Origin of the sequence: Thermobrachium celere DSM 8682 (genome assembly GCF_000430995.1) — a bacterium.
Lineage (GTDB): Bacteria > Bacillota > Clostridia > Clostridiales > Caloramatoraceae > Thermobrachium > Thermobrachium celere.
The window spans coordinates 873776-931446 of record NZ_HF952018.1; the positions used below are offsets into that span (position 1 = coordinate 873776).

Genomic DNA, 57671 nt, shown 5'->3' on the forward strand with positions numbered 1-57671 from the left:
TCAACAGACAAATTAACTCTTTTAGCTAAACTTGACATACTATAAGTATTAGTAAGCTCTGTTATAACGTACATAGATAAAAGATTAGTGATTCTATAATAACGTGGCAAGAATTCAATATGCTCATAAAATCTTTTACCACAAATATTACAACGATATCTACGCTTTTTAATAACGAGAATAGTAGGTTTTAAGAATAGAGGAATGTGTTTAACACGTTGTGTTCTATAATCATGAACTCTACTGGTTTGAGAATTACAACAAGGGCAAGTATGAGGTTTCTTTTTCATTTCTAAATAAATCTCAAAACAATTATCAGTATTACGTACTTTTGTTATAATAACATCTTTAAAACCTAGTAAGTTTTTGATAAAATTATTAATATGCACTTGTTGGATGCCTCCTTTCAGGTGGAATTATGTTTTGGTTAATTTTATTTTACCAGGCATCTAAAACAGGTGCATATTTTTTTGAAAAAATATGCTGGGGCTACGCCCCAACATTTATTATAGAACCTTATTTTATTAGATATTCACCGACAATAGAGCATTGTAGTCCACAACCTATCCATAAACAATCTTCATCAATATCAAAGTAGCTTCCATGTGCAGGATGTACTATTCCTTTATTTTCATTTCTACAACCTAACTTATAATATATACCTGGAACCTTTTCTGTATAATAAGCAAAATCTTCTACTCCCATGCTTGGGTATTCTAATTCTTTTAGTAAAAAATAATCCTTGTTTTTATTATGTATTCTTTTCATTAATTCAAATAAATTATCATCATTTTTGAATGACGGATAACCTTCTATTATGTTAATTTGAGCTGATCCTCTATACATTTTAGCTGTTGATTCAACAATAGATATAAATCTTTCCATGATCATTTTTCTTATGTCATTTCCTAAAGTTCTAATAATACCTTCAATTTTAACTTCTTCTGCAATTGCATTTGGGGCAGTGCCACCTGAGATTTTACCAAAAGTAATTACTGCACTATTAAAAGGTGAAATTTCCCTTGATAATATAATTTGAACATTGTCTATTAATTTTGCAGCAATAATGATAGGGTCTATCCCATCTTCAGGATGGGCACCATGAGCTCCTTTCCCCTTAATTAAAATATTAAATGGATTTGATGCAGCACTCACAATGCCTCTATTAATACCTACTGTTCCTGTATTTAAAGTTTCTTCTACATGAAGTCCACAAATAAACTGCACATTATCAAGTGCCCCTAAACTAATCATATCTTTAGCTCCGCCATCTGTTTCTTCGGCAGGTTGAAATATAAGTCTTACTTTGCCATTAAGTATTTGTTCATGTTTTTTTAAGATAATTGCTGCTCCAAGCAATATTGAGGTATGAGCATCATGACCACAGGCATGCATTAATCCTTTATGTTTAGACTTATAAGATACATTTTTTTTATCCTCTACAGTTAGAGCATCCATATCAGCTCTTAATGCGATAATATTATTTCCTGTACCTATTTCTGCTATGATTCCGCAGTTGTCATATCTTTTGTAATTAATACCATATTGTTTAAGTATATTTTCAACATAATTAGCAGTAATGTATAATTGTCTATCCAATTCAGGATGCATATGTAGATATCTTCTGTATTCAATCATTTTATTTTGAATTTTTTTTGCTTCTTCGAAAAAGTTAATCAATGAAAACATCTCCTTTTTTTATAATTAATTTATTATTTTTTATTTTAATAGGTATGTTAAAAGGAATAATTTTGTTAATATAATCATGTCCACTTTCTAAGCCTTTATATATAGGTTTATCTGTCAATTCTTTTAAATAATTAAAGATGTAATCTAAATTAAAACTCTTACTAATATCTTCAGGATCACATTTAGTAAAACTACCTAAAATTATTCCTTTTATTTTTTTTAGTATATTTGAATGGTAAAGTTGATTAAATAACCTATCAATTTTATATGGCTCTTCATTTATTTCTTCAATAAATAATATTTTATCGTCAAAATCATATAAGTATTTACTTCCTATTAATGAGCATAGAACAGTTAAGTTGCCTCCGACAATAATTCCGTCAATATCCCCACCTTTAATTGGTATAAGTTCATATTCTAGAACTTCAAATTTCCCTTCTAAAAAGTCAAACATTATTTTATAGTTATCAGGACTTTTGTATAAATCATAATTAAACATAGGACCATGAAATGTTGGAAATTTTAAATATGAAAAAGCAGAATGAAGTGATGTTATATCGCTATAACCTACAAAAATTTTTTTATTTTTTCAATAATGTCATATGGAATTTTATCAAGCAATCTTATGGTACCATAGCCACCTCTAATACAAAATATAGCTTTTACTTCATTATCAACAAAAGCTTCATATAAGTCTTGAAGTCTTTTGCTATCATCTCCTGCTAAGTAACCATGCTTACAATCTATGTATTTGCCTAATTTTACAACATATCCAAAACTATTTATTTTTTCTATTGATTTATCAATTAAAGAATTTTCAAATACAGCTCCAGCAGGGGCTATTAAAGCTATTTTATCACCTTTATTAAGTTTATTTATTAAATTCATTTAAACTCCCCCAGAATAATTATTTTATATAATTTATTTTCTATTAATTTTAAATGATCACTATCTATAAAGGATATTGCTTCTTTTATAGTTCTATAACTTGCCTTATAATTCTTTAATTTGTAATAGGAATAGGCTAAGTTTATATATGATTTATCAAAAAATCTATTTTTTTGAATAGATTTTTTAAAAAAGTCTATTGCTTCTTTAAATTGATTTAATTCTAAATAACAAACCCCTATATTATAATACAATAAATAGCTATTATTATAAGTCAATGCTTTAAAAAATAAATCTATAGATTTTTTGTAATCTTTTGTTTTATAATATTGAACTGCTTGATTATAAAAATCTACGTAACTCATACAAAAACCCCTTTAAAGTATTTTTTAAAATTATATACTTTAAAGGGATAATTTATACTATTTAGCTCTTAAATTGTTTGTAATTTGCCACATTTCTTCAGAACTTTTTAAAGCTCTTGAGTTAAACTCAAAGGCCCTTTGAGTAACTAATAAATCAGTTAATTCCTTAGCAATATCAACATTTGATTTTTCAATGTATCCTTGTTTAATTTTAGAATCTATTAATTGTGGGTTTTTACCTTTAAATAAACTATTACCTATAGGATATAAATCATCATCGCTTATAAAAGAATATAAATTTATCTTACCAATTTGTTTATCGTTGCAAATAATACTTCCATCTTCTTTTATATTTATATTATTATAATCAATTATTCCTTCACTTGCATTTTCATTAAAAATTATTTCTAATTTGTTCCCCATTGAATCAACAATGTTATTTTCTGAATCTATATGAAAACTACCATTTCTTGTATAAACAAAATTGCCTTCTTTATCAATAAGTTTAAAGTAACCAATTCCTTCTATTGCTAAGTCCAAGTTATTATTAGTTTTTTCTAATGCTCCTTGTAAATTATTATTTATAAAGCCACTAATTCTACAACCACTGCCTACATATTTATCTTTATCATTATTAATAACTGGTACTCCTAATCTGTCGATATTTTCTTTCATTATATCTGAGAAATTAACATCTATTTTTTTATAGCCATTTGTGTTTATATTTGCAATATTATTAGATATAATATCTATTCTATTTTGATTAGAATTTAGACCAGACATACTGTTCCAAATAGATCTTAGCATTTAATCACCTCATTATCTGTTAACGCTGCCTATTTCATTGACTGTTTTTCCTAAAGTTTCATCGATAGATTGTATTACCTTTTGGTTAGATTCAAAGTTTCTAACAACAGTTATTAATTCAGTGATTAGTTCAATTGTATCAATATTTGATTTTTCTATTTTTCCTTGATATATGTTAGATCTATTGTCTATATTTACATTGTCACAAATATAATTATTTTCATTTAATTTTTTCATATCTCCCGTAACTAAGTAAAATTTATATTCATTATCGGAAGTTATTATTTTATTATTATTAAATTCAAAAATACCTTTATCAATTTTTATAAAACTTTTATTACCATTTTTATCTATTCCAATAATTTTTTTATCATCTGTAGTTGACAGATAACCATCTTTATCAATTTTGAAACGTCCATTTCTTGTATAGTATTCCTTTTCTCCATCAGATACAGCAAAAAATGCATTACCATCAATCGCAAAATCCAAGTTACGGTTAGTTTCTTCTAAAAGACCTTGAGTAAAATCTGTTTTTGTTTCATCTATACCTATTCCTAAAGGCATAGTACCAAGTATTTGCTTAAAATTTTTTGTTCCAACTTTTTTATCATAGTTTTGTATTAAGACTTCATTAAATGATTTAAAAGATATTTTATCTTTTTTATATCCAGCAGTATTAATGTTTGCTATATTATTAGTTAAATTTTCTTGTTGTATTTGTCTTGAAATCATTCCACTTGAAGCTATATAAAGTCCTCTAATCATCTTTCATCCCCTACTTTTTTTCAAAATATGATTTTACCTCATCAGGATATACCATTCCAAGTTCTCTGGCCATTTTTTCAATTTTATATTTTGGTATATTATTATATGAATATGTTAGCATAAGCAAAGTAGATATAATTATTCCTATCCCTAGACCAAGAACAAAATCTTTTTTATTAAGGTATATTTTTATAAATTTTATTATCTCTTTAATCCTATTCTTAATAGGACTTCCCCCTTTCCTATTCTTAGTTTTGATGAAATTTCTTCTATAGACATGCCTGAATTGTAAAGTTCAAGTATTTTTTCATTTAATTTATTTGTGTCACTTTCTTGTTTTAATTCTTCATTATATAATGAGTGATTTATGTCAATTACCCTATTATTATCAGCAGTTAAATTTAGTTTGTTATTTATCTCTTCTATTTGCAAGTTTAAAGCAAGAATATTTTCGTTTATATATGTTATATTTTCTTCTAATTCAATTATTTTATTTTTAATATCATTATTTTCTTCATAGTATTCTATAATTGTTTTAAAATTATTTTGATAATTTTCATTATTAAAACTAGAATTATCGTTTAATTTTAACGAATATATTATTAATGATATTCCTATGATTATCAGGACTAAAGGCATATACCCTCCTTATTCTAAATAACTTAGTTTCTTTAGATTTTCTCTTAATCTTACTATTGCTCTACTATGAAGCTGAGATACTCTGGATTCTGTTATTTCTAAAACTTTACCTATTTCCTTTAGCGTTAATTTTTCATAATAGTAAAGTTGCAGGATAAGTTTATCCTTTTCAGGAAGCATATCTATTGCTTTTTTTAACATTAATACTTTTTCCTCTTCTTCTAATACTTTATCAGGTTGAGGGCTATTTTCATTTTCTATCATATTTTTGAAATGAATATCTTCATCATCCGATTTGTAAAAAATATCTTCAAGCGAAACAACAGATAAATAATTTATATATGATTCTGTTGATCTTATTTCATTAACAGAAACACCTAAATATTCAGCAAGTTCTTTTTCAGTTGGTTCTCTATTCAATTTTGCCTCAAGCTTTTCTCTTGCTAAGTTGAGTTGAGTTAATTTTGAAAAGGCACTCTTAGGCATCCAGCTAATTTTCCTTAATTCGTCTATTATTGCACCTTTTATTCTCAAGGTAGCATAGGTTTCAAATTTAATTCCCTTAGAAGGATCATATTTTTCAATTGCATCTATTAATCCTATTATACCATAGCTAACTAAATCATCAAATTCAATTCCAGGAGGGGTACCTATTATAAGCCTTGAAGCTATATATTTAACAAATGGTAAATATCTTATTATCATCTCTTCTCTCTCATCAAACTGCTTATAACATTTCAATTGAATCACTCCTATCTAAGCAGCTTACTTTGCTCTCTTAATTTGTTAAAAATAAATTGAATTATTTTATCTCTTATTTTTTCTTCGATTCCTTCATACTTTAAAGCAGTTTTAAATTTTTTATTATCTTCGGATTGTTCAACGCGTACAACAGAACATAATAAGTTTATTTCTTGAGGTATATTTAAAGATAGTATTACATAATCACCTATATTTAGCTGTTCATTTGTGATTATTTTTATTCCTCCACCACTTATATCAACAGTTAATGTATTCATAAGTCGACTAAAATACCCTGAAGGAATATCTTGTAAAGATGTATATACTTTATCACTTGGCAGAGCATAGTATTTAATTGGCATTGTAATTGGTAGCCTAAAATATTCTCTTCTTTGAACACGCTCTTTTACTTCTGGTAAGCTTAAAACCAATAAATTTACATTTTCATCTCTCTTTTTACCTAAAACAATTGATTTACATTTTACTATGTCTTTTTCTGTAGTCACAAAGTATTCAATAACACTTCCAGCATGAATTAAAAGAGGTCTACTATTATGTGTTGGGTAACTGATTAATATTCCATCCTTTGTAATATCTTGAACTATACTTTTATAAGTTATATTATCATCTAAAATTTCAATTTTTTGATTTATGTTTAAATTAATAACTAGATTAGTAGTCATTTCCCCACCACCTTAAGGAACTTATTTAAATAATCTAAAAATGAACTATATTTATTTTTGTGCTGAATACCTAATAAGTTAGATGCAATTTTATTTATACATAAAGAAAATTCTGAATTAGGATATTCTTTAACATAAGGAGTTTGTTTTTTTATTGCTTGTCCAATTCTTAAATCTTCTGTAATATAACCTAAATATTTAATGTCCTTTTGTAAAAAATTATTGACAGTATACTTTATTTTATTAAATGTTTCTTCAGCCTCATTTCTATTTTTAACTCTGTTTACTACTACGTTTATGTTTGAATTTAAATTATTTATATAAATTAATTTAATTAAGCTGTATGCATCTGTTAAAGATGTTGGTTCAGAATTAGTAATAATAATTACATCATCTGCAATTTCTATAAAATTTAGTACATTATCTGAAGCTCCAGCTCCAGTATCAATTAATAACAAGTCATAATTGGAGAATTCGTAAAATTGATGTATAAGTTGTTGTTTTTTTTCTTCATCTATATTATAGATCTTATTTAAACCTGAACCACCAGGTATTATTTCAATGCCATCTTCTGTTCTAATTATAATTTCTCTTAATGTTTTATTTCCACTAAATACATCAAAAATATTGTTTTTAGAAAGACACCCAAACATAATATCTACATTGGCCATTCCAAAATCAGCATCTAATATTCCTACCTTTAAACCACGTTTAGCTAGAGAAGTTGCTAAATTAACAACGAAACTAGTCTTACCAACCCCACCTTTTCCACTAGAAATTGTAATTACTTTGAACTTTGGTTTTAATAAATCTTGTCTTTTTCTTTCGACAAGTTGTCTTAACTTTTGAGCTTGATCCATGGCTATTCAGCCTCCAAAATCAAATTGATTATTTTAGTTTTTTCTGCTTCTTCTATATCATCAGGTACATTTTGACCAGTAGTTATATAAGAAATTGGAGTATTTGAATAATATATAGCTGTGACTAGTGATCCCATTGAGTTTGTTTCATCTATTTTAGTTAAAATCAAACTATTGTAATTTAAAATTTTATAATCTTCTATAATTCGTTTAATATCTTTTTCTTTTGTTGTCATGCTAATTACTAAATGAACATTATCTGGATTAATTTCATTAATTAGTTTTTTTGTTTCTTGAAGTTGCATATAGTTTTTGCTGTTTCTTCCTGTAGTATCAATTAAAATTATATCACAATTTGTCATTTCATTTAATACACTATTTATTTCATTGTTGGAATAAATTACTCCAAAAGGAACTCCAAGAATGTCTGCATAAGTTTTCAATTGTTCAATGGCACCAATTCTATAAGTGTCAATAGTTATAAGACCAACCTTTTTATTTTTATATAAAGAATATAAACTTGCTAGTTTAGCTATTGTTGTAGTCTTACCAACACCGGTTGGACCAACAAAAACGTGTATTTTACCATTATCTATATTGTTTATTTTTATAATTTCATCTAATATATTTTTAAATTCCTTTTCGTATATTTTTTGATTTAACTTTTTACCTTCATTTCTTTTTTTTATTTCACTAACTATTTCTTCTACTATTTCTTCTGGAATTCCTGATTTTATTAAATTAGACTTAAATTTATTTTTGCTTTCACTCTTCTTTTCATTTTTTTTATCAACTTGTTTGTTCATTGAAGAAATTAGATTTTTTAATTCTATTATCTCTTTCTCTAATTCAATTGTTTTAGGTACAGATGGTTGTTTTTTTTCATCTACTGCTGCAGTAACTTCTAATTTTTTTGCTTTAAAAAATCCCAGTAGTCCCTTTTGACGTATTTTTCTTTGACTAACAATAATTGCATCATTACCTAATTCATTTCTAATTCTATTCATTGCTTCATTCATGTTGTTAACAATATATCTTTTTATTATCATTCTGCTGTCACCATCCCTAAGGTTTCGATTTGGGCATCAGTAGGTATTTCATTCATAGATAGAACTTGTATTTGTGGGAATACCATCTCTATCATTTTTCTGAAGGCAGCCCTTATATTTGGTGAAACTAAAATTACTGGTATATCATTATTAAATTGATTAATTTGTATATTTTCTTGAATCGACTGATATATTTTTGTTGTAATATTTGGATCAATTGCAGGGTATGAACCGTGAATAGATTTATGAATATTTTTTGCAATTAGATTCTCAATGTTTGTATCTATGGTTAATACTCTAATAACACCTTCTTCATTAATAAGATTTCTACATATAGTTCTACTAAGTGCAATTCTTACGTATTCTGTTAGCAATTCTAAATCCTTTGTCATAACAGCATTATCTGCTAATGTTTCTAATATTGTTACAAGATCTCTAATAGATACTTGTTCTTTCAATAGATTTTGAAGAACTTTTTGTACCTCACCTATACTCAATATATTTGGTATAAGTTCTTCAACTACTGCTGGATAATTTTCTTTAATATTGTCTATTAACATTTTTACTTCTTGTCGTCCAAGTAATTCATGTGAATGTCTCTTAATTATTTCACTTAAGTGAGTTACAAGGACTGTTGTTGGATCTATAACGGTTATACCCATTAATTCTGCCTCTTCTTTTTTAGAGTCTGGAATCCAAACTGCAGGTAGACCAAATGCTGGTTCCACTGTCTTTATCCCATCTATAGGTATTCCATCTCCTGTAACATCTATTGCTAAGAAATGATTACATAAAATTTCTCCTTTTCCTACTATTGTGCCTTTGATTTTTATTCTATATTCATTTGTAGCTAATTGTAGGTTATCCCTAATTCTAATTGGTTGAACAATTATTCCTAATTCAACTGCACACTGGCGTCTAACCCCTGCAATTCTATCAAGTAGATCCCCACCTGATGTTACATCGGCAAGAGGAATAAGGCCATATCCAATTTCAATTTCAAGAGGTTCAACATTTAATAGATGTAAAACATTTTCAGGTTCTTTATTGGTTTGAGTATCAGCTTCTACATTAGGAATTTCAGATTCTAATACGTTATTTTCTTTTTCTTTAGATAATAAATATGCTGAAAATCCTGTAGCTGCTGACATTATTAAAAATGCTGGAGCTGGCAAATTAGGTATCCAAGCCATAAGGAACATAATAAAACTTGCAATCGCAAGAACTTTTGGGTAAGAAGTAAATTGAGTAGATAATTCTTTCCCAAGAGAAGTTTCACTTGTTGTTCTTGTTACGATAATACCAGAGGCTGTTGAAATTAAAAGTGCTGGAATTTGGCTTACAAGACCATCACCAACTGTTAATAATGCAAATCTTTTTAAAGATTCTAAAGCCGGTAGGTTTAAGAATAACATACCAATAATAATACCGCCAATTAGATTTATTATTGTTATAACAATACCGGCAATTGCATCACCTTTAACGAATTTACTTGCACCGTCCATAGCTCCATAAAAATCTGCCTCTTGTTGTAATTTTTTTCTTCTTAGTTTTGCCTCTTGTTCAGTGATGATACCAGCGTTTAAATCTGCATCAATACTCATTTGTTTACCAGGCATTGCATCAAGTGTAAATCTTGCTGATACTTCAGCTACTCTGCCTGCACCATTAGTTATAACTACAAATTGTATAACAACTATGATGATAAATAGAATAAAACCAACTACATAATTACCACCTACAACAAAGTTACCAAATGCATTTATAATTCGTCCAGCTTCACCTTTACTTAGTATAAGCCTTGTAGATGATATATTTAATCCTAATCTAAATAAGGTTGTTACAAGTAATATTGTTGGAAAGGATGAAAATTCTAGTACGTCGGTTGTAAACATAGTTAAAAGTAATATAATTAATGAAAAAGTAATATTAAATGCCAATAATATATCTAATAACGTAGGAGGTAATGGTATAATTATCATAAAAACTATAAGTATAACAAGTAGAGCAACAATCACATCTAAATACTTTTTTATAAAATTGTTACTTTTATTAAAGTCCATTTCTTTCACCCTCACTATTTTCTTAAACTGTATATATAAGCAATAATTTCTGCTATAGCTTGATATAATTCAACAGGTATTTCATCATTAATTTCGCATGAATAATATAGATTACGGGCTACTTCCCTGTTTTCAACAATTGGAACGTTTGAGTTTTTTGCAACCTCTTTTATTTTTAGTGCTAGATAATCAGTTCCTTTAGCTACAACTTTAGGAGCATTGTTATCTGCACGTTCATATTTTAAGGCTACTGCAAAGTGAGTAGGATTTGTAATTACTACAGTGGCTTTAGGAACTTCATGCATCATTCTTCTCATGGCAATTTCTCTTTGCTTTTGCCTTAATCTTGATTTAATTTGTGGATTACCTTCAGTTTGTTTTAGTTCTTCCTTGATTTCTTCTTTAGTCATTCTTAATTCTTTTTTTAACTGGCGTTTCTGAAAGATAAAGTCTAATATACCAATAATGAACAATATGATAACTAATCTTACTAATTGACCATTAATTATTCTTGATACTAGTGGTAAAATACCTTTTGGATTCAAATCTGAAATTTTTAATATATCATATAAAACTGATGAAATATATTTGTATGAAAAATATGAAATAACAATAATTTTAGCTATAGATTTAATTAATTCTTCTAACGAGCGTTTAGAAAACAATCTTTTAATTCCGTTTATAGGATTTAACTTTGAGAACTGAGGCTTTAGACCTTCTTTAGATATAACAAACCCAATTTGTGCTATGTTAGAAATAATACCTAATACCATAACTGTTAAAATAATTGGTAGGCTTGATATTAAACCGTTTTTTAACATATATATAAATAAAGTCATAACATATTCGTAATCTATATCATTCTTGTTTATTAATTTAAAGCTATTATAAATAAATGATCTACCAAATTCAAAATATAAAGATGAAATAACAATCATAACAATTGTTATTCCCATTAGTATTATTGCTGAATTTAAATCAATACTTTTTGCTATCTGACCCTTTTCGCGAGCTTCCTTTAATTTTTTAGGAGTGGGTTCTTCTGTTTTATCTTCAGTTGCTAAAAGTATTACCGGAAAAAGAGTAAAAAATTTAATAAAATCATTGTTTAGTCCATCAAATACTTTTATAAACATGTGTAAAGTGCCTGAAAATATAGAAATAATAGTTATTAGTCCAATTAATACCTTGATTGGCATACCAAGTAAGAATATATTAATTTGGGGTACGGACCTAGCAATAAGTCCTAATGTAAAATCTGTTATAAACAAAATTAATACAATAGGAGCTGCTAACTTTATGCCTATATAAAAACTCTTGCTAAAGAAATAATAAAAGGATAAAAATACATTTTCATTATTAATAAAATATCCTAAAGGAATTACTTTAAAACTATAAAATACTGCCGATAAAATAGTATGATGAAAATTTAATGTAAAAAAAAGAACAATAGATGTCCAATAATAAAATCTTTCAAAATTAGTAGTAGAACTATTTGTGTTTGGATCATAATATTGTGACATGGTAAATCCAATACCAAAATCAATAAATTGTCCTGCAATTCTAATAGTATTAAATATGAATAATGAAAGATAGCCTATAATCAATCCAATTAAAATTTCATTTAATATTATTAAAATTAAATCAAAATTACTATTAATTGTAAATGAAAAAGGTAAATTATAAACAGTTACTATCAAACTTGAAAAGATTAGTGAAAAACCAATTTTTACGATATTAGGTATATTTCTAAATGAAAAAATTGGAGAAATTATCATCATTGATGATACTCTGATTGCTACTAAAAAATAAACTAAAAAATTTTGCATTATATCACCTAGTTATTAAAATCATATTATTTATCATTGTTTGAATAAAGTTAACCATTGTTTTTAGCATCCATGGACCTAATATTAATAAAACAATAATTATTGAAATCATCTTTGGTACAAACGTTAAAGTTTGTTCTTGTATTTGTGTAACAGCCTGAAAAATACTAATTATTAGTCCAACTAGCATTGAAACTATCAATACTGGTGCTGCTATCTTCAGTGCAGTGAAGATTGCTTCTTTTCCTATATATTGTATAAAATTCTCACTCATTGTTAATCACCATCACTTTATTTATAAAAAGCTTTCTATTAATGTTTTAATTACAAGATGCCAACCATCAGCAAGTACAAATAGCAAGATTTTAAATGGTAGTGATATTGATACAGGCGGTAACATAAACATTCCCATTGACATTAATACACTAGCAACTACCATGTCAATTACAATGAATGGGACATAAATTAAAAAACCCATTTGAAAGGCTGTTTTTAATTCGCTAGTAACATATGCTGGTATTAAAATGTTGAAAGGTACATCATATTTGTTGCTTGGTTTGGATTGACCACTATATTTATAAAATAAAGCTAGATCTTTTTCTCTTGTTTGTTTTAACATAAAGTCTTTTAAAGGTTTACTTCCGATATTATAGGCTTCCTGCTGGGTTATTTTTCCTTCAGTGTAAGGCTTTATAGCTTCATTATTTATTTTATTATATACAGGAGACATTATAAAAAAAGTCATAAATAATGCTAAACCAATTAGTACTTGATTTGGTGGTGTCTGTTGTGTTGATAATGCATTTCTCAAGAATCCAAATACTATAATTATTCTAGTAAATGAAGTCATTAATAAAATAATTGATGGTATAAAACTTAAACTTGTTAAAAGCAAAAGTAACTTAATATTATCAACATACTCTTTTGGGTTTGTTGTATTATCTACAGAGATATTTACTTTAGGAACTGTTAAGTTTACTGGTGCAGCAAAAGCCAATTTTGATAAAAAAATAAATAATGTTAAAAAAATGAATATTTTATGAGTCTTTTTCATTCTTCATCGTCCCTCTTTTTAATAAATTAATTATATTTAGATCATGTATTAAGTTTCTATTATGAATTGTATTATTAATATTTATTGGCTCTGTTAGTTCAAATAGTAACTGGCAATTTGCATTAGAGGTTGACATAACATATATTTTGTCGACAATTTTAACTATCATTAAGAAACAATTAGGTCCAATTGGAACTCTATCTATTATCTCTATTAAGTTTGATTTATATTGATATTTATTTAAAAATTTAATACTGATAATTATTAAAAGAAGAGTTAAGGGGAGTAGAATTGCTATTTTTAAAATGTAAAATATATAACTCATTTTATTCACCTACTGAATAATGATATCTTGAACATATATATTTATTATTTTTCCATTTTGTAAATTATTATTAATTGAGTTAATCAATTCTGTCTTTATATTATTTAAATTATTTTGATTTGAAGTTGTTTCAAAGTCTTTAGAGGATTTAGATCTTAATATGTTTATTACAGCATCTCTTATTGCTGGAACTTTTTCAGGAATTTCTTTATCAAGTTTTTTATTTTTCTTGTCATAAGCAATTGATATTTTAAGTCTGATGTATGTTTTATTTTCATCTGATAAATTTACTACAAATTCATTTAAATCGAATATTTTTTCTTCGATTTTAACATTTTGAGTAGTGCTGTTTTTAGTTTTATCTTTAAAAAAGATAAAATAGCCTAATGCTAAGCCAAGTACAATAACTAAAATTAATGTAAATATAACTAATGTAATTAATAATTTATTATTTTTATTTTCGCTCATGTTTAATTACTCCCCTTATCCTTTGTTAAGATTAAAATATTAACTCGTCTATTTTTCTTTCTTCCTTCAGGTGTTTCATTGGATGCTATAGGCCTAAACTCACCACATCCAACTGCTTGTATTTTTTGAGGATTTAAACCTTTTTCTTCGACCAAATAACGAACAACTTTAACTGCTCTATCTGAGGATAATTCCCAATTAGTTTTATAGTAACCTGTGTTAATTGGAATGTTATCGGTATGACCTTCTACTATAATTTCATTTGGATATTTCTTTAATATATCAGCTATTTTAGAAAGAGTTTGTATACTTTCAGTTTTTAATTCCGCTCTTCCAGTATCAAATAATATTTTTTCCTGTAGTTCAATAATTACTCCCCTTACGTCTTCTTTAATAGCAACTTTAGTATCTAAATTCTTATTTTTTATTTCTTTAGTAATTTCATTTAATAGTTTTACTGTTTGTCCATTATCTTGGCTAATTTCAGACCTATTTTTAATACCTTCTCCTGGATTTTGATTAATAGGGATAGGTCCCAAATTTCCGCCATTATTTATTACTCCAGTTTTTCCTCCTAATGCTTTAGCCAATGACCATGAGATTTCTTTAAACTTAATTGCATCAATAGTTGAAAAGGAATATAAGAGGACGAAGAAGGTTAGCAATAGGGTCATAAGATCTGCATATGTTGTTAACCATTCACCACCTCCCCCTCCACTATTTTTATTTTTTTCTCTTCTCCTACTCATTTTCAGTCACCGCATTTCCTTGAATAATATTTTCTTGATATCTAATTCTTTCAGCAGGTGATAGATATGTTTTTAATTTATCCTCTAGTATTCTTGGGTTAACTCCAGATTGAATAGTTAAAATTCCCTCTAGCATCATTTCTCTTCTATTAACTTCTTGTTCACTTTTAAGTTCAAGTTTATTAGCAAGTGGTGTAAAAACTAAATTAGCTAGTAGTGCTCCATAAAAGGATGTTATAAGTGATACTGCCATAGCAGGTCCAAGTTTTGATTGATCTTGAAGCTGTGACAACATTTGGATAAGACCTATCAGAGTACCTATCATACCAAATGCAGGTGCTAAGCTTGCCCAAGATTTTAGCAAATTGATTCCACTCTGATGCCTTTTTTCCATTTCACCTATTTCAAGCTCAAGAATATCTTTAATTGTTTCTGGTTCAAGCCCATCAACAACCATTTGAATACCCTGTTTTAAAAAACCATCTTCGATTTTAGAAATTTCATCTTCTAATGAAAGTAGTCCATTTCTTCTTGCTTTTTTAGACAACTCAACGAAGGTAACAATTAATTCATCAGCTGGTATATGCTTATCAACAAAAGCATTTTTTAAAACAGAAGGCAATCTTTTTACTGTGTCAAATGGAAAAGAAATTATTACTGCAAATAATGAACCAAAAACTGTTATGAATAATGAAGGAGGGTCCCAAAATATTTTTAAACTACCACCTTGAAGCATACCAAATATTACAGCAGCAATACCAAGTAACAATCCCGCAGCTGTTGAGAAGTCATTTTTTTTCATTTTAATACCTCCGGTTTAGATAACATATACTCTCTCTTGAAATTAATAATTCTTTGTATAATAACATCTGGTTTTTCTAAAACAACGTATTTTTTATTTGTAGTAGTTGTAATTACTGTATCAGGAGTTGATTCTATTTTTTCTATTAAATCACAATTTAAAAAGAACTCTTTATTATTTAAAGCAGTCAGTTTGATCATATGTTATACCCCATTATCTTTTTAAATTTAGAAGTTCTTGTAAAAGTTCATCTGATGTAGTTATAGTTCTTGAATTAGCTTGGAATGATCTGCTTGTTACAATCATTTCTGTAAATTGTTCTGCTAAGTCTACATTTGACATTTCTAATATTCCCTGTTGTATAGTACCAAAACCTGGTGAACTTGCTGTACCTATTTGAGGTTCACCTGAGTTTGAAGATGCTGAATACAGGTTGCTACCTAATTTAAGTAATCCAACTGGGTTTTGGAAAGTAGCTAAAGCTATTCTACCAATTACGACAGTATTATCACCATAAATTGCTTTTATTAATCCGTCTTTTTCAATTGTAAAACTTGTTAACTTAACTTTGGTTGAAGGAGTACCAAATTCAGCTTCTAATGGTATATATATATCGTGTAGATCATTAAGTTTTGTTGAATCATCAATAGTACTTGGATCAATTTCGTTGGTATTAAGATTTGGAATTTGATTATTATTTATATCTATATTTTTATTAAGTGCACCTCTAACATGTAAACCTTCTGAAGTAACTAAAGCACCATTCTTATCAAGAGTAAAAGAACCATCTCTTGTAAATTTTGTTTCAACTCCATTGCTTACTATAAAAAAACCATTACCTTCAATAGCTAAATCTGTTGCTCTTCCTGTTGGTTGTAGTGCTCCTTGAGACATATTTGTGTCAATACTTGCAACTGCAACTCCAAGTCCAATTTGTTTAGCATTTGTACCCCCTATGTTTTCATTTGGAGCACTAGTGCCTTGTAGTGTTTGATTGAGCATATCCTTAAATGTAACTCTTGCACCTTTAAAGGCAACTGTGTTAACATTTGCGATGTTATTACCAATAACATCCATTTTTATTTGGTTGGATTTCATTCCACTAACTCCTGAAAAAAGGGATCTTAACATAAATTATTCCTCCTTTGTATTTAAAACACTTATAACATTAGAAACACTATATTTTTCATCTTTTGACTTAATATAGATTTCATTGCCTGCTACATAAACTGAATCTACTTTAATTTTTTTTATTGTATCATTATATTTAAGTTCTACTTCTTTACCTATAAGATTTGTCGCATAGTTAAGCTTTTGTGTTGAAAGTAATTTTTCAATAGAAAGATTTAAATTTTGCATCTGTTCTAAAGCAGAAAACTGTGCCATTTGAGCAATGTATTCTGTATTATCTTTTGCATTTAATGGATCCTGATTAGATAATTGGACCGTTAGAATTTGTAAAAAAGCATTTTTGTCTAATTCTCTTTTTATTGGTTTGTTTTGATTTGAATTAAATGCATTTAATATTTTGTTAACTTCCATATCCATCACCTTAGATTTAAATATTATTTATTAGCATTTCTTCATTTAATTCGAATTTAGGTTTATTAGATTTTTTAGTTGGTCTATAAAGGTTTTTATTTTTGTTTTCACTATCTTTATCATTAGTGTTAATGTTAATACTTACTGATGCTATTTTATAGTCTATAGCCGATATTTTTTCCTTTAAATAATCTATATTGTTGTTAATTATTGATGTAATATTTTTATTGTTAGTTGTTATAGTTGCTTCAAGTTCACCATTTTTATATCTTAAATTAATACTTATTTCACCTAATTCCCTTGGTTTTAACAACAACTTCATTTCAGTTAAGTTTTCGTTTTTTAATATATTTATTTTTTGAACTATAACATCTAATATTTCCCTTGGATTAGATATTGTAACTTCGTGTGTATTAATATATTTGAGATTATTTACGATAAAATCATTTTTGTTATAACCTGAATTTAGCAAGTTAATCTCTGAAGAATCACTTTTAAAGTCGTTTTTTAATTCGTTTAAAATATTTTTTATCTGATTTAGAGTATCTTTATTAGAATTTATGAATTGTTTAGATTCAAATTTTGTTTCATTAAAGGTATCTGTTATTTTATTTAAAGCATTATAATTTAAATTATTTAATTGATTAGGTTCATTTTTTGTTTCTATAAAAATATCAGTAATTTGATCTAAGTTTAATAGACTGTCTTTGTTATTGTTTAAAAATTCATTTTTAGCATAATTTAATTGATATGTTGACTCAAAAAGTTTTTCTTTCATAATTAGATCATTAATTTGTTGTTTAACATAACTTTGTATGTTATCAAATGAAGAAGTTGTAATTTCATTATGTTTTATATTTATATAATCATTAATATGTTTTAAAAACTTATAAAGATTGTCAGATAAATTACTTGAAATATTATCATTGAGTTTAAAATTTTCAAATATTACAGATAATGAATCAGCATTGGTAATTGCTGAATTTAAATTAATAAAGAAATCCTTTAAACCCTCATTGTTGTTTATTGTTGATAAAATGTTATTTTGTATGTTATTTAGTTCATTATTTTCGTTTATCAAGCTTAATATATTTTTAATCAAGTTATATATTTCTGTGTTGTTACAATCAATTTCAGTTTCTTGATTTGAATTATCGTTTATATAACTATCAAATATTTGTGTAAAATAGTCTCCTTTATCTAATTTAGTTTTTTCACTATTGCTAGAGATGAATTTATTCGTGCTAATTACATTTTCGATCTTCATGAATTCCCCCCCTTCGTTCTGTAAAAATTAATAATTGAGAATTCATCTATTTTCAATTGTTCAAGTCTGTTTACTTCATTTAAAAACAATTTATATTCTTTCTCCTTTAAGTTCTCGATTATTTTTTTATCTTTGTTTAATTTCAATAATTCATTTGATATTTTCTCTAATTCTTTTTGTAGCTGTTTTAATACCTTATTTTCTTGATCTATTTTATTTGTTAAATATTCTAAAAAGTTAATATAATTTTTAAATTCAACATGTGTAGTAAACACATTTTTCTGTAACTTTAAATTATTTAATTTTTCTTCAAGGGATTTTATTTCATTTTTTTTATTATTAATTTCTATCATTAATTTGTTATAATCTTTTTTTAAATTGTTTTCACAACGAATTTTATAGTCTAATACATTTTGAAGTTTAAACTTAAATCCATTCATTAAATCACCTACTAGTCAATTGACATTAATTGATTTGTTATTTCTTCAAAATTGTAATGTTCATCGATTTTTTGCTTTAAAAAAGAATTTATTTTATCAATTAAATTAATTGATTTATCTATTTTAGGATTTGATCCTTTTTGATAAGCTCCGATACTAATTAAATCTTCAGCTTCTTTATAAACAGCTATTAAGTCTCTTATCTCACTAGCTTTTCTATAATGTATTTCAGTTGCAATTTGGGGCATCAATCTAGATATACTTAACAATATATCTATTGCAGGAAAATGGTTCATTGCAGCCAATTTTCGTGATAAAACAATATGACCATCTAAGATACCCCTAACGGCATCTGCAATTGGTTCATTTAAATCATCACCGTCTACTAAAACAGTGTAAAATGCAGTAATTGACCCTTTATCAGAGTTACCAGATCTTTCTAATAGTCTAGGTAACATTGCAAATACAGAAGGTGTGTAACCTTTTGTTGTTGGGGGTTCCCCTATAGTAAGGCCTATTTCTCTTTGAGCCATTGCAAATCTAGTAACTGAATCCATCATCAACATTACATTTAGTCCTTGATCTCTAAAGTACTCTGCTATTGCAGTTGCTGTAAAAGCACCCTTTAATCTTAGAAGAGGAGGTTGATCTGAAGTTGCAACAACTATAACAGATTTTTTTAGACCTTCTGGTCCTAAATCCTTTTCTATAAATTCTTTAACTTCTCTTCCACGTTCGCCTATAAGACCAATTACATTGACATCTGCATCACTATATTTAGCTATCATTCCTAATAAGGTACTTTTTCCAACACCTGATCCAGCAAAGATACCAATTCTTTGACCTCTTCCACAAGTTAAAAATCCATCAATTGCTTTTACTCCAGTTGGAAGAATTGTATCTATTCTTTTTCTTAAAAGGGGGTTAGGTGGATCATTATCTAATTTATATTCAGCTTCAAAATTTATTTTAGAATTATCTAACGGTCTGCCTAACCCATCTAATATTTTACCTAATAAGTTTTTGCCAACTGGAACCGTTAATTGGTTTCCAGTTGGATAAACAAGTGAACCAGTTGAGATTCCAGTTATATCACCAAGAGGCATTAAAAGAACTCCATCGTCAGTAAAGCCAACAACTTCAGCATCTATTTGTTTTCCAGTTAAAAGCTTAATTTTACAAAGCTCACCTATGAAAGCATCAATTCCCTCAACTTCTATTGTTAAACCAATTACTTTTTTAACTTTACCTATATATTCAAATGTATCTGTACCTTTAAATTTATTTATTAGATTGTTATAGTCAATTTTAATCATTGACATCATTCCTTTAGTAATTTTTGAGCTATCAGCTTTATTTGTGTTTCTAATTTTGCATCGATAACGCCACTGCTTGTCTCAAGAATAAAGTCACCACTATCAAGTGAAGAATCGGCTAATATTGTTAATGTAGCATTAGATTCAATGAACTGTTCTAAATCATGCTGTCTCGATTTTAAAACCTTATAATCTCCTATTGAAGTTTTTAAGATAATGTTTTTTTTATTTTTAGACTTTGATAATAGTTTTTGTGCACAATTTAAAACAGCTTCATTGTTAATTGTAAGTTCACATTTTACAATTTCCTTTGCTATTTCTAGTGCAAGTCTAATAATATCATTTTGATAGTTAGATATATATTCTTCAGATTCTTTTTGAATGGTATAAAGATAATTATTTGCCTCATCGATAATATTTTTAGAGTCAATTATTGAAGCATCAATTCCAGATTGATAACCGTCTGAGTATCCTCTATTATAGCCTTCATTATAACCTTTACTATTTGCATCTTGATAAATTTTTTCTGCATTTTCTTTTGCTTGATTAATTATTTCTTTTGCTTTTTTATTTGCTTCGTCTATTATTTTTTGCGCTTCATTTTTAGCCTGTTGCTTTATTTGCTCAACAACTTCTTCAATTTTAATTTCATTGTTATTCCTTGTAATATTTAAAAACATTTTTTCTAATGTAGGTGGTGAAACTAATATTTTATCATTTATATTAGTTTGCTTTATAACGTTATACGATAATTGCATCATCACCACCCCTTGACATTACAATTTCTCCAGCTTCATCTAATCTTCTAATAATTGATACAATTTGTTGTTGAGCTTTTTCAACATCAACTAATCTAACTGGACCCATAAATTCTAGATCTTCTTTTAATGTTTGTGCAGCACGTTTTGACATATTGCTATATATAATATTTGCTACTTCTTCTGAACAACCCTTTAGAGCTAATGCTAGTACCTTCATGTCAACTTCTCTTAATATTCTTTGAATAGATGCGTTATCAAGAGAAATTATATCTTCAAATACAAACATGCTATCTCTTATTTTTTCAGCAAGTTCTGGTTGATGTCTATCAAGTTCCTCTAAGATTGATTTTTCTGTTGTTCTATCGACGTTATTTAGTATATCAACAAGTGTTTGAACGCCACCTATTGTTGCTAAATCTGATCTTACAACATTAGATAATTTTTTCTCCAATATTTCTTCAACTTCTTCTATAACAATAGGGGAAGTATTACTCATTGTCGCGATTCTTTTAGCTACATCTGATTGCAAGTCTTCAGGAAGCCCTGATAAGATTTGTGCAGCTTTTTCTGGTTGAAGATAACATAAAATTAATGCAATGGTTTGTGGATGTTCATTTATAATTACATTCAATAATTGTTGCGCATCGGCTTTACGTGCAATTGAAAAAGGTCTATACTGTTGAGTTATTTCAGATACCTTTTCTATTATCTCCATTGCTTTTTGTGCACCTAGGGCTTTACTTAAAAGATTTTTTGCATAATCAAATCCACCTTCTAAAATATAGTCTTTAGCTTTATTAAGATTAACAAATTCTTGTAATACTTCCTCCCTAATTTCTTTTTTTATTTTTTGCATATTAGCTATTTCAAAGGTTATCTTTTGTATATCATTTTCAGGCAATTTCTTTAATATTGGAGCTGAAGCATCAGGACCTAAAGTGATAAATAATATGGCAGCTTTCTGAACACCTGTTAATCTATCCTTATCTCTTGCCATAATTATCACCTCTCATCCTCAGCAAGCCATGTTTTAATAAGCTCTACAACTTGCTCTGGCTTTGTTGATGCGTAGTTTCTGATTTCTTTTTCTAGGTTCATATTTTGTTCCATATCTTCTAAAACAGGTTCATAGGCTATTGGCTGTTTTTGTAATACATCACCAATTAAAACATCTATATTATTTTGTTGTTCAATTTGTAGATCTTCAATTTTACGTTTCTTTCTTAGTGCTAAATAGATAATAAATAATACAATAAGTCCTGCTACTGCTTCTCCAATCATAATATACATTTTTCTCTTTTTAATTAATTCTTCTTGCTTTTTCATTTCTTCAAGATCAGCTTGAATTTTTTTCTTAAATTCATCATTGAAGGTAATGGATTCAATATTTATTACATCTCCTCTTTCTTCTGAAAGACCAGTAGCTGCTACAACAATATTTTTAATTGATTGCTTTTCTAATTCATTTAAATTGCCGTCTATAACAACTGAAACCGAAAGCCTCTTTATTTCACCAGGAGCTTTAATTATTTTTTCTTCTGTTTGGCCTATTTCATAATTAGTAATTTCTTCTTCTCTGCTTGATGTTGAAGATTGATTATTACCTTGTATAGTATTTGACATATTATTATCAATTGGGCTTGATCCACTTCCCTGAGAATTAGTGTCATTTGATGTTTCTTTAATTTTTTGCTGGCTTCTTATTATGGAATCTTTATCATATTTTAAAGTAGTTATTTGTCTTGAATCAAAATCAAGGTCTGCATTAATTTTAACTGTGACTTTATCTTTTCCAAAAACTTTTTCAAGCATATTTTTTACATCGTTTTGAAGGTCCATTTCAAATTGTTTTTTGAACTCATGTTGTTTGTTTGATGTTAAAATTCCATTTTGTTCTGATTCGAATATATTTTCACTTAATAAATTCATATTATTGTCTACCACTTCTACGTTTTCTTTTGGAAGATTTTTAACGCTTGATGATACTAAAGATATAATTGCTTTTACTTGTTCTTGTGTTAATTTAGTATTTCCTTTCAATTTAATTGTAACTGATGCTCTAGCCTTTTCTTCATCTCTTGTAAATACTGATTCTTCTGGGAGAACTAAATGTACTCTAGCTTTTTCAATCTCTTCAAAACCTTGTATTGTTCTTGCAAGTTCTCCCTCCAAGGCTCTTTGATACATTATTTTGGCTTCAGTATCCGTAACACCAAACTTGTTGTTGTCAAATAATTCAAAACCTTTTATAGAAGATGGCAAGTTAGTATCTGAAAAAATAGATAGTCTTATTTCTTCTACTTTATCTTTAGGTACTAATATTGAATTCCCATCTATTTTATATTGAATTTTATCTTCTTTAAGTTTTTCAATTATTTTAGCTGAATCTTGAGGTTCTAAATTTGAAAAAAGAACGTCATATTCAACTCTGTTTAAATATATTCCTATAATTATACTTGAAAGAATAATTCCTGTTAAAAGTACAATGATAGATACTTTTTTAGATTTTGATAAATTACCCCATTTATCACCTACACTTTTAAAAATATTAAGTAGTTTATTCATTTTTGAAGCACTCCTTTATAATAACTATAACTGCATTCTATTTAGCTCTTGGAAAGCCTCTACTAATTTATTTCTTATTTGAATTGCTAGTTCTAATGAAAGCCTTGCTTCTTCTACAGAAAGCATGACTTCATGTATATCTTTAGCGTCACCTTTTATAAGTTCAATTGTTTTATTCTCAGCCTCGACTTGTTTTTCATTTAACTGATCAATTTTTTCTTTTACTATCTTTGAAAAATCGATATTATTTTGTTTTTCAATTAATTGTGTATTTGAAATATTGTTAGTAGTCAAAAAATTGATGTTATTAATATTTGGCATTTATAACACCTACCTTCCAATCTCTAATGCCTTAAGTGCCATTTGTTTTTGTGAATTAAAGGCTGTTACATTTGCTTCGAAAGCACGTGTTGCAGTTATTAAATCCACCATTTCATTCAAAATATTTACATTGGGCATCATTACATATCCATCTTTATCTGCATCAGGATGAGATGGATTATATACCTTTTTAAACGGTGAATTGTCTTCTGTTATCTTGTCCACTTTTACGCCATTATATTTTGAGTTTAGTTTGTTAATAGAAGAATTTAAATTTTCTTTGAATGTAACTATTTTTCTTTTATATGGACCACCATTTTCAGTTCTTGTAGTTTCAATATTAGCTATATTATTGGAGATTATATCCATTCTAATTCTTTCTGCTGATAAACCACTAGCACTTATTCTCATTCCGCTAAAAATGTTATTCATATTTTCACCCCTTATTTAGCATTTATTACACTTCTTCTCATTGCAATTCTAGTATTTGCTTGACTTATAAGTGCATTATATAATATTTGGTTTGCTGCCAAATTTGCCATTTCTAGATCTATATCTACATTATTTCCGTCAAGTCGCATTGATTTAGAATTATCTTTTTTTATTGTATGGGTTAAATTTTTTAAATTGTTACTATCACCTATGTGATTTTTGTTTGTTGTTTTTAAAAATATGGAGCTATTTTCTAATATACCCTTGACCTTTTCTTCGAAAATAACTCTATTTGCTTTATAGCCTGGGGTGTTTACGTTTGAAATGTTATGAGCGATCGCTCTTGCCCTTTCAGAAGATGCATCTAAAGATTTTTTTATTAGAATATAGGATATATTGTCTATGCTATTTGCCATATTTACACTCCTTTTTTGAGTTTTTACTCTTATATATAACAATTTATTACATAATTCATCATTAGTCAACATAATTTACGTTAATTTAAAAAGAAAAAAACATAAATTTATCAATTTAAAATAATATAAAATAAAATTAAAAAACATATTAAATTCTACAAACTAATTTTATAATATTTTTTTTCATTTGAAAAGTAAAAATTACAACAAAAATAGGTCCTATTTTACAATAGGACCTATTTTTTTACAATATTTTATTTCTTTATTCTTTTATATGCTTCTTCAAAAGTCTCCTTTAATTCTTCTGCAAATCCAAGTATTTCTTCTGCTATTTTTGCATCTTTTTTTATATTTGCTTCAACTAATCTTCTGTACATATAATCATAGAGTGCCATTAGGCTTTTTGCTATTTCTCCTCCAACTTCCATATTAAGTGTAGACATGAATTCTAAAATAATGTTCTGTGCCTTTATTAAGTTTGTATGTGCTTTTTGTAAATCTTTCTCCTCTAATGATGTAATTGCTTGTCTTATAAATTTTACTAAACCATCATAAAGCATTAATAATAGTTTTTCTTTTGATGCTGTATTTACACTGTTTTGTTGGTATATATTTAAAGCTGATGAGCTATACAATGCTTTTACCCCCTTATATCAATCAAATTTCCAGTTTCATATTGTATATTTTTAAAAATAAAATCCAGATCATCTACATATGTTTCAATTAAAACATTTCCTTTATCATTTAAAATTTTAACTTTTATTTTTTTATTTTTAATTTCTGCGTTTAATTTAAGGTTGAATTTTAATAGGTATTTAGCAAATTCCTCTATTGCCCTTTCCTGTTTTGAAGAATTAAAATTCTTTTTATTATAATCTCTATTTATTTCAACTTGTGCTGTTTCATGTACTATTCTATCTATTATTTTTGTTTGTATTTGCTTTATAGTATGATAGTCAATTTTATCTAATGTTATTGGGTTTATTGGCATATAGCCTTCCCCCTATCTTTTTTCATCAACAATAACCCCAGCTAACTCACACATTTTAGCAACCATATCTAGTATTTTTTTTGGTGGTATTTCTTTTATTACCTCACCTGTATCGTCATTTACTATTTTCACAATTACATCATTAGTTTTTTCGTGTATTTCAAATTTAAGATGTGTACTCTCACTAAATATTTTATTAGCTTTTTCAACTGCATCAACGAGTTGATTTTTATTTAAATTTTCTGGTTGGTTATTTTTAATGGGCAAACTAATTTCTAATTCAGGATTACCAACATTTTTGGTTCTGTATAATTCTAGATTTAATTGATTATTTATAATTTTTAGGCTTTCCATTTTTATTCCCACCCTCAGAAGTATTATTTATTTATATTATCGTTTTCCAATTTGCAAACTTTAGTATTATTTAAAATTAAAATTACATTTAAAAAAGGAGGTGCGACCTCCTTTTACTTAATATTTTATATGAACATAAACAGAATCTATAGGCTCATTAATTTTATATCTATTATTAACACTTCTTTGCTCTTTAACCTTTTTAATGTTTTCTTTTATTTTTTGTTTTAATTCAATAATTGCATTGTTTATTTTTTCATCAATTTTTAATATGTTTAATTCACTTATAATATTTTTAATTTGACTTTTATCTTCGATGTTTTCAATTTCATTTATAATTAGTTGTCTTTTATCTAAAAGTTCATCTAATAGGTCTACATCTTCATTATTTATTGCATTAATTATATCTATAGATAGTTCTTTATAAATGTTTAAAAGGTTATATAAATTTATCATTTAAACATCGCTCCTAGCTGAGATGATAGCCATGTAGCTTGATCATTATATTTTTGCATTGCCTTTTCAAGTTTTGCAAATTGCTGATAATATTTATTTTCTTTGTCAAATAATTTTTTATTAAGTTCATCTATAAGTCTGTCTTTCTGTTGTAATTCTTTATATAAAAGATTATTAAATTCACTATAGTCACCCTTTAAACCCGCCTTTTCAAGTAGTAGACCTTTTTTACCTGAGGAATTTCTAGTAGTTCTTATATTATCCTCTAAGATATCCTTTATTCTTTGGAAAATACCTAACTCACTATTTCTATCACTTCTTGCTGTATATGTTTTATTTGGATCATATGATATTGAAGAAGATTTTGTTAGCAGGTTTAACACATCTTGAGGCCTATTTTCAAGTGCATTTTTTAATTTTGATTCATCAATAAATATTTTTCCTTTTTGAGTATAATCACTAGAGGTTGATAAGCCTATTTCTTGTAAAGTTATACCTACATCTTTAACTGGTTCAAAAAAAGCTTGCCTTAAGTTATAAACTAAATTTTGTAAAATACTGTCACCTTTTAGAAGCCCTTCTTTTGCTTTATCTTCCCACTTCTTAATTTCATCTTCCTTCATTTCCTTTTTTTGATCATCTGTTAGGGGTTTATATGAGTAAGCTCTTTTTTCGGAAAGTTTTTTATTGATTTTATCAATTAGTTCATTATACTTTTCTACAAATTCTTTTATTTTATCTGTGACAGGTTTTGAATCTACTCCTATTGAAAATTTAATAGTGTCAGTTACTGATTCATTTAATGTAAATGTTAATCCATCTATTGTAAAAGTGTTGTTTGATTTTGTTACTGAAGTATAATCTTGAGCTCCAGGAACTTTAATATAAAAACTAGCATCTACTCCATTGTTTTCATATCCATTATTAATACCTAATATATTACTTTCTCCAGTTATTTTTATATTTGCATCATATCCTGTTTTTACAGTTTCAATAGTAATTTTCTTTGTAATTTCACTATAATATGCTTTTAATTGTCCCTTAGATTCAGCATTAATTGTGTTAATAATATCTTTATATGTTGTATTTTCATTATAATTTATTGTGATAGTGCTACCATTATTGTATTCAATTGTGAAAGATCCATTAGAATTTACTGTACTGTTAATATTATCTATATCTTTAGATTGTGCCTTAGCTGTCTGTGCTAAAGTTATATCTTTTATCTCGTATTGACCTACTCTTGCATTTGACGTAGCTGCAATTTTTACAGCTGATGTAGCTGATGACATATTTACACTATAAGGTGATAGACTATTTGAAGATAATATATACTTTTCAGGGCTTAAAATATCAAAGTATGTTCTCTTAAATGTATTTAAATCGTTTATTATTTCTCTATATAAATCTTGTCTCCATTGTATTATTTGTCTGTCTTGTTTTACCTTATTAACTTTTGTTTTTTCAGCCTGCATAAGCTGTTTAACCATATTATCTACGTCTAAACCAGTTGCAAGTCCTGTAATTCTTAGGGTACTTGGCATATTATCCCCCCTTTTTAATTTTACCTATAAGCATCTCTATATTCTCAATAGAAATTATATTTTGATTCTTTACCTCATCTAGTAATTCTGATCTAATAACTTTTATATTTTTTGGTGCTTCTATTCCTATTTTTATATTACCTTGGGATATATCTAGTATTGTAATTTCAATATTTTCTCCAATCTTTATTTTTTCACCCTGTTTTCTTGTTAAAATAAGCATGGTATCTCCTGCCTTATGTTATATTTCTTTTCATTTAAAATTATTTGTTTTGCATTCATATTATTAATATTAATAACTATTGGTGCTAGTAGGTTGACTGTAATTTTATCTTTTCTTACTGTAACTACGTTATAAACAATAACATCTTTGTAATCTTTTATTCCTAAATAATTAACTTCCTCATCTGTTAGTTCTATCTCATAATCTTTGAAATAATCCCAAGGATTTATAATTAAAAATGCTATTTCTCTTTCATCAATACTCTGCAGACATTTTAAATTAGTATCTTCTATGTCAAGTATAACAAACCTTTTATATTCATCTAATCCAGGTATACCTTCGTTGAAGTATATAATATTTTCTTCTTGAATTATAATATCTCCAAAAAATTTAGTTGAAATTTGCATATCTATCTCCTACCTTAAAAAGTCTAATAAACTTGGTTGTAGTATTTTTGCACCTGTTTGAAGTGAGGCTTGATAAATACTCTCCATCACTTTGTATTCCATTACTTTTTGTGCCACATCTATATCATAAGTTTTTGCAAGTAGTTGTGTCATATTAAAGGTTTCCTGTTCATTTTTTTGAAGCATATCCTCTAACCTTTTTTGTTTTGCACCAACCTCTGCACGTATTCTTAAGAGATTATCAAATGCACTATCTAAATTTTTTAACTCATCTGCAGAAGATTCGTTGTTGTTTAATCTGTTTACAATATTATCTATGATTGAAAATATATTTTCAAAATCTTTCCCTTTTATACCTATATCCATGGTAACACCAAATGACATTTCTTTTATTAAACCATTGTCGGAGCCATTGTACTTTATTTTATTATTATCTTTTATAAACGGTGGCTCAGTTGTTTTATCTCCACCAAATATATATCTTCCATCATATGATGTGTTTCCTATTTGCATTATTTGTTCATTTAACTGTTCTAAATGTTTTGCAATAGCATAACGTTCAGTTTCTGAATATGCCCCATTCCCTCCAGCAATGGTTTTCTCCCTTACAATTTGCATAACTTCACTTATTTGAGATAAAGCTGCATCTACTGTATCAAGCCAACCAATTCCTTCTTCTATATTTTTTTTATATCTTTCGTTTGCTGCGATAGAGGACTTAAGTTCCATTGTACGCGCTACTCTAAATGGATCATCAGAAGGTCTTTGAACTTCATGACCAGATGAAAGTTGGTTTTGGTACTTTTGCATTTCTTCAAGATTTACTTTTAAATTACCTAGAAAGTTTCTTGATAAAACTTTATTTGTAATTCTCATTTAATCACCTACCTTCTAATTAAGCCATTAACAACTAAATCTAAAAGTTCGTCTATAACACTTATCATTTTTGCATTTGCTTCATAGGCTCTTTGGAATTGAAGCATATTTGTCATTTCTTCATCTAGTGATACTCCTGATACTGATTCTCTTCTTATCACAAGTTGATCAACTAGATTTTCTTGATTTTTTACCATTCTTTTTGCTTCTTGATTAGAAACACCAAGTTGAGATATTGTTGCTTTAAAATAATTGTCAATTGTAGTTCCAGAGTTATTGCTTGTCATTTTCATTTCATCAAAATTAAGTTTAACACTACTTATAAAATCCTCTCTACTTTGTAACCCTAAAAGATTAAAGCGTGTATTTCTAAGTTGACCTATTAATAATGCTCTTTCACCATTTCCTATAAATGTACCTTGTTTATTTGCAGAGATGTTATTTAAATTTTCTTTTATTTTTTGATCGATGGATATAATTTTTGCTGCAATATCACTATTTTCTACTTCAGGATTAAAGAAATTAATACCATTACTACTAGTATTATTAGTATTATTAGTATTACCAGAATGTATTGTATTAACAGAAATAGCTAAACCTCTAGCTAAATTATTTAGTTGTTTTTTATAATCATTTATTTCAAACGATAAACTCTCTAATCCTTTTAGACTTCCATTTGAGAAATTTATTGGACTACTATTTTCTATATTATCTCCAATTAGTATATGAGGCATTATATTTAATATTTTTATATTTTCGCCATTCTGTTCTATATTAAAATATTTCTTTAATTCTTCTATATCATTTATACTAACTGTTAGTTCAAATTCTTTGTTTATATCACCATTTATATAACCTTTTATTTTAGCTTCTAATGGTAAACTGTCTCTATTAATTGTAGCTGGAAAGTTATTTTTATTAATTATTTTATCAGATAATTCAAATGAAATATCATTTACATAATAAAAATTGTTAACTATGCTGCTATCTGAAACTAATAGTACACCTGGAACCTGATTTGATATGTCTTTAGCATAGATTTTTATTCCATTATAATCTGTCTTTTCAATTTCTATTGCAAATCTTTCTGAAAGCTTGTCTAGTAAAAGATCTCTTTTATCCATTAAGTCATTAGGATTTTTACCACCGATAGTTACAGCCTTAATCTGCTGGTTCAAATCGGATATTTGTTTAAGAATGCTTGAAACTTCAAATATTTGATTTTGTATAAGATCAGCAATATTTACTTCAAGATCTTCGAGTTGTTTATAGTTGTGGGATATACCATTACATAATGCTTCTGCATTGCTTCTTACAAGTTCTCTTTGAGCTTGACTTTCAGGGTTTGAAGCTAACCCCTGCCATGCATCCCAAAAATTCGTTAATAATGTAGCAATTCCTGTATTGGATGGTTCTGTAAAAATTGTTTCTATAGTTGAAAGAAATTGTTCTCTAACTTTATAATTTTCTAGTGTACTAGTTTCCTTTCTAATATAAAAATCAAGAAATTCATCTCTTGATCTTGTTATGCTGTCAACTAAAACACCTGTACCTAATTGCCCTGGTTCTGCTGCTGTTGTTAAAGAAGGCATACCAAATGGTTGAGAGGTTTTTAAATTAGCCCTTTGTACTGAATAACCTTCAGTATTTGCATTTGCAACATTATGAGAAATAACATGTAGAGCAGTTTGTTGTGCTTGCATCCCCCTTTTTACAATATTAAATGTATTAAAAAGACCACTCATTCTAATTCCTCCTAAATTTTAGTTGTAAAAATACTATTTACATTTTCATTTAATTTTCCTGTATCTTTATAAGTTACAACCCTATTCCCTTGACTTAACATATTGTTGAACATTTTTATATATCCAAGAGATTGTTTTGTTAATAACAAACAAAGCTCATTTTTTTCTTTAACTTCATAAGTTATAGCTTTTAATTGATCAATTAAATCAGCACTTATTAGACCTTCACTTATTAATTCATCAGAGCCTTTGTCACTACATAATTCTCTTCTCTTTTTTTCAAGTTTTGAAAGTTCTAACATCAATTTCTTTTTTTCTTCAACGATATTAACTAACTTTGAAGCCTCATCTTTTTTTAAAACATCAATTTCAATATCTAATAATTTATTTACTTCATTTAACATATTGATTTGTTGAATAATAATTTCTTTAATCATATGTTTTCACGTTCCTTTAATTCATTTATAATCGATTTTGCAATTTCTTCAGAATCTATAAAATATTTATTATCCTTAATTAACTTTTGTAATTTTTCAATCTTTTCATTGTAAATATCATAATCTTTTACTGCATTTATATATTTAGCCAGTTCTTTGCTTGTATTTGATATTTCAATTGTGTCTTTTTTGTTTTTCTTATTTTCTATAGAATTATACTTATTGTTATTTTTATATATATTAATAACTTTATTTGTATTTAAGCTAATTTTCATATAAACCACCTCACTTGTTTTATCGTTTAAAATAGAAAAAACTTTAGAGTAAAAAGTCTGCAGAATTATTTTTCCTGCAGACTTTTTACTCTTTCATCACTACTTATTATACTTGTTATTCTTACTCCAAAATTTTCATCTATTACAACAACTTCACCTAATGCTACTTTTTTTCCGTTTACTAATATCTCAACTGGTTCCTCAGTTAATTTATCTAGTTCAACTAGAGAACCTACTGATAGCTCTAAAATTTCTTTAATTGTTTTTTTAGTTCTTCCTAATACAACTGAAATTTCTAGTGGTACGTCTAAAATTAAATCAATATTTTTCATTTCATTACTTGCTATAGGAGTTAATGGAGCAAACTCAGCTTTTTGTACATTATATATCTGATTATTTGTTTGTATATTTGTTTGCATAGTATTAAAATAATTAACTTCAGGTTCTATATTATTTAATGATACTTCATCAGCATTGAAGATGTCAATGCTATCATTTGTTACTTTTGAATATTGTTGAGTTTGTGTTTCTTCTATGCCAGTTAGTTTATTTATAATCATTTTTGCTGTTGGCAATGGTAAAAGGAGCATTATTTCACTATCAACTAGAGCATCAATAGTTAATCTGAATGCTATTTTTACAATTTCTTCATTTTCAGAAATTTTTTCTGAAAGCTTATTATTTTTTTCGTCCCAAACTGATGCATATGGAGGTGAAATGTTTATTGGCATATTTAACATTTGTGAAAGGGACGTAGCAGCTGAACCTATCATCTGGTTCATAGCTTCAGAAACAGCACTAATTTCAATATCTGATAGTGAATCAGCCTTTCTTGTACCATCGCCACCCATCATTAAGTCAGCAATAACAATTGCATCAGTAATTTTAATAAGCAATAAATTTGCACCAATTAATCCTTCTATATATTCTACTTCAACTGAAATTATTGGAACATCAAATTCTTTTTTCATTTCACTTAGAGTTGTTAGGCTAACTTTTGGTGTTGTTATATTTACCATTCTATTAATTATTGTAGATAAAGCAGTTGAGGCCGACCCCATTGAAATATTTCCAACTTCGCCTAGTAAATCCTTATCAGTTTCTGATAAGGAAGGCTGAACAAAAGCACCATTTAATAAAGCATCTATTTCTTCTTGTGAAAGTAAACCATCATTCATCATCTTCCACATCCTTATCTAAAATATTTGATATTTGAATTCCTAATTTTTTACCAATAGATCCAGGATAAACTTTATAGTGTAGTTTATTTTCAATGTAATAATTTAATGAATCAGATATTTTTGTATTCAATTTTATACAATCACCAACATTTAAATTTAGAAAATCTTTAACAGTTATAAGTGATTTGCCTAATTCTACATGAGTATTTACTTCAACATTCATTATATTTTTTTCTAGTTTTTTTGTTGTTGAACTGTCTAGCTCTGTTTTTAAGTTTGTTCTGTATTGAATTATTAATCTATCAATATATTTTTCAACTGAAATATAAGGAATACACATATTTATGAAACTTTGATTATTATTAATTTGTACTTGCATGGTTATAAGTTCAACAGGTTCATTAGGCGCTAGAAATTGATTTAAAACTGGATTTGTTTCTAGTGAATCAAATCTAGGTTCTACGTCTATTACATCTTCCCATGCAAGTTTTAAACTTTCAATTAGTTTAATGTTAATTTTCTTTATAATATTTTTTTCTATTTCCGTAAATTCTCGAACCTTTATTAATTCTTTACCTTCACCACCAAATAAAATGTCTATAACTTGGAAAACAAATTGTGGTCCAGTTTCAAATAAAAATATACCATTAAATGGTTCTAAAAAATATGTTACTAAAATTGTCGGGTTAGGTATAGAATGTATAAATTCTTCGTATGTTAATTGTTCTGTTGATATAACTTTAATTTGAACAGAGGTTCTTAAATTTGCTGTTAAATAGTTTGATGCAATTCTAGCAAAATTTTCATGAACCATCTCTAAGGTTTTAACATGTTCTTTTGAAAATTTGTTTGGCCTTTTAAAATCATACTTTTTAACTTTTTGTTTTGTTTCTTCTGGCTTTTCTTCTAGACTCAATTCACCTGAACTTAAGGCAGACAGGAGGGCATCTATTTCACTTTGAGATAATATTTCTCCCATCTTATCCCTCCTATTACTTTAATAGATTTTCACCATCTATTAGTGTAACTATATATTCTTTAAAATTGATAACTCCTTTAATTAGATTATTATCATTATTTATCTTTTCTATAATTTCATCTTCAACATCAACAACCTCTTGAACACTGTCAACCATAAGTCCAATTTTTTCATCTTTAACTTCTACAATAATAATATTTTCACATTGATTATTGGATATTATATTTAAATATTTTTTTAAATCAATTACAGAAATTATATTTCCTCTAAGATTTGCAAGTCCACTAACGTAATATGGTGCTGTTGGCACTTTTGTTATATTCATCATTTTTTCAATGCCATGAACTATTCTTGTTTCAAGGGCATATTTTTCTTTCCCTATGTTAAATATAACAACTTGCATTATAATCAACTCCTATCCGAGCACCTTCTTTAATGCTTCTAAAACTCTTTCTGGTTGTAAAGGTTTTACAATAAAATCTCTTGCACCAGATTTTATTGCTTCCATAACCATAGCTTGTTGCCCCATTGCTGAACACATTATGATTTTTGCATTAGGATCGAATGCCTTTATTTCTTTAACTGCTTGAATACCATCCATTTCTGGCATTGTAATATCCATTGTTACAACATCAGGTCTTTCAGCTTTGTATATTTCTACTGCCTTTGCACCATTTGGAGCTTCACCTATAACTTCATAACCATTCTTTGTTAAAATATCCTTTAACATCATTCTCATAAAAGCAGCATCATCAACTATTAACACTCTTGCCATTTTTATTCCTCCCTTACTAACATAAACCTAGTTTTTTCAAAATAAAATTGAATGTACCTGGTTTTGGTATAAAAAAGAAGTTACCTGCTATTTCATTATTATCTATTATAAATTTTGTATCAATAGCTAAAATTAGATCACTATACTGTTCTGCGTCAATGAAAGTGGTTGTCATAACTGCTGCCAACATATCATATGCTACTGATGGAACAGAAGTAAAGATAGATTAGTTATTTGTGATACAGCATTTAAATAAGAATTACCTAATATATTACCAATTTCTTGGAACATTGAATAAAACATTTCTTCATTAATATTAGAAAAACCAAACATTAAAGTATCAAAAAACTTTTGAGCTTCTTCATTTTTTACTAAAAACAAAATATTGCCTTGTATATCACCAAAAACTTTTAGTAGAACAGCAACAACTTCATCATCTTCATTTCCAACTCTTTTAATCATATCGCTAAATTCTAATATGTCAAGTTGAGGAACTGACATATCAACTTTTTTATTTATTAATTGTGATAATGCTGTTGCTGCATTACCTGCACCTATATTTCCAATCTCCTTCAAAGCATCTATTTGTAGTTCATTTAGATTTAGCTCCATATCCTCACCTACTTTATACTATAGCCGCTACATCAAGAATTAGGGTTACTAATCCATCACCTAAAATTGTAGCCCCAACATATTCTTTTAGATTTTGAAGAAGTTTACCAATAGGTTTAATTACAATTTCTTGTTGACCTAAAAGTTCATCTACTAAAAGTCCTACAGTTTTTTCTCCAGCTTTAACAATTACAATATATTTATTTTCTGAATAAGTTTCTTCTAAATTTAATTTTTGTGAAAGTCTTATAATTGGTATAATCTTGTCTCTATATAATATTACTTCTTTGTTATTAGTTAATTTAATTTCATTAACATTAATATTTATTACTCTATCAATAAAACCTAAAGATATTGCAAAAGTTTCTCCAGATACTTTTACTAATAGAGCTTGTATTATAGATAGAGTTAAAGGAAGTCGTATAATAAATGATGTACCTTTTCCTTTTTCACTTATTACTTCTACTGTACCACCTAAGTTGGCAATTTTAGTCTTGACAACATCCATTCCAACGCCACGGCCAGAAATATCAGTTATTTTATCACTGGTGCTAAATCCTTGCATGAAAATTAAGTTTTTAATGTCGCTTTCTGACATACCTTCTGTATTAATACCTATACTTTCAGCTTTTCTTTTTATTTTTTCAATGTCAAGACCTCTACCATCATCTTCAATTCTTATAACAGCTTTATTTCCTTCTTGATAAGCAATCAATTTAATTGTTCCTTTTGATGGCTTACCGAGTTTTATTCTTTCCTCTGTTGGTTCTATTCCATGATCAGCTGCATTTCTTATTAAGTGCACTAATGGTTCTCCTATTTCATCTATTACTGTTCTATCAAGTTCTGTATCTTCACCCTGAATTATTAATTCAATATCTTTACCAAGTTCTTGTGATAAATCACGTATCATTCTTGGGAAACGATTAAATACTCTTTCAATAGGAAGCATTCTTACTTTCATTACTAAGTCCTGTAGATCAGATGTTATTCTTCCCACTTGTTCTAGTGTTTCATGTAAGTCTGTTAATTTGTAATTCATACTTAATTGTTCTAATCTAGTTCTATGAATTACTAATTCACCAACTAAATTCATAAATTTATCTAGTCTTTCAAGATCAACACGAACAGATTGATGAGCTTTTTTATTTTTATCTTTATCTTCTTCTTTTTTGTTAATTGGCGTAATTTCAGTATCTTTTTTAGTTTTATTATCTTGAACTTCTTTATTTATTTGTATTTTCTCATCTTTTTCTTTAACATTGATTTTTAGGTCAGATCCCTTTGGAATATCAATATTTACTTCTTTTATCTCTGAAACATTTAAAATTAACTTTTTAATTTCTTCCTCATTTTTTTGTGTTAAAAACATAATATAAAATCTATCATTAAAGTTTTCTTGTTCTAGTTCTTCAACTGATGGAACAGTCTTTAAAATTTCTCCAATATCTTCTATTGTCTTATAAACTAAAAACGCTCTTGCAGATTTTAAAAGACAATCATCAGCTAAAATAACTTCAGCTATATAAACATTATAGTTTTTCTCTTTTGCTTGTTTTATTATATTTTCATCGTAGATATTTAAAGAAAAATCAATTGAATTATCTGATTTAGTATTTTTAGTTTGCTCATTATTTATATTTTCTAATAAATCCATAATTTCCTTAATATCTACTGTATTGTTATTATCTTCTCTTATGTTATTTATCATTAATTCTAATGTATCTAAACATTTAAATAAAACAGTTATTATATTTGAATCAACCTTTAAAATATCATTTCTAAATTTATCAAGAACATTTTCCATTTTATGAGTAAGATCTGCTATGTCATTAAATCCCATGCTTCCTGCCATACCCTTTAATGTATGAGCTACTCTAAATATTGAATTTATTATTTCTTTATTATCAGGATCCTTTTCTAATTCTAAAATATTTTCATTAAGTGTTTGTAAATTCTCAGTTGATTCTTCTAAAAATATATCGAGATATTGGGACATATCCATATCAATTACCTCCCGGTTTTCTATATATAAAAGTTGAAGCTTTTTCAAATCCTAATTCGCGATAATTATATATGCTTTCAGTAGCTCCAACAAATAGCAAACCACCTGGTTTTAGTGATGTATAAAATTTTCTATATATTTCATTTTTCGTCTCTTGAGTAAAGTATATTACAACGTTCCTACAAACTATTAAATCAAACCCTGTTTCATAGCTATCCATAATTAAGTCATGTTTTTTAAATATAACACGTTTTTTAATCTCATCAATTATTTGATACTTGTCTTGAACTTGTATAAAGTATTTCTTTAATAGATCATCATCAACGTTTTTAACTTCATTTTTATTATAAATACCTTGTTTTGCTTGCTCTAGCACGGTTTGATCTATATCAGTGGCCAATATATTATGTTTTTTATTTGGTGTAATTTTATCTAATATAATAGCAAGAGTATATGGTTCAGCGCCTATAGAGCAAGCTGCACTCCATATTTTTAGAGTGTTTTTTTCAGGATTTAAATGTTCTTTTATTTTTCTTTCAAGATCTAGGAATAAATCTTTATTTCTAAAAAATTCTGAGACATTGATTGTTAAATGGTCCAAAAACTTTTTGCTTATATTTTTATCCATAGATAGAATATTAATAAACTCTATTTCGTTTTTGGCACCTACACGTTGCATGAAATTTTCAATTCTCCTAATTAATTGTTTAGATTTATAGGCAGATAAATTTATTCCATATTCTTTAGCAACAAACTTTTCAATTTTATCAAAATCCATAAAGTCACGCCCTCTTTAATAGTTTTAAAATGTAATTTAGTATTTCATCTTCTGGTAAAATTATATCAACACAACCTGTTTGTATAGCTGCTTTTGGCATTCCAAAAACGACTGATGTAGATTCATCTTGAGCAATTACATGGCCACCATTCTTTTTTACTTCTTTTACACCTTCTGCACCATCTTTTCCCATGCCAGTAAAAATTGATGCGATAACACCTGATTTATAGTAATTAGCAGCACTTATAAAAAGTTTATCTACAGCTGGTCTAACTCCATGTATTTGAGGTGATAAATCAAGTTTTATTACACCATTAACGACGGTCATATGATAACCACCTGGTGCAATATATACAACATTATTTTCTATCTTTTGATTATCTTCAGCCTCTACTACTCTTAAGTTGCTTGATTTGTTCATTCTATCGGCAAATGCTTTGGTAAATCCAGTTGGCATATGTTGAACAACCAAAATCGGTATATCAATATTGTTAGGAAGTTTAGTAATTAAATCAAATAAAACCTTTGGGCCGCCTGTTGAAGCACCTAATAGTAAAGCATTAAAATTATTATTAAAACTATTAACTTTACTTTTATTTGAAACAAAATTAGATATTACTTTATTGTTAGTTTTTAATTTGTTTTTATAGGCATAAGCATAGCGTATTTTTTCTGTTATCTCATCTTTTACTTTATTTATATCTAACGATATACTACCCGAAGGTTTTTGTATAAAATCAAAGGCACCAAGCCTTAATGCTTCGATTGTAATGCTAGAACCTTCACTTGTTAAGCTGCTTAACATAATTACTTCTGCCTTTGATACTTTTTTAAGCTCTACCAATGCTTCAAGCCCATTTTTTCTTGGCATTTCAACATCTAGTGTTATAATGTCTGGATTTAACTTAATAGCTTTTTCAATAGCTTCAAATCCATCTTTTGCTGTATCTATAACATACATATCTTTTTGACTATTTATAATGTCGGATATCATTTTTCGCATAAAAGCTGAGTCATCTACGACTAGTACTTTTATTTTATCAAACATAATTACATCTCCTTTATACCTACCCCTGTTATTTTTAATGTAACAATTCCTGTATTAGAGTCTACTATCATTGTTCTTCCTTTGTTACCTCCGATATCTTCAGCTGTGATAGGTATATTTAACTCTTTTAATACCTTTCTTACTGCTTCAGCATTTCTAGCCCCAACATCCATAAAGTTGCTTTTATCAGCGAATGAGAACATACTAGCACCGCCAGCTATTTTTGCTCTTATGTTTAATTTCGATGCACCTAGATCTAATAATTTTTGCAATAAAATTGGAATTGCTGTATCTGCATATTTTAAAGGATTGCTAACATTTGAAAAACTCTTACTATCTGGAAGCATAATGTGGGAAAGACCAGCAATTTTATTTTTTGTATCTAATAAAGCAATACCTATACATGAACCCAAGCCAAGTGTAATTAGTTTATTTGGTGCTTTAGTTACGTTTAAATCTCCAATACCAACCTTTATTTCTTGCATTTATATCTCTCCATTTTTATAGTGTAGACAATGATGAGAACTCTTCCTTTGTTAATATTTTCTCTGTATCAATTATCATAATAATTCTATTTTCTTTTTTTAGTATACCGTTAATATATTTATTTGAATATTGGCTTATTACTTCTGGTGTTGACTCGATTTCATCTTTTTTTACATCAATAACTTCCTGAACATCATCAACTAAAAGACCTATGGATTTTTCATTATGTTTTACTACTATAATTTTAGAATTTATGCTGTCATTGTTTTGTTTGTTAAACTTGGCATTTAAGTCCATTATTGGTAGAATATTATTTTGATACTTAATGATACCTTTAATGAAATAAGGTGATTCTGGAACTTTTGTTGGTTCAATATATCCTAAAATTCTTTCAACCTGTTGTATGTCAATAGCAAATTCTTCATTATTAAGCTTAAATACAACTGCTTTTTCAAAAGGCATCTAATACCACCCCTATAATTTTAGATTTTCAACTCTAAGTTCACCTTTTTCCATATAGGCTTTAAAACTTTTTACTGGTTCATCAATTTTAAATTTAATTTCATCAAACATTATTATAGTATTTTGATATACTATATCAGCCTCAATTAAACCCTCTTTTGATGTTTTTAATATTGTTGTAACTCCTATAGCTGACCCAACTTCTCTCGCTTTAATAATTTTTTTTGCTTCGATTTTACCACCTCTTAATACGCTTTTGTTATTTTTAAATATTATACAATTTTCAGCATATACATTAGTATTATAACAACCAACACCTGTAATTTCTACATTGTTTGTCGAAAAAATAGTTGAATTTTGACAATATGCAATTTTAACATCTGAGGGTGATAAATCTATTTTAATATTTTCTATTAATGATGAAGTTAAGTCTAAAGTTACAAAAACATCCTCCAGACAGCCTTTAATTGATATTAAATTTAAATTGTCATGTATAGATTGTACTTTTTGCAACAAGTCTTTATCAGTTTTTGGAGTATTAATAATATCTATATACATATTATCGATATTATCTTTTAAAGTTTTTAATTTTGAAATTATAATAATTTTTAACAGTTTTGATATTTTATCATTATCAGTTATTACATTTTTATTAGATACCTCTTTATATATTTGAATTAACTTCATTAAAAATTCTCTAACGAACATCAAATAAGATTCAATCTTAATCATATTTGCTACTTTTGATCCTACAATAACTTTAGAACCAATAACATTACCTGAAACAGTAATATCTGCATTGGCATATAATTCAGATAAATTAACATTTCCATTTACTATAATTTCTTTACCACTAATAATTTTAATGCCATCTAATACATTTCCATCAATATATATAGTGCCATTAAATTCAATGTTTCCAACTTTTTTATCTATGTCACCTTTTATTTTATAGGTAGGGAAAACACAAATACTGTTGTTTTTAATTTTAGGCATACCTGAAATTTCAGCTATTGCGTTTATTTCATCGAGAATTTTGCATCCAGGACCATTTTTTATATTAATTTTTTTTCTTTTTCTTGGATGAACTGGTTTTCCATAAATATCAAATCCAATTGTTCCTTCTCTACCTATATGCAATGTAGCTAATATACTACCCTTTTCTACAAAATCAACTTCATTGATGTTATTATAATAATCGACTTTTTCAGCATTTTCTAAAGTTATATTATTAATTTCCTTTTTTCCAAAATAGTATTCTATTTTATCATCAATTGGATCTACTGGAGGTTTGCCTTGTGCTATAATTCCTTCTCCTGTTTCAATTATTTTTTTAATTGAATCTATTTGAATACCATAAATTACTTTGTTTTCATTTAAAATATCAAAAATCAACTTTGTTATTTCAGCATCTTGTAGGTCTTCATTTGTAAAAAAATAATCAATATATATATTACTATCTAAATTAGTATCTTTTATAGACCACTTTTTAAGTTTTGTTTTATTTAATTTAATTTCAGCAATTAATTTGTCACTAGAAACATTTAGATTTATAAAATTTTTATATATTTTGTGATTTAATTCAACTTCTAATATATCATCTGCATTAAATTTAAATGGCCCATCCATAACGATATTATTTACTTTTACTAATAAATCACTGTTAAAACTAACATTTATATTCCCTTCACCTGAATAATAAATTAATTTACCATTTTTAAATTCAGATTTACTAATATCATCTATTTTTTTAATTTTCTTTTCAACAATCATACCAACACCACCTTATTAAAAATATTACTATTTTTTTCTACGTATTTCAACAAAAATTTAATTGCAATTTATATATAATTAAACATTGTATTTAATAATATTAAAAATAAAAAATTAAGACTGGCAATTGCCAGTCTTATTCAACTACATCATAAAATATACCGCTGCATTCACAATCATATTTTTTATAAGGACATTCAGCAGGTTTAGTTAAAAGTATATCTATTTCATTTTGCAAAGAATTAAATGTTTCTCTATTTAATGAGTAATATATCCATTTACCTTTTCTAGTTGTATTTAAAAGACCAGAATCACTTAAAATTTTTAAATGGTGTGAAACAGCAGGTTGGCTTAGATTAAGATTTCCACAAATATCACAAACACACATATCACAGCATGCAAGCATTTTAATTATCTTAATTCTATTTTCGTCAGCTAGTGCTTTGAAAATATCTACTATCTTCAAATTTATCACCTTTCCTCAATCATCTTATTTTTATTTTTCTAAAAAACTAAATTAATTATAACATAAAAATAACTTTAGTACAGTCATTATTTAAATTAATCACATACGATTATAAAAAATAATTTTTTAACAAATTATTCATAAAAACATAATCTAAATATTGCTATAATTAATTTGACAAAATAAGATGGAGGTAACGTGTATGTATAAAATGATAGCTCTAGACATGGATGGAACTTTATTAAATGAAAAAAAAGAAATTTCAGAGGCAAATATAGAAGCAATTAAGTTTGCAAGAAAAAAAGGTATAAAAGTTGTATTAGCAACAGGTAGACCAACTAAAGGTATTGAAAAATATTTAAAAGAATTAGATCTTATTGATGATAATGAATACGTTGTTTCATACAATGGAGCTTTAGTTCAAGAAGTAAAGTCAGGAAGGGTTATTACTAAAAATACAATGACATATGAAGATTTAATATATTTGTATGAGTTAAGTAAGGAATTAAAAGTTAATATTCATGCACTAACACTTACGAGTTGTATAACGCCTAAAACAAATGAATATAGTATACTTGAAGCAACAATGAATGATATTCCTCTAGAAGTTATAGATTTTAATGATGTTGATAGAAATACAACTATAGTTAAAATTATGTTTGTTGATCCGGAAGATAATTTAAATAGAGTAATAAAACAATTACCTGAGTCTCTTTATGATAAATATACCATAGTTAGAAGTGCTCCATTTTTCCTTGAATTTTTAAATAAAAAAGTTAATAAAGGCTTTGGAGTTGAATTATTAGCTAAAAAACTTGGTATAAAAAAGGAAGAAATTATATGTGTTGGAGATGCTGAAAACGACATACACATGATAAAATATGCTGGTTTAGGTGTTGCAATGGGGAATGCTTTTCCTGAAGTTAAGAAGATAGCAGACTACATTACAAAAACAAACCAAGAAGATGGTGTAGCACATGTTATAAACAAATTTATAATCAATAGGGAATCAGCTTAGTTAATTTGATATAATAAGACCACTGTGCAGTCTGCACAGTGGTCTTATTTTTATATGTAATTGAGTAAGCCTGTAAGCCGAGTTCTGTCGTGGATGGTCATCTATCTAGGCCTACTGTTGCCAGTAGGCTCAAGCGACACTACCCGAGGGCACGCCGGGCCAGCGCATAAGCCCTCCTATTTGGTCTTGCTCCAGGTGGGGTTTACAGAGCCACACTGTCGCCAGTGTGCTGGTGAGCTCTTACCTCACCTTTCCACCCTTACCACGCAACAATTGTTGCACTCATCAATCATCAGATTGATTGTGGCGGTATATCTCTGTTGCACTTTCCTTAGGGTCGCCCCCACTGGGTGTTACCCAGCACCCTGCCCTATGGAGCTCGGACTTTCCTCTCCCATGATTACTCATGGCAGCGACCATCTAGCTTACTCAATATTCAATTCTTCACCACACGAAAAGATTATATCATCTAAAATATATATTGTAAATAAGAATATATTTACTTTTAAGATATTTTATATGAAATTATATGGTTGTTTAGTATAGATAGTATGAATATCTAATGAATTAAAAGAATTATTCAATAACGTTTTTATATGTTCAATAAAAACTTGTTCCAAGCCAAAATGAGTTGCATCCAATACTACGATATCATCTTCTAATGCTTCTATTGCTACATGATGTTTAACATCACCAGTAATTATTAAATCACAACCTTTATTTTTAGCAATATGGATTAGATCGCCTCCGGCTCCCCCTACTATTGCAACTTTTCTTATCTGCCTTTCAGTATCTCCAATTATAGCAACAAAATTTAGATTTAGTTTTTCTTTTAATTCGTTAGCAACATCTTTAGCTTTTACTGTTTTTTCTAAAATACCTATTCTCCCTATTCCTTTATAAATTTTATTTTCTAACTTAATAATGTCATAAGCAGGTTCTTCATATGGATGGGTTTTTAATAAAGCATTAATAACTTGTTTAAGATCTTTTTCTCTTACAATAGTTTCAATTCTTATTTCATCTACACTCTCCATAATATTCTTGTTGCCAATAAAAGGATTAGATCCTTCTAGAGGTCTAAAGGTACCTTTTCCTCTTAAATTAAATGAACACATGTCATAATTTCCAATATGGCCTGCACCAGCTCTAAAAAGAGCACTGCTTACTTCCTCAGCATAATCAACTGGAACATATACAATCAATTTATATAAGCTTTCAATTTTATTTTGAAGCAATACAGAAATTTCCTTTAAGTTAAGCTTTGTAGCCAATATATCATTCATTCCATTATCATTTATATCATAATTAGTATGTAATGCATATACATTTATATCATTTTTTATCAAATCATATATCATTGACGTAATATAATTTTTCTTATCTATCTTTTTTATTGATTTAAATATAATTGGGTGATGACTTATTATTAAATCAATATTGTTATCTATAGCATATTTTACTGTATCTGTTGTTATATCAAGAGTTATTAAAATTTTATTTACTATTTTATCTTCATAGCCAATTAATAAACCGACATTATCATAATCTTCAGCTAAGCTTAATGGATATAAATTTTCTAAATATGTTGTAATCTCTTTTACTTTAATAGACATTTTTTCACCTCTTCAAAATCAGAAATTAAATTTATTAAATTATCATATTTATCTTTATGCAGATTTCTATCTAGATTGTTTAATATTAATTTTAAGTGGTCTAATTTATATTGAATATATTCAAATGTAGTAGAATTTTGTTTTTTTATGTTTACTGGTCCAATATAAAACTCAGCTTGATTTTTGTATTCGTTTTTGTTCCCATAAGAGACTTTCATTATATGATAATATTTATTATCTTCTTTTATAATATTTTCGTCAATAATTAAAAAATTTAAATTAAAAAGTTCTTGCCTGAGTATTTCTGGGTATTGAACTGGTTGAAGAATAAGGTATTTGCTATTCTTGCTTATTTGGATATCATTTTTGATAATATCAGATATGAGATTTCCGCCCATACCTGAAATCACTATTACATCTGCCTCTCCATTTTTTAATGTTGATAAACCTGGTCCTAATCTAACTTCAATTAAATTTGATAACTCATATTTTTTTATATTTTTTTTTGCTACTTCAATAGGACCAATCTTTATGTCACTTGCTATAGCTTTTTTGCACTTATTTTCTCTTATTGCTTTTATTGGTATATATCCATGATCTGTTCCAATATCAGCTAAACAATTGCATTTTTCAATCATGTCAAAAACAGCTTCTAATCTTTTTGATAATATCATTTCTTTCACTCCTTTAAAAATAAAAGGCCTACAATTGTAAGCCTATTAATCTAAATAATCCTTTAATTTTTTGCTTCTACTTGGATGTCTTAATTTCCTTAGAGCCTTTGCTTCAATTTGTCTTATTCTTTCTCTTGTTACCTTAAATTCTTTACCGACTTCTTCTAGTGTCCTTGCTCTACCATCATCAAGTCCAAATCTTAATCTTAACACTTTTTCTTCTCTTGGAGTTAGAGTATCTAAAACATCCATCAATTGTTCTCTTAACATTGTATATGCTGCAGCTTCAGCAGGTGCTGGAGCATCATCATCTGGTATAAAATCACCTAGATGGCTATCCTCTTCTTCGCCTATTGGTGTTTCAAGCGAAATTGGTTCTTGTGCTATTTTTAAAATTTCTCTTACCTTGTCTTCTTCCATATCCATTTCTTTTGCTATTTCTTCAGCAGTAGGTTCACGGCCTAATTCCTGTAATAACTGTCTAGATACCCTAATTAATTTATTAATTGTTTCAACCATATGAACAGGTATTCTAATTGTTCTTGCTTGATCAGCTATAGCTCTAGTTATGGCCTGTCTTATCCACCATGTTGCATATGTTGAAAATTTATATCCCTTTCTATAGTCAAATTTTTCTACAGCCTTTAATAATCCGAGATTACCCTCCTGTATCAAATCAAGAAAAAGCATACCTCTTCCTACATATCTTTTAGCTATACTTACAACCAATCTTAGGTTTGCTTCTGCAAGCTTCTTTTTAGCTTCCTGATCCCCTTGTTCAATCTTTTTTGCTAATTCTATCTCTTCTTCTGCTGAAAGTAATGGTACTTTTCCAATTTCTTTTAAGTACATTCTAACAGGGTCATCAATACTAATTCCCTCAGGGATTGATAAATCCAAATCTTCCTCTAAAAGTTGATCTGGATTAAAATCATCCATATCCTCTAATACTTCAATACCCATTGACTCTAAAATTTCATAGATCTTATCTATTTGATCAGTAGATAAGTCAATATCACCTAAAGTTTCCATTATTTCTTTATATGTTAAAAATCCCGCCTTTTTACCCCTTTCAATAAGCTCTTTTACTACAGACATTTTAGCGCTCTTTGCTTGATTTGTTTCTGCCTTTTTTTCTTGTTTGTTTTGCTTATTAGTTTCTTTTTTCAAATGTATAACCTCCTTTCAAAGGCCTATATATGTTCTAACTCCTTTTGGAGCGCTACTAAACGTTGCATAAGATCAATGGATTTTTGTATATTGTTTTCCTTTTCACAATTTTTAATTTCATTTTTCAGATGGTTTATTTTTTCTTCAATAGAGTAACGTTTTATTGTTTTAATTGCATCGCTTATTATTGTATCATCAGAATTACTTAAATTTAGACTATTAATATCATAAGCGAAAACTCGTGCAATATCAGAAATATCTTCAGAATTTTGATATTTTGCCATATACTCGTCCTTATTTATATTTATAGATTCACCTTTTAATAATTTAGAATAAATATCTCTAGCTAAATCTTTATAAACATCTGTAATAAAATCATCTGGTGAAATTTTTGATATTATATTACTAATACTATTGTCATTATAAAGTAAAATTGCTAAAATTAAAGCTTCTGCCTTTTTATATGCAGGTATTAAATTGTAAATATTTCCTTTAATATTATTCCTTAAATTCGGATTATTATTCTTTTCTATTGATAATGTTCTTGATTTGTTTATTTTTTCAATTATTACTGATAATGCAATACCTGTTTCGTTTGATAATTGTTCAGAATAATGATGTATCAGAACATCATCCTTCAACTTAGATAATATGTTTATAACTTGATTAACATACTGAATTTTATCAAATTGATTTTTTAAATTTTTTCCTTCTCTTGCTTTTAAAATTCTATAATCAGTTATATAAATAGCTTCGTCAATTAATTTTTTGAATTCTTCTATACCATAATTATTAACGTATTCATCAGGGTCCTTCCCCTGAGGAATATTTATAACCTTAACATTTAATCCTACTGATTCTAATATTTCTAAACCTCTTAATGTAGCTGCTTGGCCTGCAGCATCTGAGTCGTAACATATATATATATCATTTACATATCTTTTTAATAATTTTGCTTGTTCAAGTGTCAGTGCAGTTCCTAAGGAAGCAACAACATTTTCCAATCCATGTTGGTGCAATTTTATACAATCCATATATCCTTCAACAATTATAATACTGTTTGCACTTTTATTTTTTATTACATAATTCAAACCATATAAATTTTTTCCTTTTTCAAATATTAATGTTTCTGAAGTATTTAAATACTTAGGTTTTGAATCATCAATAACACGCCCACCAAAACCTATCACTCTACCTTTTATGTCAAATATCGGGAACATGATCCTATTTCTAAATCTATCATAAATACCTTTATCAGAATTTATAACTAAGCCAGCAGAAATTATTTCTTCATCCTTAAAACCTAATTTTTTTAAATATTTTAGTAGACTATTCCATTCATTTAAACTAAAACCTAGTCCAAATCTATTAATAATCTTATAATCTATTCCTCTTGACAATAAATAATTAACTGCCACTTTTGAAGCTTTTAAATTTTTATAAAAGAATCTTGCTGCTTCTAAATTTGCTTTATATAATCTTTCTTTATACTTAGTGTTTTCATCTTTTTTATCATTAAGATCAATATTAATATCAGCACGTTCAGCTAAATATAAAACTGCATCTTTAAATTCTAAATTTTTTATTTTCATTATAAAACCAATTACATTTCCTGCTGCTCCACATCCAAAACAATGAAAAAGTTGTTTGTCTGGAGAAACACTTAGGGACGGGCCTCTGTCGTTGTGAAATGGACAAACTCCAACATAGCTTCTCCCTACTTTTTTTAAATTAATATAATCAGAAATAACATCAACAATGTCATTATATTCAATTACCTTTGAAATTATTTCATCAGGAATTCTTCCCATCTTATCACCTTAATATTTCTACAAATTAAATCAAATTCCTTCTTAAAATTGTTATTAAACGCATATCATCACATGACACAATACAATATTATTCGACATTTAATCTTATATTCCTTCTCGTTAACAAAAAATTAATATATTTTCCCCCATGATAGTGGTATATAAATATTAATAAATTCATTTATTGCATATCTATCAGTCATACCAGCTATAAAATCACAAACTACTCTTTCTTTTCCCCATTCTTCGATTCTATTTATAAATTCAGTAGGCATTTTATTTGGATTATTATAGTAATATTCATACAACGCTTGAATCATTTTTATAGCCTTTTCTTCTTCTTGCTTTGCTTTTGATCCTATATAAACATTTTTAAACATAAAATCTCTAAGCTCCCATGTTGCTTGACCTATTTCTCCAACTAAAGCTACAACTCCAAATTTTATTGCATGCTCGATAACAGCTGTAATCATTTTATTAATTCTTTCAGAATGTCCCTTTCCTAAAACTTTAATGCATTCCTTAGGTAAATCATCTATTGTAATAATACCTGCTCTTATTGCATCATCTATATCATGATTAATATAGGCTATTTTATCAGCTAATTTTACAACTTTTCCTTCATTTGTCTCAGCTTCTAAATTTGAAGAATGGCATAGTATACCATTTCTGACCTCATAAGTTAAATTTAACCCTGTTCCTTTTTCTAAAAAATCTACAACCCTTAAACTTTGTTCATAATGTTTAAAACCACAACTTGCTATTTTATTAAGAACATTTTCACCTGTATGGCCAAAGGGTGTATGTCCTAAGTCATGTCCTAATGCTATAGCTTCAGTCAAATCTTCATTTAAACCAATAGCTCTAGAAATTGTTCTTGCAATTTGAGCAACTTCCAATGTATGTGTAAGTCTTGTTCTGTAGTGATCACCTTCTGGTGCAATAAATACTTGAGTTTTATGTTTTAATCTCCTAAAAGCCTTCGAATGAATGATCCTATCTCTATCTCTTTGAAATTCTGTTCTAATATTACATTTTTCTTCAAACTTAAGTCTTCCTTTTGTATATTTACTTTTGGTAGCAAGAGGTGAAAGTATTTTTTCTTCTAATTGTTCGTAATGCTCTCTTATATTCATAAATACCACCACTTTTAAATTATACTATTCATATTTAATATACAACAAAAAAATGAAATACCCTTCTTAATCAAATAATTAATTTTATTCTAATAATTTTATTATTTTAGTAAAAAAGCATAATTATTCTATTATTTAGACTTAAATCATATAATTTACTGTAAATAAAGGGGTGATATTATGGAATATGAAATTGTTAATAAACAGACAACAACTTATACTGCCGAAGATATAAAAAATGTTCTAAACTATTATCCTTATGAAATTACAAAAATTGAAAATATAAAAATTAAAGATTCTGATAAGCCACGTGCTGTTTATAAAGTCTATACTAATAATGGTATAAAATGCTTAAAAAAAATGTATTATGACAAAGAAGTTCTGCTGTTCATTTATTCCATAATTGAATGGCTAAATTATCACGGAATAAAATGTCCAAGATTTCTAAAAACTAAAAATGGATTAAGATACGTTTATTATAAAGGAAATTATTTTGTTTTAATGGATTGGATTGATGGTAGAAAATGTGATTATGATAATATTGAAGATGTTAAAGATGCTTCTAAAAACTTAGCTAAGATTCATAATGCTACAAAGAATTTTAGAAGCATTAGTGGTAGTAAAGTTATTTATGAAGATAAAGATATTTACGATAGTTATTCAAAACATTTCTTGCAACTTCTAGATTCTGCAAATAAAGCCTTTTATTACAAGGACAGTTTTTCCAAACTATTTATTGAATATGCTGACTATTACATAGAAAGTGCAAAGGATTCTATATATTTATTATCTCAAATAGATTTTAGCAACGATAATGTTAGAACTTCTCTGTGTCACTATGATTATGTAAACAAAAACATTATATTTTCACAAAACGACATTTATATAATTGATTTTGATAAAGCAAAAATTGATTATTCAATTAATGATTTTTATGTATTTATAAAAAGAATAATGAAAAGAAAAAATACTTCTTGGAATTTTGAAATTTTCAAAACAGCACTTGAAAGTTATGAAAGCATACGTCCATTAAATCAAATAGAATTTAAGTTATTGATTGCACAGTTGATGTTTCCTAATAAAATATGGAAATTAACAAGAGATTACTATAAGAACATTCAACATTGTAATAAAAAAGCTTTTTATAGAATTTTAAAAGAACTGGTTAGTCAAAAAAACAATCATCAGCAATTTATGTTAAATATATTTGATTATTTTAATAACAAATATTAAAGGGGCCTAAAAGCCCCTTTTTAATTACCTTGGATTTTTAACTTGTGCCTGAGCTGCTGCAAGTCTAGCTATTGGAACTCTAAAAGGTGAACAGGATACATAATCTAATCCAACATTATGGCAGAATTCAACTGATGTAGGTTCTCCACCATGTTCTCCACATATACCTAACTTAATATCTTGTCTTGTTTGTTTACCTAATTCACATGCCATCTTTACAAGTTTTCCTACACCAGATTGATCTAGTTTTTGGAATGGATCATATTCAAAAATCTTTTTATCATAATAATCCTTTAAGAATTTGCCAGCATCATCTCTTGAGAATCCAAATGTCATTTGTGTTAAATCATTTGTACCAAATGAGAAGAATTCAGCTTCCTTTGCTATTTCATCTGCTGTTAACGCTGCTCTTGGAATTTCAATCATTGTTCCAACTTTGTATTGTAAATCTACATTTTCTCTCTTTATTATGTCATTGGCTACTTTTACAATTACATCTTTAACATACTTTAGCTCTTTAACATCACCAACTAGTGGAATCATTATTTCTGGTACAATATTATAGCCTAATCTCTTCTTAACATCTATTGCTGCTTCTATTATTGCTCTTGTTTGCATTTCAGCAATTTCTGGATATGTAACAGCTAATCTACAACCTCTATGGCCTAGCATTGGATTAAATTCTTTTAGACTATCAACAGTTGCTTTTAATTCTTCATATGAAATACCCATATTTTCAGCTAATTCTCTTATATCTTCATCTTCTTGTGGTAAAAACTCATGTAAAGGTGGATCAAGTAATCTTATTGTAACAGGTCTGTCTTGCATAGCTTCATATATACCTATAAAGTCTTGTTTTTGCATTGGTAGTAGTTTATCTAATGCTTTTCTTCTTTGTTCTTCTGTTTTTGCAACAATCATTTCTCTTACAGCAGGTATTCTGTCTTCATCAAAAAACATATGTTCTGTTCTACATAAACCTATACCTTCAGCACCAAATTTTACAGCTTGAGCTGCATCTCTTGGTGTATCTGCATTAGTTCTAACTTTTAATTTGCGTATACTATCTGCCCATTCCATGAATGTTCCAAAATAACCTGTAATTTCAGGTTCTACTGTTTTTATTTTTTGTCCATAAACTTTTCCTGTGCTACCGTCAATTGATATGTAATCTCCTTCTCTTATAACGATATCTCCTACTGTAAAATATTTACCTTCTTCATTAATTTTAATATCTCCACAGCCTGCAACACAACATTTACCCATACCTCTTGCAACAACAGCTGCATGTGATGTCATACCACCTCTTGCAGTTAATATACCTTCAGCAGCAACCATACCTTCTATATCTTCTGGTGATGTTTCTGTTCTAACAAGTATAACTCTTTCACCTAATTGTCTTCTTTGTTTTGCTTCTTCAGCTGTAAAATATACCTTTCCACATGCAGCACCAGGTGAAGCTGGTAATCCTTTTGCAATTTCTTTAGCTTTCTTTAACTCTTCTTGATCAAACATTGGATGTAACAATTGATCAAGTTGTTTTGGTTCAACCTTTAACATTGCTTCTTCTTTTGTTATTAGTCCTTCTTCAACCATTTCAACTGCAATTCTTAAAGCAGCTTGTGCTGTTCTCTTACCATTTCTTGTTTGTAAGAAATAAAGTTTTCCTTGTTCTATTGTAAATTCCATATCTTGCATATCTTTGTAGTGCTTTTCAAGTATATGTGCAATTCTAACAAATTCGTCATAACACTCTGGCATTACCTCTTTTAATGTTTCAATGCTTTGTGGTGTTCTTATTCCTGCAACTACATCTTCACCCTGTGCATTTATTAAATACTCACCAAATATTTTATTTTCACCTGTCGATGGATTTCTTGTAAATGCAACTCCTGTACCTGAAGTTTCTCCCATATTACCAAAAACCATCATTTGAACATTTACTGCTGTACCCCAATCACTAGGTATATCGTTTAACTTTCTATAAACAATAGCCCTTGGATTGTTCCAAGAACGAAATACTGCCTTAACAGCTTCTAAAAGTTGAACTTTTGGATCACTTGGGAATTCTTCGCCTTTTTCTTTTCTATATAATTCTTTATATCTCTTTACTACTTCCTTTAAATTTTCTGCTGTTAAATCTGTATCATATTTTGCATTGTTTTGTTCCTTAATCTCATCTAGTATATTCTCAAACAAATTTTTGTCAATTTGCATTACAACATCACTAAACATTTGAATAAATCTTCTGTAGCTATCATATGCAAATCTTTCGTTATTAGTTAATTTTGCAAGTCCCTCAACAGTTTCATCATTTAATCCTAAGTTTAAGATAGTATCCATCATACCTGGCATTGATGCCCTTGCACCAGATCTAACTGATACTAACAATGGGTTTGTAGGATCGCCAAACTTTTTTCCTGAAATTTTTTCTAATTTTTCCAAGTGTTCGAAAATTTGCTCTACGATGTCGTCCCCTATTACCTGACCATCCTCATAATATCGAGTACATGCTTCTGTTGTAACTGTAAAACCTGGTGGCACAGGTAGCCCTATGTTTGTCATTTCAGCAAGATTTGCCCCTTTACCTCCTAATAAATTCCTCATACCTGCATTACCTTCACTAAAAAGGTAAACATATTTTTTTTGATTCATGTTGACAACCCCCTGTCTTTTTGCTTTATATTAATTTTTATTTTTGCCAAACCCACTGGGTCAATTTATGACCCGCATTTTAAAAAGACCCCTTCTTATCTACCTTCCCCTAACTTGACAAATAACTTAGTTATATTAGTTTTTGAAACCTTACCTGTTATTTTATAAACCTCTTTGCCATCATCCAATATTACTTTTTCTACAACAGGTAAACTATCTACTTCATGTTCTATAATTTTTTTAGCCGCATCATATGCTAAATCATCATCAGTTACAGTTATTATATTAGGCATTCTTGTCATTATTATTCCAACTGGTACTTTGTGTATATCAGAATTTCCCATTGCAATTTTTAAAAAATCTTTTCTAGATACAGCACCAGTTAAATATCCATTATTCACTATAAAGATTGTACCTGCATCATTTAAAAATAATTGTACAATTGCATCATAAACAGTTGTATCTTCTGTAACAATTGCTGGCTTAGATTTAATTTCTGATACTTTTATATCTTTAATTGCTTCAAAAATTAAGCTATTACTACTCTTTTTTGAATATAAGTAACCAACCTTAGGCCTAGCTTCAAGTATACCAGTCATAGTTAAAATTGCTAGATCGGGTCTTAATGCTGCCCTTGTAACATTTAGCATTTCAGCTAATTTTTCACTTGTTATAGGTTGATTTTTCTTTACTATTTCAATTATTTCCTCTTGTCTTTTTGTTAGTTTAATAATAATCACCCTCTCTGCATTTATTATACATAAATACACCTAATATTATATATTATTATATAAATGCAGAGAAATAATTACAATATATTTTATATAAAAACAGCAAATTGTAATAAAATTTTGTATATTATAATAAATTGTTAAATTCTTGTATTATTAGTATATTTTATCTTTATGTATATTTTATCACTTATACATAATTTTTCAATAGCATATATTGTCAAAACAAAAGAATAAGTCAGTAAATTCTGACTTATTCTTTTACATTTTTTAACTCATTTGCTAGTTGTTCGATCTTGTTTTCTACTTCAGTCCTTATATTATTTGTTATTTCGTTTGCATTATTTTTCACATCTTTAACTTTTTCTTGTACATTATCTTTTACTTCTTCATACTTTTCTTTAATTACATCATTTATTACTTCTATCTTACCATTTGGCCTTTCAATCTCTAACGTTACTTTTGTTGCTAGAGCAGCTATTGCTCCAACAACTAAAAGATATGGATTAAATAGTGTTAAAGCTCCTGCTGCAACCCCTGCATTTACTGGTATATCAACTAATACCCTTGAATCCTTTTTTACTTTAATTCTTGTAACGTTTCCTTTTTTTATAATATCTTTAATTGTTTCAGTCAATTCATTACTTATTTCTGCAACATTCTGTGTAAATGTTTTTTGTTTGTTTTCTAATTCAATTAATGCTTCAATTACATTTCCATTATGTTTCTCTAAAATCTCTTTTGCTTCTGCATAAGTAACGTTAGCTCTTTCTCTCAATATGTCAATCTTCTCTAAAGTTATATTTTCCATATAACCATCTCCTAATTTAAATATTAATAAAATCTTGCGTATTTAACTTGATTGATAAGTAATAGTTAATATAATCTTTTAAAAGATACTCAATTTTCCTTATAATTTTTTCATCATAATTTAGTTTAACCAATTCTTCTAATTTTATATTCCTTATGATTCTAAAAAATTTAATTTCATTATTATCAAGATTTTTTTTGTTTGTACAATTAGAACAGATTATTCCACCATGTTCATTAGAAAATAGACCATTATTTATATTAATATTTCCACAGATAACACACTTTATAACTTGAGGTGTATAACCTAATAATGAAATAAGTTTAAAGTCAAAAACTACTTTTAATAGTTTTAAGTTGACTACACCACTTTCAAGGATATAAAGTGTTTTTAATAACAATGCTAAAATATATATATTTTTACTTTCTATTTCTGTTGATTTATCTATAAATTCTAAAAAGTATGTGCCAAGCATTAACTTTTCATAATCTGTTAAAAGTGTTTGAAATGAATTATTTAAAGCACCTGAATTAAGAATATACATATCTTTTCCTTTACTTATTATGTATTCACCAAAACAAAATTGCTGAGTTAAATGTAACACTTTGCTTTTAGTTTTTCGTGCTCCATTACATAATACATCAATTTTACCAAATTTATCCGTAAAAATAGTGATGATTTTGTCATAATCACTATAATTACGCACCTTTAATACAACTCCTTGTACTTTAAAGTATGACAAAATCATCACCTCTCTATTTTTTATTTATATCCTAGACTTCTTAATATTGCTTCACTATCTCTCCAGTCTTTTTTAACTTTTACCCACAACTCTAAAAATACTTTTGTACCTAAAAATCGTTCTATATCTATTCTAGAACTTTGACCAATCTTTTTCAACATTTGTCCACCTTTACCAATTATTATTGATTTATGAGATTCCTTCTCACAATAAATTGTTGCATTAATGTTAACACACTGCTTTTCTTTATCTTCTCTCATTGTTATAACTTCTACTGCAGTACCATGTGGTACTTCCTCCTGTAAATTATGTAGTAACTTTTCTCTAATTATTTCTGCTACAACAAACCTTTCTGGTTGATCTGTAATCATTTCATCTGGGAAATACTTAGGTCCATATGGTAATTTATCAACAATAACTTTGATTAACTCATCTACATTCTTTTGTTTTAATGCTGATATAGGAACAACTTCATCAAATTTAAAATAGTTATAATAATTTTCAATAGTTTTAGCTAACTTTTCTTTGTTCACCGTATCTACTTTATTTATAACAAGTATTTTTATTGGTTTAGATTGTTTTATTTGATCAATGATATATTTATCAGAAATATTTATTTCTTCTTCGGGTGTTGTAACAAAAACTATAACATCTACCTGCGACAATGTACTTTGCGCAACTTTAACCATGTATTCTCCTAATTTATGTTTTGGTTTATGTAATCCAGGTGTATCCATAAAAACGATTTGATAGTTGTCTCTTGTTAGTATAGCTTGAATAGTATTTCTTGTTGTTTGTGGTTTATTTGATGTTATTAGAAGTTTTTCTCCCATTATAGCATTAATCAATGTTGATTTACCAACATTAGGCCTACCTATAATTGTTACATAGCCTGATTTAAATTCTTTATTCATTTATCCTACTCCTTTCAATGTCTTCATTTGTAAAGGCATATGGTAATAGTTCACAAATATTATGGACTTTAAATTCCCCATCTCTGTTAGCACAAATAACTTCTATATTCTTTCCATATTCCATTATTACTTGCCTGCATATACCACAAGGATATGTAAAATTAGGACTATCACTTATTATTGCTATTTTTTTAAAATTCCTATATCCCTCTGATACAGCCTTGAAAATAGCAGTTCTTTCAGCACAATTTGTTGCTCCATAAGTTGCATTTTCCACATTACATCCTGTGAAAACTTTTCCATCTTCAGTTAATAATGCTGCTCCAACTCTAAAGTTTGAATAAGGAACATAAGCATTTTTCATAGCATTTTTTGCAATTTCTATTAGATTTTTATTCTCCATATTTTTCCCCCTCGTTTCTTCATAATATTTAGGAATTACTATTATATA

At 27.5% G+C, this 57671-nt stretch carries 68 protein-coding genes, 1 other RNA gene and 1 pseudogene; 2 read left to right on the forward strand and 68 right to left on the reverse strand.

Annotated elements, in window-relative coordinates; all coding sequences use genetic code 11:
- From TCEL_RS04715 to TCEL_RS04980, 56 genes and pseudogenes are all read right to left on the reverse strand, one after another.
- The coding region (locus TCEL_RS04715) for a transposase family protein (protein WP_207636301.1) at nucleotides 1-389 on the reverse strand (389 nt) is incomplete at its 3' end.
- Between the two features lie 127 nt (nucleotides 390-516).
- On the reverse strand, nucleotides 517-1680 hold the full coding sequence (locus TCEL_RS04720) for a M20 metallopeptidase family protein (RefSeq protein WP_018661664.1): 1164 nt from the start codon (nucleotides 1678-1680) through the stop codon (nucleotides 517-519).
- Nucleotides 1673-2188 carry a S66 peptidase family protein gene (locus tag TCEL_RS12765; RefSeq protein WP_018661667.1) on the reverse strand — a complete coding sequence of 172 codons (516 nt, stop codon included), beginning with the start codon at nucleotides 2186-2188 and terminating at the stop codon, nucleotides 1673-1675. Before TCEL_RS12765 ends, TCEL_RS04720 begins: the two co-directional genes overlap by 8 nt.
- Nucleotides 2189-2251: 63 nt before the next feature.
- A pseudogene (locus tag TCEL_RS12770) lies at nucleotides 2252-2577 on the reverse strand (LD-carboxypeptidase); the annotation flags it as partial.
- Entirely contained in the window at nucleotides 2574-2942 is a 369-nt protein-coding gene (locus TCEL_RS04730; RefSeq protein WP_018661671.1) for a tetratricopeptide repeat protein, read from the reverse strand. The pseudogene TCEL_RS12770 and the gene TCEL_RS04730, both read right to left, overlap by 4 nt.
- 57 nt (nucleotides 2943-2999) lie before the next feature.
- A complete protein-coding gene (locus TCEL_RS04735; RefSeq protein WP_018661673.1) occupies nucleotides 3000-3749 on the reverse strand; it encodes a flagellar hook-basal body complex protein in 750 nt (249 codons plus the stop codon).
- Nucleotides 3750-3761: 12 nt separating this feature from the next.
- Nucleotides 3762-4514, reverse strand: a complete 753-nt coding sequence (locus TCEL_RS04740; RefSeq protein WP_018661675.1) for a flagellar hook-basal body complex protein — start codon at nucleotides 4512-4514, stop codon at nucleotides 3762-3764.
- A gap of 201 nt (nucleotides 4515-4715) precedes the next feature.
- Nucleotides 4716-5153: a DUF6115 domain-containing protein gene (locus tag TCEL_RS04745; protein ID WP_018661679.1), complete on the reverse strand. Its 438-nt coding sequence runs from the start codon at nucleotides 5151-5153 to the stop codon at nucleotides 4716-4718.
- Between the two features lie 9 nt (nucleotides 5154-5162).
- Nucleotides 5163-5894: a FliA/WhiG family RNA polymerase sigma factor gene (locus TCEL_RS04750; protein ID WP_018661681.1), complete on the reverse strand. Its 732-nt coding sequence runs from the start codon at nucleotides 5892-5894 to the stop codon at nucleotides 5163-5165.
- A gap of 11 nt (nucleotides 5895-5905) precedes the next feature.
- Nucleotides 5906-6577 (reverse strand): flagellar brake protein, encoded by a 672-nt coding sequence (locus TCEL_RS04755; RefSeq protein WP_018661683.1) that lies wholly within the window; start codon nucleotides 6575-6577, stop codon nucleotides 5906-5908.
- A complete protein-coding gene (locus tag TCEL_RS04760) occupies nucleotides 6574-7437 on the reverse strand; it encodes a MinD/ParA family protein (protein ID WP_018661685.1) in 864 nt (287 codons plus the stop codon). The genes TCEL_RS04755 and TCEL_RS04760 overlap by 4 nt, the downstream gene beginning before the upstream one ends.
- A 2-nt stretch (nucleotides 7438-7439) precedes the next feature.
- Complete coding sequence (gene flhF / locus TCEL_RS04765; protein ID WP_018661687.1) at nucleotides 7440-8486, reverse strand: flagellar biosynthesis GTPase FlhF; 1047 nt, start codon at nucleotides 8484-8486, stop codon at nucleotides 7440-7442.
- Nucleotides 8483-10549, reverse strand: coding sequence for a flagellar biosynthesis protein FlhA (gene flhA / locus TCEL_RS04770; protein ID WP_018661689.1), 2067 nt, complete (start codon nucleotides 10547-10549; stop codon nucleotides 8483-8485). The genes flhF and flhA overlap by 4 nt, the downstream gene beginning before the upstream one ends.
- A gap of 14 nt (nucleotides 10550-10563) precedes the next feature.
- Nucleotides 10564-12378 (reverse strand): flagellar biosynthesis protein FlhB, encoded by a 1815-nt coding sequence (gene flhB / locus TCEL_RS04775; protein ID WP_018661691.1) that lies wholly within the window; start codon nucleotides 12376-12378, stop codon nucleotides 10564-10566.
- A gap of 4 nt (nucleotides 12379-12382) precedes the next feature.
- Complete coding sequence (fliQ, locus tag TCEL_RS04780; protein ID WP_018661694.1) at nucleotides 12383-12652, reverse strand: flagellar biosynthesis protein FliQ; 270 nt, start codon at nucleotides 12650-12652, stop codon at nucleotides 12383-12385.
- Between the two features lie 21 nt (nucleotides 12653-12673).
- A complete protein-coding gene (gene fliP, locus TCEL_RS04785) occupies nucleotides 12674-13432 on the reverse strand; it encodes a flagellar type III secretion system pore protein FliP (RefSeq protein WP_018661696.1) in 759 nt (252 codons plus the stop codon).
- On the reverse strand, nucleotides 13416-13757 hold the full coding sequence (locus TCEL_RS04790) for a flagellar biosynthetic protein FliO (RefSeq protein ID WP_040683741.1): 342 nt from the start codon (nucleotides 13755-13757) through the stop codon (nucleotides 13416-13418). Before TCEL_RS04790 ends, fliP begins: the two co-directional genes overlap by 17 nt.
- A gap of 9 nt (nucleotides 13758-13766) precedes the next feature.
- Nucleotides 13767-14225 (reverse strand): flagellar basal body-associated FliL family protein, encoded by a 459-nt coding sequence (locus TCEL_RS04795; RefSeq protein WP_018661697.1) that lies wholly within the window; start codon nucleotides 14223-14225, stop codon nucleotides 13767-13769.
- A 2-nt stretch (nucleotides 14226-14227) separates the two neighbouring features.
- The gene (locus TCEL_RS04800) at nucleotides 14228-14974 is read right to left on the reverse strand and encodes an OmpA family protein (RefSeq protein ID WP_018661699.1); all 747 of its coding nucleotides are present in this window, start codon (nucleotides 14972-14974) and stop codon (nucleotides 14228-14230) included.
- On the reverse strand, nucleotides 14967-15776 hold the full coding sequence (locus TCEL_RS04805; protein WP_018661701.1) for a motility protein A: 810 nt from the start codon (nucleotides 15774-15776) through the stop codon (nucleotides 14967-14969). The genes TCEL_RS04800 and TCEL_RS04805 overlap by 8 nt, the downstream gene beginning before the upstream one ends.
- Nucleotides 15773-15976 (reverse strand): flagellar FlbD family protein, encoded by a 204-nt coding sequence (locus tag TCEL_RS04810; RefSeq protein WP_018661703.1) that lies wholly within the window; start codon nucleotides 15974-15976, stop codon nucleotides 15773-15775. Before TCEL_RS04810 ends, TCEL_RS04805 begins: the two co-directional genes overlap by 4 nt.
- Before the next feature lie 13 nt (nucleotides 15977-15989).
- Entirely contained in the window at nucleotides 15990-16907 is a 918-nt protein-coding gene (locus tag TCEL_RS04815; protein WP_018661705.1) for a flagellar hook-basal body complex protein, read from the reverse strand.
- A 3-nt stretch (nucleotides 16908-16910) separates the two neighbouring features.
- Nucleotides 16911-17318 (reverse strand): flagellar hook capping FlgD N-terminal domain-containing protein, encoded by a 408-nt coding sequence (locus tag TCEL_RS04820; protein WP_018661708.1) that lies wholly within the window; start codon nucleotides 17316-17318, stop codon nucleotides 16911-16913.
- A gap of 16 nt (nucleotides 17319-17334) precedes the next feature.
- A complete protein-coding gene (locus TCEL_RS04825) occupies nucleotides 17335-18585 on the reverse strand; it encodes a flagellar hook-length control protein FliK (RefSeq protein ID WP_018661710.1) in 1251 nt (416 codons plus the stop codon).
- Nucleotides 18582-19025, reverse strand: coding sequence for a flagellar export protein FliJ (fliJ, locus tag TCEL_RS04830; protein WP_018661712.1), 444 nt, complete (start codon nucleotides 19023-19025; stop codon nucleotides 18582-18584). Before fliJ ends, TCEL_RS04825 begins: the two co-directional genes overlap by 4 nt.
- Nucleotides 19026-19036: 11 nt before the next feature.
- The gene (gene fliI / locus TCEL_RS04835; RefSeq protein ID WP_198010665.1) at nucleotides 19037-20347 is read right to left on the reverse strand and encodes a flagellar protein export ATPase FliI; all 1311 of its coding nucleotides are present in this window, start codon (nucleotides 20345-20347) and stop codon (nucleotides 19037-19039) included.
- Nucleotides 20347-21099: a FliH/SctL family protein gene (locus TCEL_RS04840; protein WP_018661715.1), complete on the reverse strand. Its 753-nt coding sequence runs from the start codon at nucleotides 21097-21099 to the stop codon at nucleotides 20347-20349. The genes fliI and TCEL_RS04840 overlap by 1 nt, the downstream gene beginning before the upstream one ends.
- Nucleotides 21083-22099, reverse strand: coding sequence for a flagellar motor switch protein FliG (gene fliG, locus TCEL_RS04845; protein WP_018661717.1), 1017 nt, complete (start codon nucleotides 22097-22099; stop codon nucleotides 21083-21085). The genes TCEL_RS04840 and fliG overlap by 17 nt, the downstream gene beginning before the upstream one ends.
- Nucleotides 22100-22104: 5 nt before the next feature.
- Nucleotides 22105-23667: a flagellar basal-body MS-ring/collar protein FliF gene (gene fliF, locus TCEL_RS04850; protein ID WP_018661719.1), complete on the reverse strand. Its 1563-nt coding sequence runs from the start codon at nucleotides 23665-23667 to the stop codon at nucleotides 22105-22107.
- Between the two features lie 24 nt (nucleotides 23668-23691).
- Nucleotides 23692-23988: a flagellar hook-basal body complex protein FliE gene (gene fliE, locus TCEL_RS04855; protein WP_018661721.1), complete on the reverse strand. Its 297-nt coding sequence runs from the start codon at nucleotides 23986-23988 to the stop codon at nucleotides 23692-23694.
- Between the two features lie 9 nt (nucleotides 23989-23997).
- Nucleotides 23998-24420, reverse strand: a complete 423-nt coding sequence (gene flgC, locus TCEL_RS04860; protein WP_018661723.1) for a flagellar basal body rod protein FlgC — start codon at nucleotides 24418-24420, stop codon at nucleotides 23998-24000.
- 11 nt (nucleotides 24421-24431) lie between these two features.
- The gene (gene flgB, locus TCEL_RS04865; RefSeq protein ID WP_018661725.1) at nucleotides 24432-24836 is read right to left on the reverse strand and encodes a flagellar basal body rod protein FlgB; all 405 of its coding nucleotides are present in this window, start codon (nucleotides 24834-24836) and stop codon (nucleotides 24432-24434) included.
- Between the two features lie 254 nt (nucleotides 24837-25090).
- Nucleotides 25091-25471 carry a flagellar export chaperone FliS gene (gene fliS / locus TCEL_RS04870; RefSeq protein ID WP_018661727.1) on the reverse strand — a complete coding sequence of 127 codons (381 nt, stop codon included), beginning with the start codon at nucleotides 25469-25471 and terminating at the stop codon, nucleotides 25091-25093.
- Nucleotides 25472-25476: 5 nt separating this feature from the next.
- Entirely contained in the window at nucleotides 25477-25827 is a 351-nt protein-coding gene (locus TCEL_RS04875; protein ID WP_018661729.1) for a hypothetical protein, read from the reverse strand.
- A gap of 12 nt (nucleotides 25828-25839) precedes the next feature.
- Entirely contained in the window at nucleotides 25840-26181 is a 342-nt protein-coding gene (locus TCEL_RS04880; RefSeq protein ID WP_018661731.1) for a flagellar protein FlaG, read from the reverse strand.
- Between the two features lie 117 nt (nucleotides 26182-26298).
- On the reverse strand, nucleotides 26299-26637 hold the full coding sequence (gene fliT / locus TCEL_RS04885; RefSeq protein WP_018661732.1) for a flagellar protein FliT: 339 nt from the start codon (nucleotides 26635-26637) through the stop codon (nucleotides 26299-26301).
- Nucleotides 26634-28181, reverse strand: coding sequence for a flagellar filament capping protein FliD (gene fliD, locus TCEL_RS04890; RefSeq protein WP_018661733.1), 1548 nt, complete (start codon nucleotides 28179-28181; stop codon nucleotides 26634-26636). The genes fliT and fliD overlap by 4 nt, the downstream gene beginning before the upstream one ends.
- 1 nt (nucleotide 28182) lies before the next feature.
- Complete coding sequence (locus TCEL_RS04895; protein WP_018661734.1) at nucleotides 28183-28404, reverse strand: carbon storage regulator; 222 nt, start codon at nucleotides 28402-28404, stop codon at nucleotides 28183-28185.
- The gene (gene fliW, locus TCEL_RS04900) at nucleotides 28392-28811 is read right to left on the reverse strand and encodes a flagellar assembly protein FliW (protein ID WP_018661735.1); all 420 of its coding nucleotides are present in this window, start codon (nucleotides 28809-28811) and stop codon (nucleotides 28392-28394) included. The genes TCEL_RS04895 and fliW overlap by 13 nt, the downstream gene beginning before the upstream one ends.
- 9 nt (nucleotides 28812-28820) lie before the next feature.
- Nucleotides 28821-29687 carry a flagellar hook-associated protein FlgL gene (gene flgL / locus TCEL_RS04905; RefSeq protein WP_018661736.1) on the reverse strand — a complete coding sequence of 289 codons (867 nt, stop codon included), beginning with the start codon at nucleotides 29685-29687 and terminating at the stop codon, nucleotides 28821-28823.
- A gap of 8 nt (nucleotides 29688-29695) precedes the next feature.
- The gene (gene flgK / locus TCEL_RS04910; RefSeq protein WP_018661738.1) at nucleotides 29696-31432 is read right to left on the reverse strand and encodes a flagellar hook-associated protein FlgK; all 1737 of its coding nucleotides are present in this window, start codon (nucleotides 31430-31432) and stop codon (nucleotides 29696-29698) included.
- Nucleotides 31433-31443: 11 nt separating this feature from the next.
- A complete protein-coding gene (locus tag TCEL_RS04915; RefSeq protein ID WP_040683742.1) occupies nucleotides 31444-31869 on the reverse strand; it encodes a flagellar protein FlgN in 426 nt (141 codons plus the stop codon).
- Nucleotides 31866-32144 (reverse strand): flagellar biosynthesis anti-sigma factor FlgM, encoded by a 279-nt coding sequence (locus tag TCEL_RS04920; RefSeq protein ID WP_018661742.1) that lies wholly within the window; start codon nucleotides 32142-32144, stop codon nucleotides 31866-31868. Before TCEL_RS04920 ends, TCEL_RS04915 begins: the two co-directional genes overlap by 4 nt.
- Nucleotides 32145-32209: 65 nt before the next feature.
- The gene (fliY, locus tag TCEL_RS04925) at nucleotides 32210-33325 is read right to left on the reverse strand and encodes a flagellar motor switch phosphatase FliY (RefSeq protein WP_341348975.1); all 1116 of its coding nucleotides are present in this window, start codon (nucleotides 33323-33325) and stop codon (nucleotides 32210-32212) included.
- Nucleotides 33315-34304 carry a flagellar motor switch protein FliM gene (fliM, locus tag TCEL_RS04930; RefSeq protein WP_018661745.1) on the reverse strand — a complete coding sequence of 330 codons (990 nt, stop codon included), beginning with the start codon at nucleotides 34302-34304 and terminating at the stop codon, nucleotides 33315-33317. The genes fliY and fliM overlap by 11 nt, the downstream gene beginning before the upstream one ends.
- Before the next feature lie 13 nt (nucleotides 34305-34317).
- Complete coding sequence (locus TCEL_RS04935; protein WP_018661746.1) at nucleotides 34318-34707, reverse strand: chemotaxis protein CheW; 390 nt, start codon at nucleotides 34705-34707, stop codon at nucleotides 34318-34320.
- 12 nt (nucleotides 34708-34719) lie between these two features.
- Entirely contained in the window at nucleotides 34720-35079 is a 360-nt protein-coding gene (locus TCEL_RS04940; RefSeq protein WP_018661748.1) for a response regulator, read from the reverse strand.
- A 16-nt stretch (nucleotides 35080-35095) separates the two neighbouring features.
- A complete protein-coding gene (locus tag TCEL_RS14070; RefSeq protein ID WP_242823437.1) occupies nucleotides 35096-35254 on the reverse strand; it encodes a hypothetical protein in 159 nt (52 codons plus the stop codon).
- Nucleotides 35255-35277: 23 nt separating this feature from the next.
- Nucleotides 35278-35691 (reverse strand): chemotaxis protein CheC, encoded by a 414-nt coding sequence (locus tag TCEL_RS04945; RefSeq protein WP_018661752.1) that lies wholly within the window; start codon nucleotides 35689-35691, stop codon nucleotides 35278-35280.
- 13 nt (nucleotides 35692-35704) lie between these two features.
- Nucleotides 35705-37696, reverse strand: coding sequence for a chemotaxis protein CheA (locus TCEL_RS04950; protein ID WP_018661753.1), 1992 nt, complete (start codon nucleotides 37694-37696; stop codon nucleotides 35705-35707).
- Nucleotide 37697: 1 nt separating this feature from the next.
- Nucleotides 37698-38474 (reverse strand): CheR family methyltransferase, encoded by a 777-nt coding sequence (locus tag TCEL_RS04955; protein ID WP_018661755.1) that lies wholly within the window; start codon nucleotides 38472-38474, stop codon nucleotides 37698-37700.
- 4 nt (nucleotides 38475-38478) lie between these two features.
- Nucleotides 38479-39522, reverse strand: coding sequence for a protein-glutamate methylesterase/protein-glutamine glutaminase (locus tag TCEL_RS04960; RefSeq protein ID WP_018661757.1), 1044 nt, complete (start codon nucleotides 39520-39522; stop codon nucleotides 38479-38481).
- A 2-nt stretch (nucleotides 39523-39524) separates the two neighbouring features.
- The gene (locus tag TCEL_RS04965) at nucleotides 39525-40007 is read right to left on the reverse strand and encodes a hypothetical protein (RefSeq protein WP_018661759.1); all 483 of its coding nucleotides are present in this window, start codon (nucleotides 40005-40007) and stop codon (nucleotides 39525-39527) included.
- A 16-nt stretch (nucleotides 40008-40023) separates the two neighbouring features.
- Nucleotides 40024-40470 (reverse strand): chemotaxis protein CheW, encoded by a 447-nt coding sequence (locus TCEL_RS04970; RefSeq protein ID WP_018661761.1) that lies wholly within the window; start codon nucleotides 40468-40470, stop codon nucleotides 40024-40026.
- 12 nt (nucleotides 40471-40482) lie between these two features.
- Nucleotides 40483-42243, reverse strand: coding sequence for a DUF342 domain-containing protein (locus TCEL_RS04975; protein WP_018661763.1), 1761 nt, complete (start codon nucleotides 42241-42243; stop codon nucleotides 40483-40485).
- Nucleotides 42244-42379: 136 nt separating this feature from the next.
- Nucleotides 42380-42718, reverse strand: coding sequence for an ArsR/SmtB family transcription factor (locus TCEL_RS04980; RefSeq protein ID WP_040683743.1), 339 nt, complete (start codon nucleotides 42716-42718; stop codon nucleotides 42380-42382).
- Nucleotides 42719-42911: 193 nt separating this feature from the next.
- Here TCEL_RS04980 and yidA point away from each other — a divergent pair, with 193 nt between their 5' ends.
- Entirely contained in the window at nucleotides 42912-43727 is an 816-nt protein-coding gene (gene yidA, locus TCEL_RS04985; RefSeq protein WP_018661767.1) for a sugar-phosphatase, read from the forward strand.
- Nucleotides 43728-43784: 57 nt separating this feature from the next.
- Here the strand turns inward: yidA and rnpB are convergent.
- The 6 genes from rnpB to TCEL_RS05010 form a co-directional block, all read right to left on the reverse strand.
- Nucleotides 43785-44159: RNase P RNA component class A (gene rnpB / locus TCEL_RS12895), an RNA gene on the reverse strand.
- 83 nt (nucleotides 44160-44242) lie between these two features.
- Nucleotides 44243-45343 carry a Nif3-like dinuclear metal center hexameric protein gene (locus TCEL_RS04990; RefSeq protein ID WP_018661771.1) on the reverse strand — a complete coding sequence of 367 codons (1101 nt, stop codon included), beginning with the start codon at nucleotides 45341-45343 and terminating at the stop codon, nucleotides 44243-44245.
- The gene (locus TCEL_RS04995) at nucleotides 45328-46017 is read right to left on the reverse strand and encodes a tRNA (adenine(22)-N(1))-methyltransferase (protein WP_018661772.1); all 690 of its coding nucleotides are present in this window, start codon (nucleotides 46015-46017) and stop codon (nucleotides 45328-45330) included. The genes TCEL_RS04990 and TCEL_RS04995 overlap by 16 nt, the downstream gene beginning before the upstream one ends.
- A 45-nt stretch (nucleotides 46018-46062) precedes the next feature.
- Nucleotides 46063-47187: an RNA polymerase sigma factor RpoD gene (rpoD, locus tag TCEL_RS05000; RefSeq protein WP_018661774.1), complete on the reverse strand. Its 1125-nt coding sequence runs from the start codon at nucleotides 47185-47187 to the stop codon at nucleotides 46063-46065.
- Between the two features lie 23 nt (nucleotides 47188-47210).
- Complete coding sequence (gene dnaG / locus TCEL_RS05005; RefSeq protein WP_018661776.1) at nucleotides 47211-48998, reverse strand: DNA primase; 1788 nt, start codon at nucleotides 48996-48998, stop codon at nucleotides 47211-47213.
- A gap of 131 nt (nucleotides 48999-49129) precedes the next feature.
- A complete protein-coding gene (locus tag TCEL_RS05010) occupies nucleotides 49130-50134 on the reverse strand; it encodes a deoxyguanosinetriphosphate triphosphohydrolase (protein WP_018661778.1) in 1005 nt (334 codons plus the stop codon).
- A 180-nt stretch (nucleotides 50135-50314) separates the two neighbouring features.
- Here TCEL_RS05010 and TCEL_RS05015 point away from each other — a divergent pair, with 180 nt between their 5' ends.
- Nucleotides 50315-51367 carry a CotS family spore coat protein gene (locus TCEL_RS05015; protein WP_018661780.1) on the forward strand — a complete coding sequence of 351 codons (1053 nt, stop codon included), beginning with the start codon at nucleotides 50315-50317 and terminating at the stop codon, nucleotides 51365-51367.
- Nucleotides 51368-51391: 24 nt separating this feature from the next.
- Here the strand turns inward: TCEL_RS05015 and ppdK are convergent, their stop codons facing one another.
- From ppdK to TCEL_RS05045, 6 genes are all read right to left on the reverse strand, one after another.
- Nucleotides 51392-54022 carry a pyruvate, phosphate dikinase gene (gene ppdK / locus TCEL_RS05020; protein WP_018661782.1) on the reverse strand — a complete coding sequence of 877 codons (2631 nt, stop codon included), beginning with the start codon at nucleotides 54020-54022 and terminating at the stop codon, nucleotides 51392-51394.
- Between the two features lie 95 nt (nucleotides 54023-54117).
- The gene (ccpN, locus tag TCEL_RS05025; RefSeq protein WP_198010667.1) at nucleotides 54118-54753 is read right to left on the reverse strand and encodes a transcriptional regulator CcpN; all 636 of its coding nucleotides are present in this window, start codon (nucleotides 54751-54753) and stop codon (nucleotides 54118-54120) included.
- A gap of 253 nt (nucleotides 54754-55006) precedes the next feature.
- Nucleotides 55007-55564 carry a DUF4342 domain-containing protein gene (locus tag TCEL_RS05030; RefSeq protein WP_018661787.1) on the reverse strand — a complete coding sequence of 186 codons (558 nt, stop codon included), beginning with the start codon at nucleotides 55562-55564 and terminating at the stop codon, nucleotides 55007-55009.
- Nucleotides 55565-55580: 16 nt separating this feature from the next.
- Nucleotides 55581-56306, reverse strand: a complete 726-nt coding sequence (recO, locus tag TCEL_RS05035; protein ID WP_040683745.1) for a DNA repair protein RecO — start codon at nucleotides 56304-56306, stop codon at nucleotides 55581-55583.
- Between the two features lie 20 nt (nucleotides 56307-56326).
- On the reverse strand, nucleotides 56327-57220 hold the full coding sequence (gene era / locus TCEL_RS05040) for a GTPase Era (protein WP_018661791.1): 894 nt from the start codon (nucleotides 57218-57220) through the stop codon (nucleotides 56327-56329).
- Nucleotides 57213-57623: a cytidine deaminase gene (locus tag TCEL_RS05045; RefSeq protein ID WP_018661793.1), complete on the reverse strand. Its 411-nt coding sequence runs from the start codon at nucleotides 57621-57623 to the stop codon at nucleotides 57213-57215. The genes era and TCEL_RS05045 overlap by 8 nt, the downstream gene beginning before the upstream one ends.
- Nucleotides 57624-57671 lie beyond the last annotated feature (48 nt).

Bases quoted from the DNA above. Each gene is read 5' to 3' on its own strand.
- TCEL_RS05010 (WP_018661778.1), bottom strand. From the start codon at position 50,134: ATGAATATAAGAGAGCATTACGAACAATTAGAAGAAAAAATACTTTCA.
- TCEL_RS04790 (WP_040683741.1), bottom strand. From the start codon at position 13,757: ATGAGTTATATATTTTACATTTTAAAAATAGCAATTCTACTCCCCTTA.
- TCEL_RS04820 (WP_018661708.1), bottom strand. From the start codon at position 17,318: ATGGAAGTTAACAAAATATTAAATGCATTTAATTCAAATCAAAACAAA.
- era (WP_018661791.1), bottom strand. From the start codon at position 57,220: ATGAATAAAGAATTTAAATCAGGCTATGTAACAATTATAGGTAGGCCT.
- flgB (WP_018661725.1), bottom strand. From the start codon at position 24,836: ATGGCAAATAGCATAGACAATATATCCTATATTCTAATAAAAAAATCT.
- TCEL_RS04955 (WP_018661755.1), bottom strand. From the start codon at position 38,474: ATGGATTTTGATAAAATTGAAAAGTTTGTTGCTAAAGAATATGGAATA.
- flhB (WP_018661691.1), bottom strand. From the start codon at position 12,378: ATGCAAAATTTTTTAGTTTATTTTTTAGTAGCAATCAGAGTATCATCA.
- ppdK (WP_018661782.1), bottom strand. From the start codon at position 54,022: ATGAATCAAAAAAAATATGTTTACCTTTTTAGTGAAGGTAATGCAGGT.
- fliP (WP_018661696.1), bottom strand. From the start codon at position 13,432: ATGAAAAAGACTCATAAAATATTCATTTTTTTAACATTATTTATTTTT.
- TCEL_RS04840 (WP_018661715.1), bottom strand. From the start codon at position 21,099: ATGCAATTATCGTATAACGTTATAAAGCAAACTAATATAAATGATAAA.
- TCEL_RS04825 (WP_018661710.1), bottom strand. From the start codon at position 18,585: ATGAAGATCGAAAATGTAATTAGCACGAATAAATTCATCTCTAGCAAT.
- fliQ (WP_018661694.1), bottom strand. From the start codon at position 12,652: ATGAGTGAGAATTTTATACAATATATAGGAAAAGAAGCAATCTTCACT.
- TCEL_RS04990 (WP_018661771.1), bottom strand. From the start codon at position 45,343: ATGTCTATTAAAGTAAAAGAGATTACAACATATTTAGAAAATTTATAT.
- flgK (WP_018661738.1), bottom strand. From the start codon at position 31,432: ATGAGTGGTCTTTTTAATACATTTAATATTGTAAAAAGGGGGATGCAA.
- flhA (WP_018661689.1), bottom strand. From the start codon at position 10,549: ATGGACTTTAATAAAAGTAACAATTTTATAAAAAAGTATTTAGATGTG.
- TCEL_RS05045 (WP_018661793.1), bottom strand. From the start codon at position 57,623: ATGGAGAATAAAAATCTAATAGAAATTGCAAAAAATGCTATGAAAAAT.
- TCEL_RS04895 (WP_018661734.1), bottom strand. From the start codon at position 28,404: ATGCTTATTTTAACAAGAAAACAGGGTGAAAAAATAAAGATTGGAGAA.
- TCEL_RS12765 (WP_018661667.1), bottom strand. From the start codon at position 2,188: ATGTTTAATTATGATTTATACAAAAGTCCTGATAACTATAAAATAATG.
- TCEL_RS04730 (WP_018661671.1), bottom strand. From the start codon at position 2,942: ATGAGTTACGTAGATTTTTATAATCAAGCAGTTCAATATTATAAAACA.
- flgC (WP_018661723.1), bottom strand. From the start codon at position 24,420: ATGAATAACATTTTTAGCGGAATGAGAATAAGTGCTAGTGGTTTATCA.
- TCEL_RS04800 (WP_018661699.1), bottom strand. From the start codon at position 14,974: ATGAGTAGGAGAAGAGAAAAAAATAAAAATAGTGGAGGGGGAGGTGGT.
- TCEL_RS04950 (WP_018661753.1), bottom strand. From the start codon at position 37,696: ATGGATATGTCCCAATATCTCGATATATTTTTAGAAGAATCAACTGAG.
- TCEL_RS04745 (WP_018661679.1), bottom strand. From the start codon at position 5,153: ATGCCTTTAGTCCTGATAATCATAGGAATATCATTAATAATATATTCG.
- TCEL_RS04975 (WP_018661763.1), bottom strand. From the start codon at position 42,243: ATGATTGTTGAAAAGAAAATTAAAAAAATAGATGATATTAGTAAATCT.
- TCEL_RS04815 (WP_018661705.1), bottom strand. From the start codon at position 16,907: ATGTTAAGATCCCTTTTTTCAGGAGTTAGTGGAATGAAATCCAACCAA.
- fliM (WP_018661745.1), bottom strand. From the start codon at position 34,304: ATGGGAGAAATATTATCTCAAAGTGAAATAGATGCCCTCCTGTCTGCC.
- TCEL_RS04945 (WP_018661752.1), bottom strand. From the start codon at position 35,691: ATGGAGCTAAATCTAAATGAACTACAAATAGATGCTTTGAAGGAGATT.
- yidA (WP_018661767.1), top strand. From the start codon at position 42,912: ATGTATAAAATGATAGCTCTAGACATGGATGGAACTTTATTAAATGAA.
- TCEL_RS04740 (WP_018661675.1), bottom strand. From the start codon at position 4,514: ATGATTAGAGGACTTTATATAGCTTCAAGTGGAATGATTTCAAGACAA.
- TCEL_RS04920 (WP_018661742.1), bottom strand. From the start codon at position 32,144: ATGAAAATTAGCTTAAATACAAATAAAGTTATTAATATATATAAAAAT.
- flgL (WP_018661736.1), bottom strand. From the start codon at position 29,687: ATGAGAATTACAAATAAAGTTTTATCAAGAAACTTTCTAGGTAATTTA.
- TCEL_RS04810 (WP_018661703.1), bottom strand. From the start codon at position 15,976: ATGATCAAACTGACTGCTTTAAATAATAAAGAGTTCTTTTTAAATTGT.
- fliJ (WP_018661712.1), bottom strand. From the start codon at position 19,025: ATGAATGGATTTAAGTTTAAACTTCAAAATGTATTAGACTATAAAATT.
- fliG (WP_018661717.1), bottom strand. From the start codon at position 22,099: ATGGCAAGAGATAAGGATAGATTAACAGGTGTTCAGAAAGCTGCCATA.
- fliT (WP_018661732.1), bottom strand. From the start codon at position 26,637: ATGATAAATTTATATAACCTTTTAAACATTTATAAAGAACTATCTATA.
- TCEL_RS04735 (WP_018661673.1), bottom strand. From the start codon at position 3,749: ATGCTAAGATCTATTTGGAACAGTATGTCTGGTCTAAATTCTAATCAA.
- TCEL_RS04940 (WP_018661748.1), bottom strand. From the start codon at position 35,079: ATGGCAAGAGTGTTAATAGTTGATGATGCTGCTTTTATGAGAATGATG.
- TCEL_RS04805 (WP_018661701.1), bottom strand. From the start codon at position 15,776: ATGAAAAAAAATGACTTCTCAACAGCTGCGGGATTGTTACTTGGTATT.
- fliF (WP_018661719.1), bottom strand. From the start codon at position 23,667: ATGAATAAACTACTTAATATTTTTAAAAGTGTAGGTGATAAATGGGGT.
- TCEL_RS04995 (WP_018661772.1), bottom strand. From the start codon at position 46,017: ATGATATTATCAAAAAGATTAGAAGCTGTTTTTGACATGATTGAAAAA.
- fliI (WP_198010665.1), bottom strand. From the start codon at position 20,347: ATGTCAATGATTAAAATTGACTATAACAATCTAATAAATAAATTTAAA.
- TCEL_RS04970 (WP_018661761.1), bottom strand. From the start codon at position 40,470: ATGCCTTTTGAAAAAGCAGTTGTATTTAAGCTTAATAATGAAGAATTT.
- TCEL_RS04760 (WP_018661685.1), bottom strand. From the start codon at position 7,437: ATGGATCAAGCTCAAAAGTTAAGACAACTTGTCGAAAGAAAAAGACAA.
- TCEL_RS04965 (WP_018661759.1), bottom strand. From the start codon at position 40,007: ATGCAAGAAATAAAGGTTGGTATTGGAGATTTAAACGTAACTAAAGCA.
- TCEL_RS05015 (WP_018661780.1), top strand. From the start codon at position 50,315: ATGGAATATGAAATTGTTAATAAACAGACAACAACTTATACTGCCGAA.
- flhF (WP_018661687.1), bottom strand. From the start codon at position 8,486: ATGATAATAAAAAGATATATTGTTAACAACATGAATGAAGCAATGAAT.
- TCEL_RS04755 (WP_018661683.1), bottom strand. From the start codon at position 6,577: ATGACTACTAATCTAGTTATTAATTTAAACATAAATCAAAAAATTGAA.
- fliW (WP_018661735.1), bottom strand. From the start codon at position 28,811: ATGCAAATTTCAACTAAATTTTTTGGAGATATTATAATTCAAGAAGAA.
- TCEL_RS04880 (WP_018661731.1), bottom strand. From the start codon at position 26,181: ATGGAAAGCCTAAAAATTATAAATAATCAATTAAATCTAGAATTATAC.
- TCEL_RS04935 (WP_018661746.1), bottom strand. From the start codon at position 34,707: ATGCAAGTTGTTATATTTAACATAGGGAAAGAAAAATATGCCCTTGAA.
- TCEL_RS04795 (WP_018661697.1), bottom strand. From the start codon at position 14,225: ATGAGCGAAAATAAAAATAATAAATTATTAATTACATTAGTTATATTT.
- TCEL_RS14070 (WP_242823437.1), bottom strand. From the start codon at position 35,254: ATGACAACCACTTTCATTGACGCAGAACAGTATAGTGATCTAATTTTA.
- fliD (WP_018661733.1), bottom strand. From the start codon at position 28,181: ATGCCAAGTACCCTAAGAATTACAGGACTTGCAACTGGTTTAGACGTA.
- fliE (WP_018661721.1), bottom strand. From the start codon at position 23,988: ATGCCAAATATTAATAACATCAATTTTTTGACTACTAACAATATTTCA.
- TCEL_RS04875 (WP_018661729.1), bottom strand. From the start codon at position 25,827: ATGCCAATAAACCCAATAACATTAGATAAAATTGACTATCATACTATA.
- TCEL_RS04915 (WP_040683742.1), bottom strand. From the start codon at position 31,869: ATGATTAAAGAAATTATTATTCAACAAATCAATATGTTAAATGAAGTA.
- TCEL_RS04960 (WP_018661757.1), bottom strand. From the start codon at position 39,522: ATGTTTGATAAAATAAAAGTACTAGTCGTAGATGACTCAGCTTTTATG.
- fliY (WP_341348975.1), bottom strand. From the start codon at position 33,325: ATGATGAATGATGGTTTACTTTCACAAGAAGAAATAGATGCTTTATTA.
- TCEL_RS05030 (WP_018661787.1), bottom strand. From the start codon at position 55,564: ATGGAAAATATAACTTTAGAGAAGATTGACATATTGAGAGAAAGAGCT.
- dnaG (WP_018661776.1), bottom strand. From the start codon at position 48,998: ATGGGAAGAATTCCTGATGAAATAATTTCAAAGGTAATTGAATATAAT.